Genomic DNA, 55,368 nt, shown 5'->3' with positions numbered 1-55,368 from the left:
GACGTGACCCGTCGCGTTGTGTCCTTCGCTCACGCCTGCGGCGTTTCCGTGGAAGGCGAGCTGGGCGTGCTGGGCTCGCTGGAAACCGGCATGGCTGGTGAAGAAGACGGCGTGGGTGCGGAAGGCGTTCTGGATCACAGCCAGATGCTGACCGACCCGGAAGAAGCCGCTGACTTCGTCAAGCGCACTCAGGTCGATGCCCTGGCCATCGCCATCGGCACCAGCCACGGCGCTTACAAGTTCACCAAGCCGCCTACCGGCGACATCCTGGCGATCGAGCGCATCAAAGAGATCCACAAGCGCATCCCTAACACTCACCTGGTGATGCACGGTTCTTCGTCCGTTCCACAGGAATGGCTGAAAATCATCAACGAGTTCGGCGGCGACATCAAAGAAACCTACGGTGTGCCGGTCGAAGAAATCGTTGAAGGCATCAAGCACGGCGTGCGCAAGGTCAACATCGATACTGACCTGCGTCTGGCATCGACCGGTGCGATCCGCGAATTCATGGCCAAAAACCCGAGCGAGTTCGACCCGCGCAAGTACCTGGCCAAGACTGTCGTGGCCATGCGTGACGTATGTATCGCCCGTTATGAAGCATTCGGCACCGCTGGCAACGCCTCGAAGATCAAGCCGATCTCCCTGGACGCCATGTTCGAACGCTACGCGCGTGGCGAGCTGGATGCCAAGGTCAACTGAGTTGATTGAGCATTGAAGAAACCCGCAGAAATGCGGGTTTTTTATGTCGGGTCAAAAGTAACTGCGCGGCGAATGAATGTGACGCGGAGCGTCACGAACTGCATTCCCACGCTGGAGCGTGAGGAACGATAATCCCCGCTATCGTGCGACGCTCTGCGTCCTCTCTCGAAAGGCTTAAACGCTCTTCATCACACCCGCACACGCCGCCTTGTACGCTTCGTGCTGATACTTGTTCAGGGTGTCGGGCAGGGCGAAGGTGTGTTTCTTGTTCTGCGCATTGACGGTCTGCGGCGAGATCAGCACCACGTTGCAATCAGACATCAGTTGAAAGATGGTTTCGATCTTGAAGGTGGTCGGGCCGCCAGCGAATTCGCCTTTCTTGCTGCGCTTCTTGATAACCACATGGCTGATGCCGTTTTCACGCACGAAACCGGCGAGTTGCGTGGAGAAGGCTTTGACGTTGGCGGCCTCGTCATCGTCCTCCAGCGCAAGCTTCTTGGTGGCGAGCGGCAAGTGCTCGATGCCGCCATTACGTCGAGTGGCGAGGGCGAAGATAGCTTCGCTGCCTTTGATTTCTACACCGCAAATAATCATGAGAAAACCTGATGAGCTCGTTCATATAAAGAGGCAGGTTATCTCATCGTAGACGTTATTCCTGCGCTATCGACTCCAGATACTCCGAGCGCTCGTCACTCATGCGCGCAATGCAGTCGTTTTCGCTGATAGTGAAGGCTTTGCTGCCTGCTGCAGAAGGGAAGACCTCAACCGCGCAGTCGGCGTCACGCAGCTTCTCCCAGGCTTGCTGGGCGGTCTTGAGTTTGCTGGTAAAGTCGTTGAACTGCGTCTTGTTGGCGACGAACTGCGACTGAACGCGCTTGAGCAGGTTGTCGAAGTTTTCCTTGAGCAACTGTTCGGCAGTGGTGCGGCTGTAGGCCGAGCATTCCAGGGTCTGCTTGTCGTCCTCGACACCGTCGCAGGGCGACGCGTCCGGATTCTGGGCGGCGTGTACGCCTGTCACGGCCGTCGTCATAAGGGCCAGGGTCAGCAAAAACGTTTTCATCGAGTCGCTCCGATCCATTGATAGGCTCGATTCTGTCTCAAGCGTGAGACATTGAACAGGTTTACGACATCGCCCGACGACTCGCCGTCCCCCTTTGTCGCATCTTGACGCTTTCGGCAAACCCCCTGTCGTTTTTGCACCCGGTTCCCCTGACCCTCCGGCATATGCTGACCCCATTAGCGCCGACAGCCGATTCGGCGCACCGCAATCAAAAAAGGGGACAGCCTGATGAGCCCAGCCGAATTACACGCCGACAGCATCGTTATTGACGGGCTGATCATCGCCAAGTGGAACCGCGAGCTGTTCGAAGACATGCGCAAGGGCGGCCTGACCATGGCCAACTGCACAGTGTCGGTGTGGGAGGGCTTTCAGGCGACCATCAACAGCATCTGCACCAGCCAGAAACTGATGCGCGAAAACAGCGACCTGGTCATGCCGGTGCATACCACAGCCGACATCCGCAAGGCCAAGGAACTGGGCAAGACCGGCATTCTGTTCGGCTTCCAGAACGCACACGCCTATGAAGACCAGATCGGCTACGTCGAGATCTTCAAGAAGCTCGGCGTCGGCATCGTGCAGATGTGCTACAACACCCAGAATCTGGTGGGCACGGGCTGCTACGAGCGCGACGGCGGGCTGTCGGGTTTCGGTCGTGAGATCGTCGCTGAAATGAACCGTGTCGGGGTGATGTGCGACCTGTCCCACGTCGGCTCGAAAACCTCGGAAGAAGTCATTCTCGAATCGAAAAAGCCGGTCTGCTACTCCCACTGTCTGCCTTCCGGCCTCAAGGAACACCCGCGCAACAAGTCCGACGCCGAACTGAAGTTCATCGCCGATCATGGCGGTTTTGTCGGCGTGACCATGTTCGCGCCGTTCCTGGCCAAGGGCATCGAGTCGACCATTGACGATTACGCCGAAGCCATCGAATACGTCATGAACATCGTCGGCGAAGACGCCATCGGCATTGGCACTGACTTCACTCAGGGTCACGGCCAGGAGTTTTTCGAGTACCTGACCCACGACAAGGGCTACGCCCGCCGCCTGACCAACTTCGGCAAGATCATCAACCCGCTGGGCATCCGCACCGTTGGCGAGTTTCCCAATCTGACTGAAACGCTGCTCAAGCGCGGTCACTCCGAACGCGTGGTGCGCAAGATCATGGGCGAGAACTGGGTCAACGTTCTGGCCGACGTCTGGGGCGAGTAACCCGCCCGCCATACCTTATCGAATTGAACCCCCACGGCCCTTCGAGCGGTGGGTGTAGACCGAATCATCTGGAGTTTGACCGCCATGGCTAAAATCGCCCCGCAACTGCCCATCGAAGTCGACAGCGAAACCGGCGTCTGGACCTCCGATGCGTTGCCGATGCTGTACGTGCCCCGGCACTTTTTCGTCAACAACCACATGGGCATCGAAGAAGTGCTGGGCGCCGATGCCTACGCCGACATCCTCTACAAGGCGGGTTACAAATCCGCCTGGCACTGGTGCGAAAAGGAAGCCGAATGCCACGGCCTGGAAGGCGTTGCGGTGTTCGAGCACTACATGAAGCGTCTGTCGCAGCGTGGCTGGGGCCTGTTCAAGATCCAGGACATCGACGTCGAGAAAGGCACTGCCAGTGTGAAGCTGGAGCACTCCTGTTTCGTGTACGTCTACGGCAAGGTCGGGCGCAAGGTCGATTACATGTTCACCGGCTGGTTCGCCGGGGCCATGGATCAGATCCTCGCTGCCAGTGGCAGCGCTGTGCGTACGGTTGCCGAGCAGGTTTACGGTGGTTCCGAAGACGGTCATGACGACGGTCTATTTGTCGTCAAGCCGCTGTAAATCGAGGATCGGGTTATGGCTTTCGAAGCGATGTTCCAGCCGATCCAGATCGGCAAGCTCACCATCCGCAATCGCGTGCTGAGCACTGCGCACGCCGAGGTCTACGCCACCGATGGCGGCATGACCACGGATCGTTACGTGAAGTACTACGAGGAAAAAGCCAAGGGCGGCATCGGCCTGGCCATTTGTGGCGGCTCTTCAAGCGTGGCCATCGACAGCCCGCAAGGCTGGTGGAAATCGGTCAACCTGGCAACCGACAGAATCATCCCGCACTTCCAGAACCTTGCCGACGCCATGCACAAGCATGGCGCCAAGATCATGATCCAGATTACCCACATGGGCCGTCGCTCGCGCTGGGATGGCGATCACTGGCCGACCCTGATGTCGCCGTCGGGCATTCGCGAGCCGGTGCATCGGGCAACCTGCAAAACCATCGAGCCCGAGGAAATCTGGCGGGTGATCGGCAACTACGCCAGTGCTGCGGCGCGTGCCAAGGCCGGTGGTCTGGATGGCGTCGAGTTGTCGGCGGTGCATCAGCACATGATCGACCAGTTCTGGAGCCCGCGGGTCAACAAGCGCACCGATGAATGGGGTGGCAGTTTCGAGAACCGCATGCGCTTCGGCCTGGAAGTGATCAAGGCGGTGCGCAAGGAAGTCGGCCCCGACTTCTGCGTAGGGTTGCGCATCTGTGGCGACGAGTTTCATCCCGATGGCCTAAGCCACGAGGACATGAAGCAGATCGCCAAGTATTACGACGACACCGGCATGATCGATTTCATCGGCGTGGTGGGCTCGGGATGTGACACCCACAACACCCTGGCCAACGTTATTCCGAACATGAGTTACCCACCGGAGCCGTTCCTGCACCTGGCGGCCGGGATCAAGGAAGTGGTCAAGGCCCCGGTGCTGCACGCGCAGAACATCAAGGACCCGAACCAGGCAACGCGAATTCTGGAAGGTGGCTATGTCGATATGGTCGGCATGACCCGCGCGCACATTGCCGACCCGCACCTGATCGCCAAGATCAAGATGGGCCAGATCGACCAGATCAAGCAGTGCGTCGGTGCCAACTACTGCATCGATCGCCAGTATCAAGGGCTGGATGTGCTGTGCATCCAGAACGCCGCCACGTCCCGCGAATACATGGGCGTGCCGCACATCATCGAGAAATCCGCCGGACCCAGGCGCAAGGTCGTGGTGGTCGGTGCCGGTCCTGCAGGGATGGAAGCCGCACGGGTCTCCGCCGAACGCGGACATGACGTGACCCTGTTCGAGAAAAAGGACTTCATCGGCGGGCAGATCACCACCGCATCGAAGGCACCGCAGCGCGACCAGATTGCTGGCATCACGCGCTGGTTCCAGCTTGAGCTGGCGCGCCTGAAAGTCGACCTGCGTCTGGGCACCGCAGCAGATGCGGCAACCATTCTCGATCTGCGGCCCGACATCGTGGTGCTCGCGGTCGGCGGTCACCCGTTTCTTGAGCAGAACGAACACTGGGGGGCGGCTGAAGGCCTGGTGGTCAGCAGTTGGGATGTGCTGGACGGCAAGGTGGCGCCCGGCAAGAACGTGCTGGTCTACGACACCATCTGCGAGTTCACCGGCATGTCGGTGGCCGATTTTCTGGCCGACAAGGGCTGCCAGGTCGAAATCGTCACCGATGACATCAAGCCGGGCGTGGCGATTGGCGGAACCTCGTTCCCGACCTACTACCGCAGCATGTACCCCAAGGAAGTGATCATGACCGGCGACATGATGCTGGAAAAGGTCTATCGCGAGGGCGACAAGCTGGTGGCGGTGCTGGAAAACGAATACACCGGCGCCAAGGAAGAGCGGGTCGTCGATCAGGTGGTGGTGGAAAACGGCGTGCGTCCCGACGAAGCGATCTACTACGCGCTCAAGGAAGGCTCGCGCAACAAGGGCCAGATCGATATCGATGCGCTGTTCGCCATTCAGCCACAGCCATCGTTGAGCCAGCCGGGTGACGGTTATCTGCTGTTTCGTATCGGCGATTGCGTGGCGCAGCGTAATACCCACGCCGCGATCTATGACGGCTTGCGGCTGTGCAAGGACTTTTAAGGCTCGCCTGTCTTTGATTCCGGCCGCAGGCCGTGGGAGCGAACGGGTTCGCGAATGCGATAGATCAGCCGACATGCGGGTTGTCTGATCCACGGTTTTTGCGAATCAACGAAGCGTCACCCGGACTGCAAGACCGCTTGGTACCTGGAGCTTCAGATGCTAGACACCCTTCTTCCGATCCTGCTGTTCAGCGCCCTGGCCCTTGCGGCGCTGGGCGCCTGGCGGCGGGCTACCCTGTGGCGCAACGGTCGGTCCTCGAAAGTCGATTGGCTGGGTGGTCTGCTGGCCATGCCCAAGCGGTACATGGTCGATCTGCATCACGTGGTCGCGCGTGACAAATACATCGCCAATACCCACGTGGCCACAGCGGGCGGAGCGGTGGCCTCGATTGTGCTGGCGATTCTGGTGCACGGTTTCGGTGTGCATAACCGCGTGCTTGGTTACGCACTGCTGTTGATGACGGCGGTGATGTTCGTCGGTGCGGTGTTTGTCTATCGTCGTCGTCTCAACCCGCCTGCGCGTCTGTCGAAAGGCCCGTGGATGCGCCTGCCGAAAAGCCTCATGGCGTTTTCCGCGAGCTTCTTTCTGGTCACGTTGCCAGTGGCGGGCATTCTTCCCGAGCACTTCGGCGGATGGGTACTGGTCGCTGTTCTCGGGCTGGGCGTGCTGTGGGGCGTAAGCGAACTGTTTTTCGGCATGACCTGGGGCGGGCCGATGAAGCACGCCTTCGCCGGGGCGCTGCACCTGGCCTGGCACCGGCGTGCCGAGCGTTTTGGTGGTGGACGTTCCACGGGCCTGAAACCTTTGGACCTGAACGATCGAACCGCACCGCTGGGCGTGGAGAAACCTCAGGACTTCACCTGGAACCAACTGCTGGGCTTCGACGCCTGCGTGCAGTGCGGCAAGTGCGAAGCGGCCTGCCCGGCGTTTGCCGCAGGCCAGCCACTCAACCCTAAAAAGCTGATTCAGGACATGGTGGTCGGTCTTGCCGGGGGTACCGACGCAAAATTTGCCGGCAGTCCCTATCCATCGCTGGACGGCAAAGGCAAGCCACTGGGCGAGCATGGTGGTAATCCGCATCAGCCCATCGTCAACGGGCTGGTGGACGCCGAAACGCTGTGGTCCTGCACCACGTGCCGAGCCTGTGTCGAAGAGTGCCCGATGATGATCGAGCACGTCGATGCCATCGTCGACATGCGCCGCCACCTGACCCTCGAAAAGGGCGCTACGCCGAACAAGGGCGCCGAGGTGCTGGACAACCTGATCGCCACCGACAACCCCGGCGGGTTTGCACCGGGCGGGCGAATGAACTGGGCGGCCGATCTGAACCTGACATTGCTCAGCGAGAAAAAAACCGTGGATGTGCTGTTCTGGGTCGGTGATGGCGCGTTCGACATGCGTAATCAACGCACCCTGCGCGCGTTCGTCAAAGTCCTCAAGTCGGCCGGGGTGGATTTCGCCGTGCTGGGCCTTGAAGAACGCGACAGCGGTGATGTGGCCAGGCGGTTGGGTGATGAAGCGACCTTCCAGATGCTCGCCCGACGCAACATTCAGACCCTGTCCCGTTACGATTTCAAACGTATCGTGACCTGCGACCCGCACAGCTTTCATGTGCTGAAAAACGAATATGGCGCTTTTGGCGGTGACTATCAGGTGCAGCATCACAGCACCTTCATGGCCGAGCTGGTGCGCAGCGGCGCCCTGACGCTGGGCCAGCACAAAGGCGCCAGCGTGACTTATCACGATCCGTGTTACCTGGGCCGTTACAACGGCGAATACGAGGCGCCGCGTGAAGTGCTGCGCGCGCTGGGGATCGAGATCAGGGAAATGCAGCGCTCGGGCTTTCGCTCCCGCTGCTGCGGTGGCGGCGGTGGCGCGCCCATCACTGACATTCCCGGCAGACAGCGGATTCCTGACATGCGCATGGACGACATTCGTGAGACGGCTGCCGAGCTGGTTGCGGTAGGTTGTCCACAGTGCACAGCCATGCTCGAAGGCGTTGTCGAGCCGCGACCACTGATCAAGGACATTGCCGAACTGGTCGCCGATGCGCTGATTGAGGAAGTTATCCCCAATACGCCAGCGCCTGCCAAACGTGAACCCGCGGAGGTGCTCTGATGAGTGACATTATCCGCCGTGATCCACGCGCCGAGTGGATTGCCCGCAATCGACTGCACCCACTGCATGCGGCCATGCAGCCTGCGCAGAGCCGCTGGATGGGGCCGAACGGCCTGATGCGCAAGAACGTGCATGGCCTGGGTTTTATCGGTCCCAACGGCATCAAGCGTATCGACCGCAGCGGCACTCAGCAGGGCGGCACGGTCAAGCGTTCGGCCGCTGCCGACGTGCAGTTGCCGCTGCATACCATCGTCGAGCCAGCGTTCCATATCACGGTGGTGCCCGATATGGTCGGCGGCCGCCTGAGCAGCCACGACCGCGACTTGCTGGGGCTGGCGCGTCAGCTGGCGGGGGCCGACGGTGCCGTGCTGGCGGTGGTGTTCGGCGAACACAAGGAAACTGCTTTCGACGTTGCTGGCGTGGATCGGTTATTGATTATCGACGGTGCCGGGTTCGACGGTTATTCACCGGAACAACGCGTGCAGGGTTTGCGAGCTGTGGATAACCAGTTCAACCCGCGCCACTGGCTGCTGCCGGACAGCCGCACCGGCGGTGGCGAACTGGGAAGACGTTTTGCCGCCAGCATCGGCGAGCGACCTGCAACGCGGGTCTGGCAGGTCAAGGACCAGGTGTGCATAAGTCGCGCAGGCGCCGGTCGCGAAGACCTGGTTCGGCCTCTGCCCCGTCTGATTCTGGCCGCTGTAGAGTGCGCTGAACCGGTCAGCGATACCCGTCACGAGGTAGTGCCGGTCGAGTTGTCCACAGGCGTGGCGCGCAGCCTGCCGCGTATAGAGGACCTGGGAGCGGTTGCCGTCGATCCCGGAGTTATCCCCATGGCTGAAGCCGAATTCATTCTGTCTGGCGGCAATGGTGTCAAAGACTGGGATCTGTTTCATCAGGCCGCTTCGGCACTCGGGGCCACCGAAGGGGCGTCGCGTGTCGCAGTGGACGATGGTTTCATGGGCCGCGAGCGGCAGGTAGGCGCGAGTGGCACCTGGGTGACCGCAAGGGTGTATGTCGCCGTCGGTATTTCCGGGGCCATCCAGCATCTGCAGGGTATCGGCGCCTGTGACAAGGTCATTGCGATCAATCTGGATGCGGGGTGCGACATGGTCAAGCGTGCAGATCTATCGGTCATCGGCGAGAGCGCCGAAGTACTTACGGCGCTGATCGCCGCAGTCGAAGCCTGGCGCAGCGGAGGTAAGCGTGATGCAGCCTGAAGTGTCTGTGGATAAGCATGCGGTACAGATCATCAGTCTGGTGTCCATCGGGGCGCACCCGACATCAGGTCGTGCGCGCCGCGCCGAACAGGATGCGCGGGCCGTCGAGCTTGGTTTGCAGCTGGCTGGGGATAACTTGCAGGTACTGCACGCGGGCAATGCCGAAGAACCGGCGCTGCGCGCTTACCTTGGCATGGGGCTCAACGAGCTGCATGTGCTGGAGCAACCCGAGGGCGCCGATGCGCTGGTTGCGTTGACTGACTACCTCCGGGATTCTGCCGCGCAGGTGGTGTTGGCCGGCAGTCAGGCTGAAACCGGTGAAGGGTCGGGGATGCTGCCCTTTCTGTTGGCTGAAAGGCTGGGCTGGCCACTGGTGACCGGTCTGGCTGAAGTCGAGTCGTTGAACAACGGCACCGCACTGGTGTTGCAGGCTCTGCCTCGCGGCCAGCGTCGCCGGCTGAAGGTTCGTTTGCCGTTTCTGGCCACTGTGGATAACGCCGCTCCCAAACCTCGACAGAGCGCATTCGGACCCGCACAGCGTGGCACGCTGGACACCGAAAGCGTTCAGGTAGTGGCCGATGAGTTGTTGACGGATCAAGCGCTGCAGCCAGCCAGACCGCGGCCCAAACGCTTGAAGGTCATCAAAGCCAAGAGCGGCGCTGATCGCATGAAAGCCGCCACTGCCAAGGCCAGTGGCGGCGGGGGCCAAGTGCTCAAGGGGTTGCGCCCTGAAGAGGGCGCAGCCGCGATTCTGAAGCTGTTGATCGATGAGGGCGTCGTAAAGTAAGGCTAAAGTCTTGTGCTGCCGTCTTTGAGGGGCGGTTTGCCTTCTGCTCGGAGAGAGGCCGGAAGTAGGCATACGAAATACTCCCTTTCAGATCACCGCCATTGCTGACCTCGACTTTGACATCCGCGTTTTCGTAACGGCGGTTGAAACTCGAAATCGTGATGGGTAGCAAAATGGCTCGTTTGAACGTCACGCCTGTACGGCCCTGACCAATATTCTTTTCGGGAAGACTTACGCACAATCCCTGTGCGTGTGCCTGTGGATAATGTGTTCGTGAACGTCTGAACGGCTTGTAGAACGTGGCTTTTGGAATGGTGTTCAAAAAACGATCAATCTAACTCTTTATTTTCATTGCATTTTTTTGTGGATAAATGCGCACTGCCATCTGCCAGCCAATGGGTTTGCCCACAATCTCTGTGCGCGTGCTTGTGGACAAGTTGTTTGTGATTGCCTACAAGCCTTGTAAATAAAGGCTTTGGAGGTTTTGTATGAAAAATGATCAAAGCAGGGTTTTGCGTGCAGCGTTGGTTCATTCGGGTGGTTTTTCAGCCATTTTATACGTTGTCCACAGCAGGCCGGGTGATTGGGACGAAGTTGTACCCAAAGTCTGTTGGCGCTTCTGTGGATAAGGTGTTCGTGCTCGTCTGTAGCCCAATGAAATTAAGCTCTACAGAGATTTGGTTAAAAAACATACAGGCTCTGTGACTTAGGTGTTCCATGGTAAGTCGTTGTTGTCCTGACTATTTCCAGGCCCATGAAAAAGCGACTTATCCATAAACGCTTTTTGGGCACTGTGGATAAGTCGTTCAGTTATGACATCGTCACCGTCTGTTTACGAGCCAGAGCCGGTACGCATGAGGCTCACTGCCATTCTTTGGGCCAGTCGCGGAAACCTCTGCCGCCTGCTTGCTCGGTCCAGGGCGCCCATAACGTCGGCACGGTGCCCGGCGCCCAGTCTGGTTGTGAATGGTGAGAATTGATGCAGATGTAAGAGGCACCCGCATGCATCACCTTATTCCCCTTCACGTAGTCAGTATCATCGTCCCATTCAGGCAATGCTTCGCTGGTCGAGGCCTGCACAACGTTGCTGGGCCCAGACAGTTCTAGATCTTTATCGCGTGCACCGACCAGATACTGATAGGTCTTGCCTGGGGTCAGGCCTCTGACGGTAAAAGTCAGTACGGTTGAATCGACGGTCACAGCAGGCGCGTCGAAACTGTAGACACGGTAGACGTCAACGGCAGTACCCCCTGCAGGTGCATCCCATGCCAGTGAAACACTGGTGGTGGTCTCACCTGTCTGACGCAAGTTGCCCGGTGGCGCAGGTCGATCATTGGACGCCTCGGAGTCTGTAGTGGCCAGAAGTTTTTCAGAGGGTCCTGAGCTGTTACCCATACTGTCGGTCGCGATGATGTGATAATCATAAAGGCGGCTTTGCAGAAGGCCTTCGTCGGTGAAGGGAGGAGCTTTGCCCTCGCCTATCGAAACACCCTTGCGGAACAGCTCATAGTGAAACGGACCGCTGGCATCCGTCGAAACACTCCAGTCCAGCGTTATCGATGTGGTGGTCCGCCCGGTTGACCTGAAGTCGACAGGCAATGAAGGTTTATGGGGTTCCGAATCGGTTGTGACTTCTATCAGGTTGCTGACCTCTGACCATTGAAGTTCTTCGTCTCTTGCCACAACGCGGTATTTATACGTACGGCCCGGGGTGAGTTCTTCATCGGTAAACGCATACGTTTCACCGCTGAGCGCTGTAGTAGGCCAGCCGTCCCGGTCAATTTGATACCTGTTGATTGGGCTATCGCTGGTAGACGCTGTCCATGTCAGCGACACACTTTTATCGGTGACGCCTGACAGGCTCAAGACCGGTGTTGTCGGTTTCGCACCACCGCCGCTCCCTGCCTGTGTACTCACGCTGATCGCTGTGGAGAATGCCGAGGTGTTGTCCATGACATCAATGGCACGTACCTGGTAGCTGTAAGTGGTGCCGGGCTGAAGGCCGGTATCTTCAAAGTCAGGACGGCTCACCGTAAAGAAGAGAGTGCCGTTACGGAGCACTTCATATTTCAGAACCGGGTTCGTGCCTTCCGAAAGCGACCAGGCCAGTTTCACCGACGTTGGGGTTTGCTCGGTTGATCTGAGGTCAGTGGGTACTGAAGGCTTGTCCGGTACGGGCGTTTCACCACTGGTGAGATAACCGTAGCGGTTCACGAACTCCCAGCTGTATTCCTTGCCATCCTTGTCTTTCCCGGCATCCCAGTTGACCGACCAGGTCATCAGCCCGCGAATCGGGTTGCCGGTGTCTTCCAGCTCTTGCAGTGCATCCTTGACGTCCTGCGGATCGACCACGTAACCGGTGGCGGCGGCGTCATTGTTGGTCGGTAGACCAATGGCCAGCCTGTCGGCCGGAATTTTAGTGAAGCCACGCGTACCGTGGATCAAGCTGTCGGTCAGGTAGTAAAGAAACTCTTTCTTATGGGCGTCGTTGTTTTGAGTGACCCACAGGTTCAGCTCATCGACCCATATGCCATCGCCGCCCTGGTTGTAATACTGAGGCGCGATAAAGTCATAGATGTCTTCCAGCGCATTGATGTAAGCAAGGTAGGCACCGCCGGATCTCAGGGAGTCGAGAAAGGTTACAAATTCTTTCAGGAAAGGAAAGTACGTCGTGATCTCTTTCAATATCGGCAGTTTTTTGCTGGCCCTCAGGTAGGGGAACTCGGGGGCCATACTGATAATGAAGTGCTTTCCTTCTGTCTCGTAATGTTCGCGCACCATCCTCAACGCAGCGGGTAATACGCTCCGGTTATCGGCAAAGGTAATAGCAGCTTGTTCAAGGTCGATATCCAGGCCGTCAAAGCCATAGGTTTCAACCAGACGAATAATTTCATAGGCCAGTGCATCTTCCTGACCGGTATATAGCTCAATATGCGCGTCAGCCCCGCCAAGAGAAATCAGCACCGCACGTCCTTGTGCATTCAGTGCTGCCACTTGGGCGCGAAACGCAGCATCGCTCAGGTTATAAGGCTTGAATGTAGGAATGCCGGCACCTTTCATGAAGGCCACGGCCACGACGTTATACGCCTCGGGTATGTCGGTCAGCGCCATCTCTTTGAACAGGCCTTGCTGGTAACCTTGACCGGGTTCGGAAGGCCAGTTATGCCAGAACCCCATGAGAATCTTTTTGCCTCTTATGTCCGGCATGGCCGAGGCTGCATCGACTGTTTTATTTTTATATTGATTAATGTTTTTTGGGCTGAGCATGGTCCGTGTCTCCGTCCGTTGGATTGACTGCAACGGGAGTTGATCACGAAAGATTTTTTTGGGTAACTGTCAGAAATGACGGTATCGGCGCGAGGGTTTTTGTGTCGGCGTGGTCAGTTCAGACTCACTTCGTGAATGAAGTGAGTCTGACTTGATGGGTCGCGTTGGCGGGGGCAATCTCTATTCGTGATTCACCGCCACACCCTTCAAATAAGGCGCAGGTTCTGCGCCAAGGTTTTCCAGCATGCGCGAGCTGTACCAGTCGACGAAGTTGACCACGCCGAACTCATAGGTTTTCGAATAAGGGCCGGGTTGATAGGCGCTGGAGTTGATGCCGCGCTGGTTTTCTTCGGCAAGACGACGGTCCTGATCATTGGTGGCGTCCCAGACCTGGCGCATACGCTCGACGTCGTAATCCACGCCTTCGACCGCATCCTTGTGGACAATCCATTTGGTGGTGACCATGGTTTCCTGCGCGCTGATCGGCCACACCGTGAAGACGATGATGTGATCGCCCATGCAGTGGTTCCAGGAATGCGGCAAATGCAGAATACGCATCGAGCCCAGGTCAGGATTCTGAATGCGGCCCATCAGTTTCTTGCAGCCGACCTTGCCGTCCATGGTCATCGACACGGTGCCTTTGAGCAGCGGCATGCGCACGATACGGTTACGCAGGCCGAAACTGGCGTGGGCGTACGGGATTTTCTCGGCGTCCCACGCAGCAGCAGACGCGGCCACATGATCCTTGAAGGCCTGATCGGCACGCGGGTCGGTGACGTCGTCCCATTCCAGCAACGTCTTGAGCAATTCAGGGTGCGAGCCGCCACAGTGATAGCACTCGCGGTTGTTTTCCAGCACCAGCTTCCAGTTGGCCTTTTCCATCAAGGTGGTTTGCACGGCCACCTTGGTATTCTCCATGTCATACGGTTCCATGTAGTGCCGCAGCGTCGACAGGAACTCGTCAATGGCAGGCGGGTTTTCCGCGAGGCTGATGAAAATGTAGCCACCTGCGGTCTTGACGTGAACCGGCTTGAGGCCGAACTGTTTCATGTCGAAGTCGTCGCCCATTTCAGTGCCTGCATACAGCAGACGACCGTCCAGCTCATAGGTCCACTGGTGATAGTGGCAAACCAGTTTGGCGACTTTGCCTTTCTCGGCAGTACACAGGCGCGAGCCGCGATGGCGGCATACGTTGTGGAATGCGTTGACGACACCGTCCGGGCCGCGCACGACCAGGATCGGGTTCTTGCCGATCTGCAGCGTCAGGTAATTGCCCTTGGTCGGGATTTCGCACGTCATCCCGGCAATCAGCCACTCCTTGTGAAAGATTTCCTGCATGTCGATTTCAAACAGTCGCTCATCACTGTAGAAAGGCTGCGGCAGCGAGTACGTGCGCTCGCGATTCTGCAGCATCTCGGCAGTGGCCTTGCGTGCAGGTTCCAGCGGATCGCCCAGGCTCAAGGTTGCGGTGACGTCCATCGATTAAATCCCTCATGACCGCGGCATGGGCGGCCTGCGAATGTGGCTGATACGGGTGTGATCGCGTTTCACGCATGACGATAGATCAGTCGACCATGCTTATGACCCTTGGTGGCGAGTGTGGAGCCGGGCGCGCAGCGAACCTTATCCATGGGCGACATGGCCGCATCCGTTCCCGACGCGACAGGCCTTGTTGCACGGGGCTGGTCGCGGTAAGTACGTGAATGTCGTTGATAGGTAAATGGCCGTCTCGCGCGTTACGCAGAATCCGCAGCATGAGAGGCCGACAGTCGGCCGTGGAGATCGAGTATGTCCCAAAGTTTCCTGAGCCCGGTCACGACCCAGACATGGGCCAACGGGCGTCACCTGGTACGTGTCGTCAAAGTCATCCAGGAAACCTGGGACGTGCGCACGTTCTGCTTCATGGCCGACCAGCCGATCATGTTCTTCTTCAAGCCGGGCCAGTTCGTGACCCTGGAGCTGGAGATCGACGGCCTGCCGATCATGCGCTCTTACACCATCTCCAGCTCGCCATCGGTGCCGTACAGTTTTTCGATCACCGTCAAACGCGTGCCGGGCGGCAAGGTTTCCAATTACCTGCATGACACGCTGATTGAAGGACAGGAGCTGGCGGTACACGGGCCGGTCGGGCTGTTCAACGCCATCGACTTCCCGAACCCGAAGATTCTCTACCTCAGCGGCGGGGTCGGCATCACGCCGGTGATGTCCATGGCGCGCTGGTTCTACGACACCAACGCCAACGTCGACATGGTCTTCGTGCACAGCGCGCGTTCACCGAAAGACATCATCTACCACCGCGAGCTGGAGCACATGGCCTCGCGGATCGACAATTTCAGCCTGCACCTGGTCTGTGAAAAGCATGGTCTGGGCGAGCCGTGGGCCGGTTATCGCGGCTACCTGAACCAGAAAATGCTCGAGCTGATGGCCCCGGACTTCATGGACCGTGAGGTGTTCTGTTGCGGACCGACGCCGTACATGACAGCGGTCAAGCGTCTGTTGCAGGAGAACGGCTTCAACATGGCGCAATACCATGAAGAGTCGTTCGGTGCGACGCCGCCCGAGGCCAGGGCAGATGCCGTCGAGCAGGCCGAAATCGCCGCCGACGCGCCCGACATCGATATTGCCGACCTGCATCAGGTGGAATTCACCGACACTGGCAAGAGCATCCGCGTGGGGCCGGGCGAAACCGTGCATGCCGCCGCCGCCAAACTCGGCCTGATGATCCCCAAAGCCTGCGGCATGGGCATCTGCGGAACCTGCAAGGTCATGAAACTGAGCGGTGAAGTCGAGATGGAGCACAACGGCGGCATTACCGACGAAGATGTTGCAGAGGGGTACATTCTGTCCTGCTGCAGCGTGCCGAAGGGCGATGTGCGGATTGAGTACTGAGCACGCCTGAAACTGTGTGGCGCAAAGGGTCACGAACGGCATACCCACGCTGAGCATGGGTACGATAGACGTTCTTGAGGGCGCCTACCGGCTAAGATCCACTGTGACTCTGCTTATAAGCCGCCAGCGCGGGCAGCAGTTGCTGGTCGATGGCCTGGCGCACGGCGGGGAGGAGGGTGGCGCTGCCGGTCAGAAGTTGTTCTACCAGACGTCGCAAGGCGGTCGCGCGTTCGGCGTTGAGGCCGCAGACGGCGTTTGCGCAGGCTTGTTCAGCGGTTGCGCCGCCGGGGGCTTCGAAGCCCAGGGCTCTGAGCTGGCCGAGCAGGTCTTCCTGGTCAATCAAATCCGCGTGCATCATGACGTCTGTTCCTTTGATCGGGCTTGTTCCGATTCTGGAAGGACAACCGCCTGCGGGCAACCCCTGCCTGTCGTGCGTGGCAGGATTGGCTACAAGTGTGTCGTTTTCAGTTCATGCGGTCATTCGGTTTGCAGGTTGTCTATGGTTCTGTCGACCATGACCTTGGCCATTTCCACCAGGTGCATGATCGAAAGCGTCATGTCGCGCTGGGTGCCGGTCATGCTGTCGCTGAATTCACAGGCGCTGGTGGCGGCGCAGCGCAGCAGGTCGCTGGCATGCATCAGGGCGTCTTCCTGGCTGACGTTGGCGCTGACGGTGAAGAGGGGCGGATCGGGGACGATTTTCAGCATGTGATGCATCTCCTGGAGTTTTAGAAGACCATCACCGTCGGCTACTAATCGAGGGTGGTGATCATGCGCAGGTAGTAGCCCGGTCCAGGAACCCCGGTGCATCCAAAGATGCCCCACGCACGACCACCATAAAAGCGCAGGCCGTGAAAGGGCACCTGCACAAGGTGGCGCAATGCGCCTGGATAACGAGGGCTACTAATCCTCACCGCTGAATATGCAGCGACGGGCGCAGAGTAGAGATCGAAACAGGCAGGCACAAGGGGCCGGGAGTTTCTCGGAAATTTCCTTCAAGTGAAAGAGACCAGTCCCGCAAATTCGTTACAAATTCTTGTTCATTGCTCAGGTTTGCTAAACTGCGCAGCTTGCCAGGAGCTGCCATGAATTACCGTCACGCCTACCATGCCGGCAACCACGCCGACGTCTTCAAACACCTGACCCTGACTCGCCTGATCGCCCTGATGGCGCGCAAGGAGCAGCCGTTCGCCTATCTCGACACCCACGCCGGGCTCGGCCTGTACGACCTCAAAGGCGATCAGGCCACGCGCACCGGAGAATGGCTGGAGGGTATCGGCCGTCTGTGGAACGCCACGGACCTGCCTGCGCTGACGTCCGACTATCTGCAAGTGCTGCACGACATGAACCCGGATGGCGAGCTGCGCTACTACCCCGGTTCGCCGGAGCTGGCTCGCCGCCTGACTCGCGAGCGCGAGCGTGTGCTGCTCAACGAGAAGCACCCCGAAGACGGGCGTCTGCTCAAGGAGAACATGAAAGGCGACCGCCGTGTGGCGGTGCATCTTGGGGAAGGCTGGCATGTCCCGCGCGCCTTGCTGCCCGTGGCGGAAAAGCGTGCCGTCATGCTCATCGACCCGCCATTCGAGCAACTCGATGAAATGAAGCGTTGCGCGGTTGCGCTCAAGGAAGCCATCGGGCGCATGCGTCAGACAGTGGCGGCAATCTGGTACCCGATCAAGGATACCCGCCTGCTGCGCCGCTTCTATCAGGACCTGGCAGAAACCGGCGCGCCCAAACTGTTGCGCGTTGAACTGTTCGTCCATCCGCTGGACACACCGGCCAGCCTCAACGGTTCAGGCCTGGCCATCGCCAACCCGCCTTGGGGTCTGGAAGAAGAATTGCGCGAGCTGATGCCGTACCTCGCCCAGAAACTGGGCCAGACCCAGGGCGGCTGGAAGATGGACTGGTTAATTGCGGAGTAGGCTTGCCTGCATCCATCACTGCGTGCCCATGCGGAGCACTCAGCGTTGTACACAGATCCTGGCAAGCCCAGAAGACTGTGTAGGGCATGTAGGTGCGTACCGTGCAACGCTTCGCTGGTTCGCGATCTGCCGGGAACCGGCAGCAAAACCGCTTGCCTCGGTGCGCCAGATACAGCCGAGGTGGCCGGTTTTGGGGCCGCTTCACAGCCCATCGCGGACAAGTCCGCTCCTACGCCCTCCGGGCAGAAGCCCGTTTCCTGACGCCCCGGCAGGGGCGTGTCTCAAGCCGGCATGCACACACCCGTGCCGCCCAGCCCGCAGTAGCCCTGTGGGTTCTTGGCCAGGTATTGCTGGTGGTAGGCTTCGGCAAAGTAAACCGTCGGTGCCTGCTCGATTTCGGTGGTGATGCTGCCCAGACCGGCCTTGTTCAGTTCCGCCTGGAAGGTCTCTGCACTGGCTTTGGCGGCGTCGAGCTGCTCGGGAGTGGTGCAGTAGATCACCGAACGGTACTGAGTGCCGATGTCATTGCCCTGACGCATGCCTTGAGTCGGGTTGTGTACTTCCCAGAACACTTTGAGCAGGTCTTCGTAGCTGATTTTTGCTGGCTCGTAGACCACCAGTACCACTTCGGTGTGGCCGGTCAGCCCGGAGCAGACTTCTTCGTAAGTCGGGTTCGGAGTAAACCCGCCTGCGTAGCCGGCGACAGTGCTCACCACACCGTCCTGTTGCCACAGACGACGTTCTGCGCCCCAGAAGCAACCCATGCCGAAGATGGCGAATTCGACATTGCTCGAAAACGGCCCCAACAGCGGATTGCCGTTGACGAAGTGGGTTTCCGGAAGCGCCATTGGCGTTTCACGACCCGGCAGTGCTTGTTCGGCGGTAGGCAGTACGTTTTTGTTCACTAGAATTTCCGAGCGCAAAGTCATGAACCATATCCTCTCGTGTGGAGATCGGCAGCGGGGCCAGGACGGATGATCAATACACATACATAGGTCCCGTTACACGCAGAAACAAGTGCTGCCGTGCAATAACAGGCGGACAGTGTGCCCGAGAGAGCGGGGTGCAGGGAAGGTTGTCAGGCGGATGGGCGACGAGGATAGCGCTTCAGCTTCTCGATCAGCTCTTCGCCGGGGATAGGTCTGTCGAACAGATAGCCTTGGCCGACATCGCAGCGATGGCGCCGCAGAAAGGCCAGCTGAGCCGCGGTTTCAATGCCTTCGGCAACCACTTTGAGCTTGAGGTTGTGAGCCATCGCGATGACCGCCGAGGTGATTTCCATGTCGTCTTCATCATCCGGAATATCGCGGATGAAGCTGCGATCGATCTTGATCACATCGATGGGGAATTTCTTCAGGTAACTGAACGACGAGTAACCGGTGCCGAAGTCATCCATGGCCAGTGACAGGCCGAGTTTCTTCAGCGAGTCCAGTTGCTGGCGGGTGTCTTCTGTCGCTTCCAGCAACAGGCCCTCGGTCAGCTCCAGTTCCAGCAGGGAGGGGTCAAGCTCTTCTTCTTTGAGGATGGCGGCAATCGATGACACCAGTTCCGGGTCGGAAAACTGCTTGGGGGATACATTGATGGCTACCTGCAGGTTGCCGAACCCCGCAGCGGTCAGGTCCTTGCTCATGCGGCAGGACTGACGCGCGACCCATTTGCCGATGGGGATGATCAGACCGGTCTCTTCGGCCACGCTGATGAACTGGTCCGGTCGGATCATACCTTTTTCAGGATGATTCCAACGCAACAACGCCTCCATGCCCAGCAGACGACCCGTCAGCAGGCACAGCTTGGGCTGATAGAACACCTCGAGCTCGTTCTGGGTCAGGGCGCGGCGCAGGTTGTTTTCCACGAACAGCTTGTAACTGGCCTCGGCATTCAATGCTTCGGTAAACACCTGAACCTGATGTTTGCCGTTGGCTTTGGCCTTGTGCAGGGCCAGACCTGCGTTTTTCATCAGGGTCTGCGGGTCACGACCGTGCAGCGGCGCGCAGGCAAGACCCACCGAGCCGGTGACGCTGATCAGCTGATTGTCGACGAACATCGGCTTGTCCAGCGTGGCCAGCACTTGTGTGGCGGTGGCCTGTCCGGCTTCCTGATCGGTGTTGTCGATCAGTACGGCAAATTCGTTACTGGCAAAGCGCGCCAATACATCGGACGGGCTCAAGGTGTTGCGCAGGCGCCGCGCCAGGCTGATCAACAGTTTGTCACCGGTCTGGTGGCCGAGGCTGTCGTTGATGCGCTTGAAGTTATCGATGTCGACCAGCAACAGGCTCATCGGCGTATCGGTGTCGCGGGCAAAGCGTTCGTCCAGATTGCGGATAAAGGCCGGACGGTTGCCCAGATTGGTGAGGTTGTCGGTGTACGCCAGGCGCTCGATGCGCTGCTGGGCCAGCTTGCTCTGGGTGATGTCTTCGTAGATGCCGATATAGTGCGTCAGCTCACGATTGTCGCCATACACCTTGGAAATCGACAGCTGGCCCCAGTAGGGTTCGAGGTTCTTGCGCCGGCTTTTGAACTCGCCCTGCCAGCTGTTGCTGTTGGTCAGGCTGGAGTTGGCTTCCAGCAGCAACTGGTTGAGGTTTTCCAGTGCGGGCAATTCCGACAACTTGTGCCCGGAGACTTCCTCCGAGCTGTACTGGGTGATCGCCGTGAAACTCGGGTTTACGTACTCGACCACGCCATTGCAGTTGACCAGCAGAAAGGCGTTGGCGCTTTGTTCGACCGCGCGCTGGAACAGGTGCAGCGCGTTGGTCGCGGCGCGACGGTTATGGTTGTTGATGACCTGGGCAAACTGGTCAGCCAGTTCGCCGGCGAAGGCGATCTCGTCGGACTGCCACTCGCGTGTCGTGCCGGACTCTTCCAGACACAGCACGCCTATCACCTGCCCGTCGATACGAATACTGGCATCGAGCACCGCTCTGGTTTCTCCAGGATTCAGGCTTTTGGCCATTTCGCAGGTGCGTGGGTCAGTCTGGATATTGCTGGCGTCGATCGCCCGGCTGGTATTCAGCGCTTGCAGGTAAGTAGGGTAGGGGCTGATATCCACTGGCGTGCGTGACTGATAGTCGCCGGTTTCACGGCTGTAGTCGGTGATCGGCTCAAGGCGTTTGTCGTTGAGGTTCCAGATACTGACATGGTCGACATCGTAGATATCACAAGCACTTTTGGTGATCAGCTCTGCCGCTTCGAGCAAGGTATTGGCCGTGGTGTAGCGGTGTCGGGTCAGGCGCAGGATCAGGTCCTGCTGGGCGCGCACGCGTTCCAGGTGGGCAAACTGGTCGCGCTGGGCGCGCTGGTTGAGTTCCAGGGCAATCTGCAGTCGCAGGTTGCGGGTTTCCAGATCGGAGTCCGTGACCGGTTCGCCAGTCGTGACAAGGTCTTCGACGATCAGAAAGTAACCACGTAACAGATGCCGGTTGTGCTGTTTGTACGCTTCGCCGATTTCCAGCAGGCCAAGGGGGCCTTTGGGGCTGTGAAGGGTGTAGCGGATCAGGTAATTCGGGGAAGAGGCCAGTTGCAGCTGGATGTCATCGTGCAGTTGATAACGTGCTTCCGGCTCCATGAGGCTGGCATAAGGGGATCCAATCAAGGCGCAAAGGTCAACAGCTGCCAGCCCGAACTGCCTTTCGCAATTCGGATCGAGAAACAATAGCGCCCAATTGGCTTCATTCAGCCGCTCGAAACGCAGCATGCCCAGGCGCGAAGGCACTGGCAATTGCGTCACTACCTCGGCTGCGGATCTACCGGCAGCATCGGTTTGGCTTTTCATGAACAAACTCGCTTCCGGAATACTAGTCGCGACGGGGATAAACCCCACTTTCGCGTATGGCAAGGTTGCATCATGCGGCCCATGCTTACAAGAGACCACAGTGGCTTAGTGCTATAAAAGTGTCGGCCGGTTGTCCAGGTTCTTCAATGTATCTGGTCGGATACTCAAATTCGTTGTTTTTTCGGGTAAAACCCCTGTTTTCCAGGGGAATTCGCTTTGCAGATTTGCTCCAGTTACGGGCTGTTGTCAATCAGGCTTTTGCCATCCTGGGCTCCTTTGCCGGCAATTGCAGGAAAATACCTGCCGCAAACATGGCCAGCACCCCGACACTCAGGAATGTCAGCTGAAATGCCCCCAGCATGCTGCTGACCTCGCCGGTGGTAACTTCTTCGCTGAACCCCCCGAGCAAGGCTGCTGCGCTTGCCACGCCAAGACTCAGCGACAGCTGTGCCACCACCGAAAGCAGGCTGTTGCCACTCGCTGCACTGGCATCGTCCAGATCGATCAAGGTGACCGTATTCATGGCCGTGAATTGCAAGGAGTTGACGGCGCCGAGCAGTCCCAGATGGACCAGTAACACCCAGTATGGGGTTTGCACATCCACCAACGCCAGGCTGGCCAGGAGGATACCCAGCAGCAGCGTGTTGCCGGTCAGAATCATTCGGTAGCCCAGCCGCTCGATCAGCCAGCGGGCGATGGTCTTGGCGAACATGCCAGCGGCCGCCAGCGGCAACATGCTCATGCCTGCCTGAGACGGCGAATACCCCAGCGCCACCTGCAGCAGCAACGGCACCAGAAAAGGCAGGGCACCGCTGCCCAGGCGGGCGAACAGGTTGCCCATGATGCCGACCGCAAACGTCCGGGTACGGAACAGTGAAGGGGCAAACAATGGCGATTCGATGTGCCCGGCACGCAGCCAATACGCTGCCAGACAGCCCATTCCGGCAAACAGCAACAGCACCACGCGCATGTGCGGCAGGTGCAACTCGCCCAGGCCCTCCAGGGCAATGGTGATCAATACCATCGCCGCGCCAAACAGAATGAAGCCGACGCCGTCAAACCGTGTTCGACCGCCTCCCGGAAGATCAGGAATGAAGTGTTTGACGGCGTAGCAACCGAGGATGCCGACCGGAATGTTGATCAGGAAAATCCAGTGCCAGCTCAGGTACTCGACCATCCAGCCGCCAAGCGTCGGGCCCAGCAACGGACCCAAAAGGCCCGGCACGGTAATAAAGCCCATGATCCGCACCAGCTCCGATCGCGGATAGGCGCGCAATACGATCAGGCGCCCGATGGGCAGCATCAGCGCGCCCCCCAGCCCCTGAATCACCCGGGCGGCTACCAGCACGTTCAGTGACCAGGACAGCGCGCACAGCAATGATCCGAAACTGAACAGTAGGATGGCGCTGAAGAAGATGCGCTTGATCCCGAACCGGTCGGCGATCCAGCCCGAAGCCGGGATCAGCAGCGCAATGGTCAGCATGTAGGCGATGACCACCGACTGCATGCGCAGCGGGTCTTCCGCCAGTGAACGGGCCATGGACGGCAAGGCGGTGTTGAGAATCGTGCCGTCCAGGCTTTGCATGAAGAATGCGATGGCGATGACCCAAGGCATCCAGCGCAGGGTCTTTTCGTCCATGATCGGCGCTGCTGAGTTCGGCATAGGCTCCTGCTATAGCGTGAGGGTGAGTCGGCTGATCAATGCGCCCGGCAACTGGATTGAACCGGTCTGGCGCTGACTGTAGGTGCTCGATTGGAGAATCAGTTCCCTTTCTTTGGTCAAGTCCTCCAGTGCGCTGCCCAGCAGGCTGTAGGCGCTGTCATCGAAGCGCATGGTGCTCACCGGCGCGACGATCTTGCCCTCTTCGACCCAGAACGTTGCGAAGCGTGTCATTCCGGTAAGGCGCCCAGCGGCGCGGTCGGAGAAGTTCAGGTACCAGAGGTTACTGATGTAAAGCCCGGTGCTGAGCCTGGCGAGGATCTGATCCAGCTCCAGTGAACCGCCGGCAATGCTCAACGCGCTTGGGCCTTCGCCATAATCCGCGCCGTTGGCAGGCAGGTCGTATTCGGCTGCGCTGCTCGAATCCACCAGTCGATCGCGGGCTTGCCCGTCGACGATCAGTTTCAGGTCCTTGCGCGGGTAGCCTTCCCGTGAAAACGCTGGTGAAAGCGAACCGCTGACTTTTTCGTCGAAGTTGACCAACGGGCTGAAAGGCGTCTCGCCGTCATACAGCCTTTGCAACGGGCTGCGTTTACTGGCCAGTGACTGCGCGGAAAATCCGCCCCAGGTGAGCATGCCGATGACTTCGTCCAGAGCCGCTGGCGCCAGGTATGCGCGGTATTGTCCGGGCTTGAGCGCATGCAGCGGGCGGCCGAGAAATTCGAGCTGTTCGCGGGCTTGCTGAAAACGCTGCGCGAAGGCTTCGTCGCTCCAGTCGTGACCCGCGTAGTTGGCTTTCACTGCCTGGCCGTTTTCGTGAAACAGGCTCCAGTCGAAATTGAAGCTGTTGGCCTGGTGCCAGCCCTGCGCCCCCCACGAACTGGCGAAGCCGCGGTAAAGCGGGCCTGCCGCATAGAAACCTACCAGGTCCAGATCGCCTGCCAGTTCGCTGATCTGCTCGACGACCCGGGCGCTGTCCGGCAGCGGCAAATCTTGAACGTTACTGCTTTGCCAGGCATTGGTGTTCGGCAACAGATAGGGATCCTTGGCCAGCGACGGCAGTGTTTCGCGCAGTTTTTGCAGGGCGTCGACAAGGCGCTGCTGGTCGGTCTCGGCGTCGCCGGACAAGGTCAGTTCCAGATTGGCATGCCGGCCGTCATCGATCAGTTTGAACGTGGCGATGACCTGCTGGACGCTCCCGGCCTGTCGAACCTGGCCGTGGTTGAACCGGATGAAGTCAGACGCCTCGGCGTCGTAGGCCAGAGTGAAGTGTTCCGTCGGGCTGATGGCAGCCTTGAGCACGGCGACCAGCGCCTCGAACTGCTGTTGGTGCGACATCAGGCATCTCCTCCAAACACATCGACATTGGCAAACACACACGCCGGAGAGGCATGGCCTACACGGATCACCTGGTTGGGTTCGCCCTTGCCGCAGTTCGGCGTGCCCAGCACTTTGAACGTGCTGGCATCACCCACTGCGCTGAGGTTTTTCCAGAATTGCGCGGAGATTGCCCGGTAATTGGGGTTCTTCACCACGCCCTTGAGCTCGCCGTTCTCGATCAACTGGCCCCATTCGCAGCCGAACTGGAATTTGTTGCGTGCGTCATCGATGGACCAGGAGCGATTGCTCGACATCAGGATGCCGTGCTCGATGTTACCGACCAGACTGTCCAGCGACTGGTCACCCGGTTCGATATTCAGGTTGGCCATGCGGTCGATGGGGGCACGGTTCCAGCTGGAGGCGCGGCTGTTGGCGACGCCTGCCAGGCCGCTGCGGTATTGCGACAGGGCACCGCCGAGCGGGCGCTGCAGCAGGCCGTCACGAATCAGGAACTGCTTGCTGGCTGACGTGCCATCGTCATCATGCGCGTAGCTGGCCAGTTGCTCGGGAATCTCCGGGTCGAAGGTCACGTTCAGCAGGCTGGAACCGTATTGCAGGGTGCCGAAGTCAGTCGTTTTGACGAAACTGGTGCCTGCGTAATTGCGCTCGTCACCGAGAATCCGGTCCAGCTCCAGGGGATGGCCGATGGACTCGTGAATCTGCAGGACCATCTGATCGGGCATCAGCAGCAGGTCGCGTGGGCCTGATGGCGTGTTGGGGGCGAGGATCAACTGCAACGCTTCGTCGGCGACGTTGGCGGCAGACCCGATCAGGCCACAACTGCTCAGCACTTCGATGCCACCCTGCTGGCCGAAGTTTTGTCCGCCCAGGGTGCGCGTCTGGCTGTCGCGACCGTCGTAGGCCGTTACGCTCATGCCCGGAAACACAAAGCGCTGCGCCTGACGCAATTGCGCGCCCGCGCTGTTGAGATAGATTTGCTCGACGGTTTCCAGGTCCAGTATGGCCTGCCAGTTGACCAGGCGTTCGTCTGCCGGGACCGCGCTGGACTCGGCCATCAGCAGGCCGATGCAATCGCTCAGCGGTGGAAAGGCTTGATCCATGTTTGGCGACAGGTAGTCAGCCTTTGCGCTCGAGACCGCTTGATCGCTCAGGTCCAGCAGCGCATGCGGTGCCAGACGGCGCGCCAGCGTTTCGGCCTGCTGCAAGGCAGCCTGCAAACCCTTCAGGGAGATGTCGTTGGTAGCCGCGTAGGCTTCAACGCCATTCAGGCGCACGGTCAGCATGGCGCCCTCGTCGCTGATCAGTGACGGCGGCTCGGCCACATTCTTGCGCACGCACAGGCGTTGGCCGGTGCGGTGCACGTAACGTACGGAAAAAAATTGCGCTTCACTCTGCAGGGCAGCGAAATGCTGCTTGAGCCGGGCGGAGAAATCGAACATGCAGACAAGCTCCTTCTTGAGGGTGGTCAGTGAAGTCCGGGCGGCCTTTTGAGCCGATTGCCGTTAAGGGGGAGATTACCCCCCACGATTGCCAAGCTGCACCTGCAAGCTTTGAGCCAGACGCTTCAGCCCTGCATCACCAGCTTGATATCGGCGGCCAGTTCACGCACGCGCTCTTCTTCGGTGTCCCACGAGCACATGAAACGTGCGCCGCCGTTGCCGATGAAGGTGTAGAAACGCCAGCCTCGCGCGGTCAATGCAGCAATGGCCGGCTCCGACAGTTGCAGGAACACGCCATTGGCCTGCACCGGGAACATCAGCTCCACGCCAGGAATGTCCTTGACCAGTTCGGCGAGCAGTTGCGCACAGCGGTTGGCGTGGCGGGCGTGTTTGAGCCAGGCGTCGTTTTCCAGCAGGCCGACCCACGGTGCAGACAGGAAGCGCATTTTCGACGCCAGTTGCCCGGCCTGCTTGCAGCGATAATCGAAGTCTTCAGCCAGATCATGGTCGAAAAACAGAATGGCTTCGCCCACCGCCATACCGTTTTTGGTGCCGCCGAAGCACAACACGTCAACGCCGGACTTCCAAGTCAGTTCAGCCGGGGACGCCTCCAGAAAGGCGCAGGCATTGGAGAAACGCGCGCCGTCCATGTGCAGATGCAGGCCCAGTTCCTTACAGGTCGCGCTGATCGCCTTGAGTTCTTCCGGCTGATAGACGCCACCTACCTCGGTGGCCTGGGTCAGGGTCACGACGCGCGGCTTGGGGTAGTGAATGTCCTGACGCTTGAGCGCCACTTCACGAATCGATTCCGGGTTCAGCTTGCCGCCCGCGCTGCGGGCTGTCAGCAGTTTGGAGCCGTTGGAGAAAAACTCCGGCGCACCGCATTCATCGGTTTCGACGTGAGCCGTTTCCGAACAGATGACACTGTGGTAACTCTGGCACAGCGATGACAGCGCCAGCGAGTTGGCCGCCGTGCCGTTGAAGGCGAAAAATACTTCGCAGTCGGTTTCGAACAGTCGGCGGAAATCATCCGAAGCGCGTGCAGTCCATTGATCGTCACCATAAGCGCGTTGATGGCCCTTGTTCGCCTGCTCCATGGCCGCCCAGGCTTCAGGGCAGATACCGGAATAGTTGTCGCTGGCGAACTGTTGGCTTTGGTCTGTCATGGCCGATTCCTTATGGGCGATTATGGTGCGCACTGTAGCGACAATATAAGGTTCGGTCATGTGTTGGCTGCATGACGCAATTCCTCATTCAGGAGCACTATGGATCTTTCCAACCCGCCTTTTCTGCCCGGACGCAACAAGGCGCTGGACCTGCTCAAGTGGCTGGCGATGTTGAGTATGGTGCTTGACCACCTTCGCTATGTGGGCTGGTCAGTCGATTTTCTATACGTGCCGGGGCGTTTTGCCTTTCCCTGGTTCTGCCTGGCAATCGCTGTGAATCTTTCCCGGCGCAGCGCAGCCATCGTGGCCCCGCGGGTGCAATGGCGTTATCTGGGCTGGCTGCTGGTGTTTGCCGGGCTGGCGGAGATCCCGTATCGGCTGTTCATGGCTGACGCCACAGTGCTGAATGTAATGCCGACGCTGCTACTGGGGCTGGTGATCGCTCAGGGCTGGCAGCATCGCAATCCGACGACCCGAGTGATGGCCCTTGTCGCACTGCTGCTGACGGCGATCTTCCAGAAATACCTGATGTTTGGCTTTGCCGGTGTATTGCTGCCGCTGGTCTTTGTGCTGGTGCTGGAAAGAAGGCTTTGGTATGCGATATTGCCGGCGGTCTTTTGTCTGGCGGGTAATGCCTGGTCGCAGATGTTTGCCGGTGCGAGCTGGGGCGATCCGATTTCCATCGGTTCGATACTCACCTGCGTGTTGGCGCCTGTACTGGGCATCGCGCTGCTGCGGGCGAAACCCGGGTTCGCAGTGATCCCGATGCGGCGCTGGGCCTATGCGATCTACCCGCTGCACTTTCTGCTGTTGCTGGGCTTGCGAATGGTGGTGGGCAGGGTTTGATCGGGAGTATGCAGTTATCCCACACACTTCTCGTTCCTCACGCTCCGCGTGGGAATGCAGTTCGTGACGCTCTGCGTCACACGGCGGTTTTTCTTTCGTTAGGTAGATTGGGGTTCGGCTCAGCTCACCTTTTCGCTCCTCGGCGACTCACTTTGAGGGACCAAAGTGAGCAAAGTCCTTCGCTCCTGTTTCCGGCCCGACTTCGTCGGGTTCCTTCGCCCTGTCACTGATCCGGGGGTCGCCGCAACGGGCCATCCATGGCCCGGTGCGGCTAGCCTGGCGTCCTGCCAGGCTACCCCCGGATCAGCGCCAGGACTCAGCCGTCACTTACGTCGCACTCTGCGTCGTCAGTGCCACTGTGATAAAAAAGCGCTTCTTTATAGCGGCGCTGAGCGTCCGGAACGGCATGCCAACGCAGAGCATCGGCACGATAGTCAGGAACAGCGAGCTCTTGTAGGCGCGACGAGGCCGGGCGCTTTGGTATCAGCTGTTGGGCAGCAGCCGGCAGGTGATGCTCTTGATGTAGCGCGTTTCGGCAATGGCCGGGTGTACCGGATGGTCCGGGCCCTGGCCGCCGCGTTCCAGCAGCTGGATGTTGCGGTCCAGATGGCGGGCGCTGGTCAGGAGGATGTTCTGCAGGTCGTCTTCCGGCAGGTGCATCGAGCACGACGCGCTGACCAGAATGCCGTCCTTGCTGAGCAGGCGCATGGCTTGCTCGTTCAGGCGGCGGTAGGCGCCTTCGCCGTTTTTCATGTCTTTCTTGCGTTTGATGAATGCAGGCGGGTCGGCGACGATTACGTCGAAACGCTCTTCTGCGGCTTTCAGTTCCTTGAGCGCTTCGAAGACATCGCCTTCGATGCAGGTCATCTTTTCGGCAAAACCGTTCAGGGCTGCGTTGCGCTCCACGCCATCGAGGGCGAAGGACGACGCGTCGACGCAGGTGACGTCGCTGGCACCGAAAGCCGCTGCCTGAATGCCCCAGCCACCGATGTAGCTGTACAGGTCCAGCACACGCTTGCCTTTGACATAAGGGGCGATGCGCGCGCGGTTCATGCGGTGGTCATAGAACCAGCCGGTTTTTTGCCCGGCCATGACCGGTGCTTCGAACTTCACGCCGTTCTCTTCCAGCGCAACCCATTCCGGCACCAGACCGAAAACGGTTTCGACGTAACGATTCAGGCCTTCCGCATCGCGAGCCGCCGAATCGTTCTTGAACAGAATGCCGCTTGGCTTGATGACCTGAACCAGCGCCGCAATGATGTCTTCCTTGTGGTTTTCCATCGTGGCCGAGGCCAGTTGAACGACCAGAATGTCACCAAAACGGTCGACTACCAGACCCGGCAGCAGGTCGGAGTCGCCGTAGGTCAAACGGTAGAAAGGCTTGTCGAACAGGCGTTCACGCAGCGACAGCGCAACGTTGAGGCGATGGACGAGCAGCGACTTGTCGAGCGGCAGCTTGATGTCGCGGGACAGCAGACGTGCGCAAATCAGGTTGTTGGGGCTCATGGCGACGATGCCCAGCGGCTTGCCGCCCGCAGCTTCGAGGATGGCCTGATCACCGGCTGCAAAACCATGCAGTGGAGTGGCGGCTACATCGATCTCGTTGCTGTAGACCCACAGATGACCGGCGCGCAAGCGGCGGTCGGCGTTGGCTTTGAGGCGCAAGCTAGGCAGGGACATGACGTCGCTCCTGAAAAAAGAGCGGGATTATAGCGCGTCATCCCGGCGCTGGGCCGGGATGACTGCAATTAACTGACGGAATCTGTCAGGCAGACAGCGCTTCGATCAGTTTGCTGTTGAAGGCGGGGATATCATCGGGCTGGCGGCTGCTGATCAGTTTGCCGTCGGTGACGACTTCCTGATCGACCCATTTTGCGCCCGCGTTGACCAGGTCATCTTTCAGCGTCTTGAAGCTGGTCAGGGTTTTACCCTTTACCAGGCCTGCCGAGATCAACAGCCAGCTGCCATGGCAGATCACCGCCACTGGCTTGCCCGCGGCCTCGATGTCCTTGACGATCTTTTGCGCGTCGCTGTCTATGCGGATGGTGTCGGAGTTCTGTACACCGCCCGGCAGCACCACGCCATGATAGTCACTGGCGTTGGCAGCCTTGAATGTGCCGTCGATCTTGAAGTCATCGGCAGGCTTGTCGTGATTCCAGCCTTTGACCTTGCCCTCTTCAGCGGAAAGGATTTCCACGGTGGCACCTGCTTGCTCAAGCGCTTCTTTCGGACCGGTCAATTCAACCTGTTCGAAACCGTCGGTTACAAGAATTGCTATGCGTTTGCCAGTCAGTGCTTTAGACATGGGATCCTCCAGTGTCGGGCTTAAGAGTAGCGTCTGGCAGGCCTTTTTGAAGCCGCCGTTTACGCTGTTAACACAACGTCCGAAGCTTCGTATAAGGCAAAGTTCCGAGAATATCTTCGCCTCGGGTGATGGACCGTTTCTCCGCAAGGGGTCAGAATCCAGTCATCAAGGTGAGTGAATTCCTATGTCCGAAGAGCTAAGCCCAGAACAGATCCAGCAAGCGTTGCAGGGCATCAGTGTGCCTCCGCAGCCGCAAATCATGGTGGATCTGCAGATGGAGCAATACATGCCCGATCCGGACCTGGGGGCGATTGCACGATTGATCGCTCAGGATCCCGGTTTGTCCGGGGCGCTGTTGAAGATCGTCAACTCTCCACACTACGGCCTGTCCAACAAGATTGCCTCGATCGACAAGGCGGTAAACCTGCTGGGCAGTCGGACTGTGATCAACCTGATCAACGCGCAGTCGATCAGGGGCGAGATGACCGATGAAACCATCGTCGCGCTCAACCGTTTCTGGGATACGGCGCAGGATGTCGCGATGACCAGTCTGACCCTGGCCAAGCGCATTGGCTCGCAGACGGTGGACGAATCCTACGCCCTGGGCCTGTTTCACGACTGCGGCATACCGCTGATGCTCAAGCGTTTTCCCAACTACATGCCGGTGCTGGAAGAGGCCTACGCCAACGCGGGGCCCGATTGCCGCATCGTCGATACCGAAAACAGCGCCTTCGACACCAACCATTCGGTCGTCGGCTATTACACGGCCAAATCCTGGCGTCTGCCTGCACACGTTACCGACGCGATTGCCAATCATCACAACGCATTGGCGATTTTCCTGGACGATACCAGTCGCAATGCCACGCTCAAGAACCTCTTGGCTCCGCTGAAAATGGCCGAGCATATCTGCCAGTCCTATCGGGTGCTGGGCAATCAGGACGAGGATCACGAGTGGGAATGCATCGGTGCGCTGGTGCTGGACTACGTGGGCCTGTCCGAATATGACTTTGAATACCTGAGGGAAAGCATCCGCGAGCTGGGCGCGCGCTGATCCGGCGCCGCCCCGGCCTGTCCTTTCTGCACGACCGAGTTGTCCATGCCTGAATTACCTGAAGTCGAAACCACCCGTCGTGGCATTGCGCCGCATCTTGAAGGTCAGCGCGTCAGCCGCGTGATCGTGCGCGACAGCCGCTTGCGCTGGCCCATTCCCGAGGATCTGGACGTTCGCCTGTCCGGCCAGCGTATCGTGCAGGTGGATCGACGCGCCAAGTACCTGCTGATCCAGGCCGAGGTGGGCACCCTGATCAGTCACCTGGGTATGTCCGGGAATCTGCGTCTGGTCGAAGCCGGGCTTCCGGCGCTCAAACATGAGCACGTCGACATCGAACTGGAGTCCGGGCTGGCCTTGCGTTACACCGACCCGCGTCGTTTTGGCGCGATGCTCTGGAGTCTCGATCCGCACAACCACGAACTGTTGATCCGCCTGGGGCCGGAGCCGCTGACCGATCTTTTTGATGGCGAGCGTCTTTACGAGCGCTCGCGTGGCAAGTCGATCGCGGTCAAGCCGTTCGTCATGGACAACGCCGTTGTGGTCGGGGTGGGCAATATCTATGCGACCGAAGCGCTGTTCGCCGCCGGCATCGACCCGCGCCGCGAAGCGGGCAGTGTGTCCCGCGCGCGTTACCTGAAGCTGGCCATCGAGATCAAACGCATTCTGGCCTACGCTATAGAACGTGGCGGCACCACCCTGCGTGACTTCATCGGCGGTGACGGCAAGCCTGGGTATTTCCAGCAGGAATTGTTTGCGTATGGTCGTGGCGGTCAGCCATGCAAGGTGTGCGGTACGACGCTGCGTGAAGTCAAACTCGGCCAGCGCGCCAGCGTGTATTGCCCGAAATGTCAGCGCTGAAATACAGATGACAGGGGCTCTGGGCCATTTGCTTAACCCACAGCCCTGTTTATAGTGATGGCACCTTAATTATTTGCGACGCCTGAAGGATCAAGCCATGAGCCCGTTTCGTATTCTCGCTGCCGCGCTGGCGTTGTTCATCGGCCTGCAGGCGCTGCCAGCGGTGGCCGCCGATGTCACCACAGGCAGCGGCGATCCGGTCTACACCATTCAGAACCCACCTGCGTTTGCCATGATCGGTGACTTGCTGATTGCCCGACCCTTATTGATCGCCGCCACCGTTATCGGTACAGGACTGTTCGTGATCGCTGCGCCTTTTGCGGCGGCAGGCGGCAACCTTGGGGCAACAGGCAAGGCGCTGGTGGTGGATCCGGGCAAGGCAGCCTTCGTGCGTTGTCTGGGTTGCACGGGCGACGGGTACGGCAAGCAGCAGTGAAGGCGTAATCAGGCCTTGCTGGTGATGAGCCGGTACTTGTCCATCAATTGCTCTTTGCTCTCGACGTGATTCTCATCCAGAGGGATGCAGTCGACCGGGCAAACCTGCTGACATTGAGGCTCGTCGTAGTGACCGACGCATTCGGTGCACAGGTTCGGATTGATCACGTAGATCTCCTCGCCTTGTGAAATCGCCTCGTTTGGGCACTCGGGTTCGCAGACGTCGCAATTGATGCAATCGTCAGTGATGATAAGGGACATGAATTGCTCCTGCCGCAGCCGACGCCGGGGCACATTAAAACCAATGCGGCGAATTGTGCCGCATTAGGCTTCGGGATGCACCTTCACATGCAGCGAGTCTAGCGCTTGAAGCGCTCGGTCAGCGCCTGCGCCACTGCAGGATGAACGAATTTGGTGATATCACCGCCCAACGCGGCGATTTCACGCACTAACGTCGAGGATATGAACGAGTAGCGCTCCGAGGGCGTCAGGAACAGGCTTTCGACGTCCGGTGCCAGCTGGCGATTCATATTGGCCAACTGAAACTCGTATTCGAAGTCCGATACGGCACGAAGTCCGCGCAGAAAGACGTTGGCATTCTGCTCCTTGGCAAAATGCGCCAGCAGGGTCGAAAAACCGACCACCTCCACATTGGGCAAGTGCTTGGTGACTTCGCGGGCCAGCTCGACGCGTTGCTCCAGAGGGAACAGCGGGTTTTTCTTCGGGCTGGCGGCAACCGCAATGACCACTTGGTCGAACAGGCGCGAGGCGCGCTCGACCAAATCTCCATGGCCCTTGGTAATCGGGTCGAAGGTGCCTGGGTACAACACTCGGTTCATCGCGTCGTCCTGGTCGGAGTCCGTTGTGGGACTCGGATGGTATCGCAGCCTTCCCGATGGGCCAAGCTGCGCGGCAGGTATCAACGTCGTATTGCGCCGATTATCGGCCATGTTTATGTTGAAATCCCTGATTTTGGGGCTATTTAGCGCAGTCACAGCGGCTGGTCGGCCGATGAAAAACTTTGTAAGACGGACACTGATTGACGAGCGGGATGTCATCCGGATTTTCGATCTGTCCGGTCTTGGCCCGGGCGGGTGTGCCTGCGTCGACGTGACACCCTTATCGCCGCGATTCTGCCACCATCGCAGTATCAGCCTGCGCTAAGATTGCCATCACCTGATCAGCAAAGAGTGGCCTGGCCCAGCATGGCACCGCGTACCAAAACCCGTGAACGAATCGTGCAAACCAGCCTGGAACTGTTCAATCAGCAGGGCGAGCGTTGCGTGACCACCAATCACATCGCTGCGCACATGGAAATCTCGCCCGGCAATCTCTATTACCACTTTCCCAACAAGCAGGCGATCATCGCCGAACTGTTCTCCGAGTACGAGATGCTGATCGGCAGTTTCCTGACCCTGCCAGCCGACCGTGCGCCGACCATCGAGGACAAGCGCGATTACTTCCTGGCGATTATCGACGCCATGTGGCGCTACCGTTTTCTGCACCGTGATCTTGAGCACCTGCTGACCTCGGATGAGGAGCTGGCGCGGCGTTATCGGCGTTTTTCGTACCGCTGTCTGATGCAGGCGATGACCATCTACCGGGGATTCATCAAGGCGGGCATCCTGAAAATGGATGAGTCGCAGATCGAGTGGACCAGTCTTAACACCTGGATCGTCCTGACGTCGTGGGTGCGTTTTCTGTGCACCAATCGGGAAAACTCCACGCAGATCAACCAATCGGCTATTCGACGTGGCGTCTATCAGGTACTTATGCTCGAATCTGTTTTTGTCGCGCCTCAGGCTCGCGAAGCGTTCGATGCTCTGTGCAAGACGTTTCACGCGTCACTGCCCGAGGTTCTGATGTGAATTCCGGGACTGACGAGCAGCCAGCTTGTCGGTTCTCTGCCACAGGAGTGTGTCATGTCCATTGCGCAACTGATCAACCCTGAGCAACTGGCTGAACGCCAGAAAACTCCAGGCCTGGTGATTCTCGATTGCCGCTACGCGCTTGAAGATTCCGACTACGGCCAACGCAGTTACGCCCAGGGGCGTATCGAGGGCGCGTCTTTTGCCGATCTGAAGCGCGACCTCAGCGGGCCTGCTATCAAAGGCAAGACCGGACGTCATCCACTGCCCGATCCCGCCGCTTTGCTGCAATGCTTTCAGGCTTGGGGCATCAACGCCGACAGCGATGTTGTGCTGTATGACGATGGTCCGGGAATGTATGCCGCGCGGGCCTGGTGGTTGCTGGCCTGGATGGGCAAGCGCGAAGGCGTCTACCTGCTCGATGGCGGGCTGAAGGCCTGGCACGCTGCGGGGCTGCCGTTGAGCCTGGATGCGCCGAATCGTGAGCCCGGTCATTTCAGCGGCGAGCCGAACATGTCCATGGTGCTCAGCGGCAGTCGCTTGCAGGGTCGTCTGGGACGCCCGGAAATGACCCTGATCGATGCCCGTGCCGAAGCCCGCTTTCGAGGCGACGTAGAACCTCTGGATCCGGTTGCCGGGCATATTCCTGGTGCGCAGTGTGCAGCCTGTACTGACAACCTCGGTCCCGATGGACGCTTTTTGCCGCCCGAACAGCTCAGGCAGCGTTTCGCTGAAAAGCTGCAGGGCCGCCCGCCGGAGAGTCTGGTCTCCTATTGCGGTTCAGGTGTCACCGCTTGCCACAACCTGTTCGCCCTGTGTCTGGCCGGCTATCCGCTGGCAACGCTGTATGCGGGATCGTGGAGTGAATGGATCACCGATCCTGAACGGGAAATCGCCACGGGCGCCGATTGATTCGTTATCAACTCGTGGGCGAGCCGTCGCGCGCCTGGGCGGCGCATAGCCACAGCGGGATGCGGCGTTCGAGGTAGTAACGCGGATTACGAAGCGAGCCTTCGACGAAGCCGACATGCCCGCCTTTGGTGTGCAGTTCGAATTCGGTGCAGGACGACAGCTCGCTGGGTTCGGGCAGGCTGTGAGGGAATACGAATGGGTCGTCGCTGGACTGGATGATCAGCGTCGGCGTCTGAATCTGGCCCAGGTAGTAGCGGCTGGACGCTCTGCGGTAATAGTCCGTGGCATCGGTAAACCCATGCAACGGCGCAGTCACCCGGCCATCGAAGTCCCAGAAGGTGCGCATGTTCTCCAGTGAGCCCAGCGCGGCGAGCTCGGCCAGGCCCTCGCTGATGCCTTCATGCTGGAACCGGTGCTGCTTGTCACGGATATAAGCCAGCATTTCGCGCATGAAGTGCCGCTGATAAACCCGCGAGAAGCCTTGGCCGATACGGTTGGCGCATTCGTCCAGACGGAACGGCACGGACACCGCCACGGCGCCCCGTAAATCACTGTTGGCGCCGGATTCGCCGAGGTACTTGAGCAACACATTGCCGCCCAGCGAATACCCCACCGCATAAATCGGAGCCAATGGCCGCAGCGAGCGCAAATGAGCGATCACTTCGGCCAGGTCCTCGCTCGCGCCTGAGTGATAACTGCGCGACAGCAAGTTGGGTTCTCCCGAGCAACCGCGCCAGTTCAACGCCACACTCGGCCAGCCCTGCGCTGCCATGGCCTTTTGCAGGCCGGCAACATAGGGCGAGTTGGACGACCCGGTCAGGCCGTGCAGTACCAGCACCAAGGGTTTACCGGACTCATCCGGGCCATGCCAGTCCATGTCCAGAAAGTCCCCGTCCTGCAACCACAACCGCTCTCGCGTACGCTCCAGCAGCGTCGGCTTGCGCAGCAGCGGCCCCCAAAGCGTCTGCAAATGCGGATTGCCCAAGCCGACGGCCGGGACGAATGGATTGGCATGGGACAGAAAGGTAGGGCGTGTGGACACGTGCTTGCTCAACGATCGGTGCAGTGACTGAAGCTGTACGTTGCCATTAAGTGGACCGGGATGTAAGGGGGAGAGCAGTCATGTAGCTCGATGACGTGTTTTTAGGACCGTAGCACCAACCTGGATTGGCGAAACTGTTGAGCTGAGTCAAGTGGCGCGGCGTAGGAAAAGTATCTCCGGTGTGTAAGGCCTGAAGTCCTACAAAAAAACAGGTGCTTTCCAATCATTGATCGCTACACATCATCTCACTCAGGCGATACTGTTCGCTTTCTGAATACATGCATAAGGAAACCTCTGATGCTCAAGACCCTGAGCGTTAAAAATCTCACGGTTTTCCGAGAGCTGAACCTCACATGCAGTCCCGGCCTTAATGTCATTGTCGGGGAAAATGGCATGGGTAAGACCCATTTGCTTAAAGTGGCCTATGCGCTGATCGCCACAAGTGCAGAGGCGGCAAAAAAAGCCAATTTGGCAGAGCCTACCAAGACCTATCTGCAAAAAGCCTATGCGGACAAACTGACAGGTGTGTTCAGGCCTGAATCAGTAGGCAGGCTGGCACGCCGCAAGCAGGGTCGTGGCAGGTGCGAAATATCATTAGCCTTCGATGACAGCGCTCTTGATACCCGTATCAGCTTTGCAACGAGCGCTAAAACGGATGTCCAGATAGAAAAACTTTCCGAGAAGTGGGATGAGCAGAGCCCGCTCTACCTGCCTACTCGCGAGTTGTTGACAATATTCCCCGGTTTTGTGTCTGTTTATGAGGGGCACTACCTTGAATTTGAAGAAACCTGGCGAGATACCTGCTTGCATCTTGGTTCTCCGACTTTGAAGGGGCCGCGCGCGAAATGGGCCGCCCAAATATTGGAGCCGATTGAGCAAGCGTTGGGCGGGAAAGTGGTTCTGGATAACAATGGCCGTTTTTATTTGAACGTGCCGGGTAGTGGATCCATGGAGATGCCTCTGGTAGCAGAGGGGCTTAGAAAGCTGGCGATGCTGGCCCGCCTCATTGCCACAGGCTCAGTCCTCGACAAAGGGTATCTTTTCTGGGATGAGCCAGAGGCAAATCTTAATCCGCGTTTGATCCGGCTGGTGGCAAGTGTGATACATGCGCTGTCCAGCCAAGGTGTTCAGGTATTCATCGCAACACACAGCTTCTTTTTACTCAAGGAACTTGATCTGCTCTCCAGGCAAAAGCCTTTTCCACTCCAGTACTGGGGGCTCAAAAAAGAGGAGAGCGCTGATGGCGTTTCGGTCGAGCAAGCAGACGTGCTGAATGGCCTTTCAAAGCTGGTCATGCTGGACGAGGAGCTTGCTCAATATGATCGTGAGTTGGATATTGCCAATGGTTGATGTGGTTGAAGGTGCGTTAAGATTTTCATTTACTGATGATTGGCAGGTCATCAAGTACGACGAGACTCTCTGGTACACCGAGCGCATGAAGAGAAGCCTCAAAGGCGTGGATATCCTGGCCGCAAAAGAAAATCGTCATTGGTGGATAGAAATCAAGGACTGCGTCGGCTATGAGCCGGATAACTTACCGAGGTTGTCAGAATCCCCACCGACCTCGGTGACTCACACCAAGGCGTGGCTTGATGCGCAGGTATTTGCCGAGCAGGTAAAAGTGCTGCGTAAGAAGCCGTTTATTATTGATGAGGTCATGCAGAAGTTTCGAGACACGCTGGTATCCGTCGTGGTGGCGCACAGGGAAGACGATGGTGAGTTGTCTTCCTACACTGCGCCAGCCATAAGCGGCCAAGGGTTGGTGATTGTTCTACTTCTTACATGGTCCCCTCGTGACTATGGCCGTCTGGCGACTCGTTTGAAAACCAAACTGGATATGGCTTTGAAGCCTTATGGCTTGATCGGTTTTGTTGTCAATGAGGCTTGTAGGGTCCCTGGACTCGACGTGGCGGTAAATAGAACCGCCTAGGATTTTTTCTCCTCACGCAGTTCAGTTCCACAGATTTCCCCGAGAGGTCTGTGGAATTCTGATTACCCCCGCTGCCACAACGCGTAATACACCTGACCAGCCTTTTTCTCGCGGTGCAATCGCCAGCTTCCCGGCAAGCCGGTGGTCGATGGCGGTGTTTCGCTTTCGGTGTAAATCCAGGCGGTGTCGGCCAGCCAGCCGTGGCTTTCCAGCAGGTTGCAGGCTGAAGCCAGCAGGCCCTGATGGAAGGGCGGGTCGAGGAACACCACGTCGAAGGGCGAGGCGGTGGCGGTTTCCAAGTGGCGCAGGGCGTCGGTCTGGGAGACCTGACCGCTGCTGCAGTTCAGCGCATTGAGGTTCTGGCGCAGGCTGGCGATGGCTGCCGCGTTGCTGTCCAGGGCCAGGCCCATGCTGGCGCCACGCGACAAGGCTTCGAAATACAGCGCGCCGCTGCCCGTGAAAACGTCCAGCACCCGGGCACCGGCGATGTAGGGTGCCAGCCAGTTGAACAGGGTTTCGCGCACGCGATCAGGTGTCGGGCGCAGGCCGGGGGCGTCGGGGAAGGTCAGGCGGCGGCTGCCCCATTCCCCGCCGATGATACGAAGCTGACCCAGGCCGTTGTGGCCCTTCGGACGTGGATTGGCCATCAGTGTTCCGGGACCCCTGCAGGTTGGCGGACGGGTTTGTCGGTCGGCGCCGGCAAGGGTTTTTGCTCGACGGTCGGACCCACGGTGACGATGACCATCTTGTCAGCGCTGAGGTGTTTGCTCATTGCCGCTTTCACCTGTTCGACGGTCACGTTCTGCGCGGCGGCCATGTAGTCCTCGAGGTAGGTCAACGGCAGGTTGTAGAAACCGATGGCACCCAACTGGCCCACGATGGCCGAATTGCTGGCTGCAGTCAGCGGGAAGCTGCCGGTCAGTTCGCGCTTCACATCGTCGACTTCTTTCTGGGTCGGACCGTTGGCGAGGAAGTCGCGAACGATGTCCTGCACCAGCTTGAGGGTGTTTTCGCTCATTTCCGCACGCGTCTGCAGGCCGATCATGAACGGCCCAGCCACCTGCATGGCAGTGAAGCCGGAAGACACGCCGTAGGTCAGGCCGCGTTTTTCCCGCACTTCGGTCATCAGTCGGCTGCCGAAGCCGCCACCGCCCAATACCGAGTTACCCACGGTCAGTGCCGCGTAGTCCGGATCGTTACGGTCGATGCCCAACTGCGCGAGCATCAGGTGCGTCTGGTTGGAGGCAAATTCGATGTGCGTGGTGCCTGCCTTGGGCTCGACCGGGTCAGCGACCTTGGCCAGCGCCGGGCCTTTGGGCAACGAGGCAGATACCTGTGCCGCGATGGCCTGCGCGTCGTCTCGCGACAGGTCTCCGACCAGAGCAATCACTGCATTGCCCGCTGCATAGCCTTTGGCGTGGAACGCCTTGAGCTGAGCCAGAGTGATGGCGTTGACGCTCTTGGCGTCGCCTTCGCTTGGGTGAGCGTAGGGGTGATCACCGTACAGACGATTGAACAGTTCCTTGCTGGCGATAGCGCCAGGGTTCTGTTTCTGAGTCTCGAAGCTGGCGATCAACTGGTTCTTGATGCGGGCCAGAGAATCGGCAGGGAAGGTGGGCTTGCCCACGACCTCACTGAACAGCTTCAGGGCCGGATCGCGCTTGTCCGCAGCACTCAGGCTGCGCAACGAGACCACCGCCATGTCACGGTAGGACCCGTTGCTGAAGTCGGCGCCCAGGCCTTCGAAGCCCTGGGCGATCGCGTTGACGTCCTTGCCTTTGATGCCCTCGTTGAGCATGGCGTTGGTCAGCAGGGCAATACCGGGGGATTTCTGGTCCTGGCTGCTACCGGCGGCGAACGTCAGGCGCATGTCGAACATGGGCAATTCGCGGGATTCCACGAACAGCACCCGGGCGCCCTCGGCGGTATTCCAGGTCTGGATGTTCAGGGCGCGACGGGCCGGAGCCTTGCCGTCCAGTTCCTTGAGGGTCTGCAGGTTGCTGCCCAGCGCGGGAGCGGCCTGGCCCTGCTCGGCAGGCGCGTCGTCGGCCAGGGCTGGCAGTGCGACAAAGGCGCCGAGCGAACCGGCCAGGATCAGGCCAAGCAGCGCATGACGTGGAGCATTGCGCGTGATCATTTGGCTTTCTCCTCAGGCAGAACGTGCGCAACGCTGAGGCGCTCACGGGTGAAATAGGTGTTGGCAGCTTTCTGGATGTCTTGTGGGGTCACGCTTTGCAGCGCCTCCAGTTCATTGTCCATCAGCTTCCAGGACAGACCGACGGTTTCCAGCTCTCCGATCATGGTCGCCTGGCTGGTGATCGAGTCGCGCTCGTAGACCACACCGGCAATGACCTGAGCCCGGACACGCTCCAGCTCCTCGGCGGACGGTGCCTTGGTTTTCAGCTCATCGAGCAGGCGCCAGATCCCGGCTTCCACATCGGCCAGGGTTTTCTTCTTCTGCAGGTTGGGTGTGGCGCTGATCATGAACAGGCTGTCGCCGCGAGCGAACGCGTCGTAACGCGACGAGGCACCGGAGACCAACTCTTCGCCACGTTCCAGGCGCGAGGAAATGCGTGCGCTGTAGCCACCGTCGAGCAGCGCTGCGATCAGACGCAGGGCGTTCGCCGAGCGGGGATCTTCAGCGGTTGCGACACTCGGTACGTTGAAACCGTAGATCAGACTCGGCAACTGGGTTTTGACGTGCAGGGTGATCTTGCGCTCGCCTGGCTCGGCCAGTTCCAGTGGTTTTTTCGAAGGCGGTACATCGCGGCGCGGGATCGATCCGAAGAAGCGCTCTGCCAGGGCTTTGACTTCGTCCGGCTGCACATCACCGACGACCACCAGCGTGGCGTTGTTCGGCGCATACCAGGATTCGTACCAGTGGCGCAGTTCTTCGACTTTCATGCGCTCCAGGTCCGCCATCCAGCCAATGGTCGGCGTGTGATAGCCGCTGGCAGGGTAGGCCATTGCCTTGAAGCGCTCGAACGCCTTGCCCATTGGCTGGTCGTCAGTACGCAGGCGACGCTCTTCCTTGATGACCTCAATCTCGCGGCTGAATTCGTCGGCGGGCAATTTCAGGGTTGCCATGCGATCGGCTTCCAGCTCCAGCGCGACGTTCAGGCGGTCACGCGCCAGGACCTGGTAATAGGCGGTGTAGTCGTCGCTGGTGAACGCATTCTCTTCAGCGCCCAGATCGCGGAGAATCAGCGAGGACTCGCCCGGCCCGGTTTTGCTGCTGCCTTTGAACATCATGTGTTCAAGTGCGTGGGACAGACCGGTCTGGCCCGGCGTTTCGTAGCTGGAGCCGACCTTGTACCAGATCTGCGATACCACCACAGGAGCGCGGTGGTCTTCGCGAACAATAACCTTCAGGCCATTGTCGAGGGTGAATTCGTGAGTCGGTTGCGGATCAGCAGCCAATGCTGTCAAAGGCAGAAAAATTGTGCTGAGCAGCAGGCCTGCGGCGCGGCGGGCAAGAGCATTCATTCGTAGTTTGAACCTGTAGGACGGCCCGCTTGAACTTAGCGTCGGCGGGCGCGGGGGTGTTAGGATACTGATCCGTTTGCTTCAGAGACAGCCTTCACTGGCCGATTGCGAGTGAAACCTGTCTGAAACGCAGGTAAAGGTAGCTGCACACGCGGCCGATGAGTGAACAAGAAGTCCTAAACGCAGTCTGTTTTGCATGTCAGAATTTTTCCGGGTCGCCCTCTGGCGCCCCGCAACCTTGAGATAGCCGTCCTCCATGTTTGGTTCCAACGACGACAAGAAGACCCCAGCCGAGGCTGGAGAGAAGAAAGGCCTGTTCGGATGGCTGCGCAAGAAACCGCAGCAAACCGAGTCGAAGCCAGCAGAATCATCCCCGACGCAACCCGACCCGATCGCCGATCAGGTTGCAGCGACGCCGCAGGTTGAGCCTCATGTTGCCTCGCAATCGGTGTCTGAAGTCACCGTCGAGGCGGCTGAGCCTGCCTCGCAACGTCATGTCGAGCCCGGTGCTCCGTCGCCCCAGCCCTGGCTGACCTTGCCGGTGACTGAAGAGCCGGTGGCATTGAGTGACGAGCGAGAGCCGCATGTCACGCCGGCCATCCCTGAACAGAACCATGCCCCTGTTGCGCCCGAACCGCGGGAGCCTGAACCCGTCATAGCGGAGCCGGTGGCGGATATCGTGCCGCTCGCGATGCCTGAGCCGGTCCTGGTTCAACCTGTTGCAGAGCCTGAGCCAGTGGTCGCGCAGGCAGTGCCGCAATCTGTTCAGCCTGCTGCGCAAGCGGTTGCAGTGCCGGCGCCCGCACCGACACCTGAGCCAGAAACCGGCAAGGTCGGCTTCTTTGCGCGTCTCAAGCAGGGCCTGTCGAAGACCAGTGCCAGCATCGGCGAAGGCATGGCCAGCCTGTTTCTGGGCAAGAAGGCCATCGATGATGATCTGCTGGAAGAAATCGAAACCCGCCTGCTGACCGCCGATGTCGGCGTTGAGGCCACCTCGGTCATCATCAAGAGCCTGACTCAGAAGGTCGCGCGCAAGCAGTTGACCGACGCCCAAGCGTTGTACACCTCGTTGCAGGGCGAACTGGCTGCGATGCTCAAGCCTGTCGAGCAACCGCTGGTGATCAAGGCCGAGCACAAGCCGTTCGTGATTCTGGTGGTCGGCGTCAATGGCGCGGGCAAGACCACCACCATCGGCAAGCTGGCCAAGAAGCTGCAACTGGAAGGCAAGAAAGTCATGCTGGCGGCGGGCGACACGTTCCGCGCGGCAGCCGTCGAGCAATTGCAGGTCTGGGGTGAGCGTAATCACATACCGGTCATCGCTCAGCACACCGGTGCCGACTCGGCTTCTGTCATCTTCGATGCCGTGCAGGCTGCCAAGGCTCGTGGCATCGACGTGCTGATCGCCGACACCGCCGGACGTCTGCACACCAAGGACAATCTGATGGAGGAGTTGAAGAAGGTTCGCCGCGTGATCGGCAAGCTGGACGCAGATGCCCCTCACGAAGTCCTGCTGGTCCTCGATGCGGGCACCGGGCAGAACGCTATCAATCAGGCCAAGCAATTCAACCAGACCGTCACGCTGACCGGGCTGGCGCTGACCAAGCTGGACGGCACCGCCAAGGGCGGCGTGATTTTCGCTTTGGCCAAGCAGTTCGGCTTGCCGATTCGCTATATCGGCGTTGGTGAAGGTATCGATGATCTGCGTACCTTCGAGGCCGAACCCTTTGTTCAGGCACTGTTTGCGGAGCGGGAGCGTCCATGATTCGATTCGAGCAGGTCGGTAAGCGCTACCCGAATGGACATGTCGGGTTGCATGAACTGAGCTTTCGAGTACGTCGCGGCGAGTTTTTGTTCGTCACCGGTCATTCCGGTGCCGGCAAAAGCACGCTGCTGCGCCTGTTGCTGGCCATGGAGCGTCCGACCACCGGCAAACTGATGCTGGCCGGTCAGGATCTTGGGCAAATCAGCAACGCACAAATCCCGTTTCTGCGTCGTCAGATCGGCGTGGTATTCCAGAATCACCAGTTGCTGTTCGATCGCACGGTGTTCAACAACATTGCGTTGCCTTTGCAGATCCTCGGCCTGTCCAAGCCCGAGATCGCCAAGCGGGTCGATTCGGCGCTTGAGCGGGTAGCGTTGTCCGACAAGGCCGAGTTGTACCCGGGTGACCTCTCTACCGGTCAGCAACAGCGTGTCGGCATTGCCCGCGCCATTGTTCACCGTCCGGCCCTGCTGCTCGCCGATGAACCGACCGGTAACCTCGACCCACGGCTGGCGGCGGAGATCATGGGTGTGTTTGAAGATATCAACCGACTGGGGACCAGCGTGCTGATTGCCAGTCACGACCTGGCATTGATCGCCCGCATGCGTCATCGCATGCTGACCCTGCAGCGCGGTCGTCTGATCGGTGACGGGGAGGCCGGAGTATGAGTGCCACACGCAGCCCCAAGGTTTCAGAGCGCGTCGCGCCAAAAGCGGCCGATCCGCTACCGCCGAAACAGAAAAAGCAGCGCCACGACCACGATGACGATGGCCCTGATTTCAGTGCGCTGATGTCCGCCTGGCTGGAAAGCCATCGTTCCAGTCTACTGGACAGCCTGCGGCGCCTGGGCAAACAGCCGATTGGCAGCTTTTTTACGTGTCTGGTGATGGCGATTGCCTTGAGTCTGCCGATGGGCTTGTCGTTGCTGCTGAGCAATGTCGAGCGTCTGGGTGGTTCATGGCAGCGCGCGGCGCAGATTTCGATTTATCTGAATCTGGATGCCAGTACTGCCGATGGCACGCGCCTGCGCGATGAAATCAAGGCGATGCCCGGTGTTGCAGATGCCGAGTACATCAGCAGCGAACAGGCATTGGGGGAGTTCAAGCAGCAGTCCGGGTTGGGCGAGGCGCTCAAGGAATTGCCAGAGAACCCGCTTCCGGGCGTGGTGCTGGTGACGCCGGACGAAGTGGACAAACCTGCGCTGGAAGCCTTGCGTACGCGACTCGCCGGATTACCTAAAGTAGAACAGGCGCAACTGGACCTGGTCTGGGTAGAAAGGCTGGCCGCGATCCTCAAACTGGGTGACCGTTTCGTTTTCGGCTTGACGGTTCTGCTGGTCTCGGCTTTGCTGTTAGTAATTGGTAACACAATTCGTCTACACATTGAAAACCGCCGCATCGAAATCGAAGTGATCAAGCTGGTGGGCGGTACCGACAGCTACGTGCGCAGGCCTTTCCTTTATATGGGCGCGCTGTACGGCTTCGGGGCGGGCATCCTGTCCTGGGGCGTTCTGGCTTATGGCCTGAACTGGCTGAACGGCGCGGTTGTCGGACTGGCAGGTCTCTATGGAAGTGACTTTGCGCTGGCCGGTGTGCCGATGGGTGATGGTCTTTCCCTCTTGCTTGGAGCGGTTCTGTTAGGGTATATCGGTGCCTGGATTGCGGTGGCCCGACATCTTCGTGAACTGGCGCCCCGGTAGAGCCACATTATTGTTTCACCAGACTGGCCTCTGAATATCAAGGAACTTGGTTAGCGGTTCCGGGTCAATCTGACTAATGCTGAACTGCACATAACCTGTGCGCTGGAGGTTTTTTCGTATGACCACTTCTTTGCAACCTGCTTATGCTCTAGTCCCGGGTGCGAACCTCGAGGCCTACGTGCACACGGTCAACAGCATTCCTTTGCTGACGCCCGAGCAGGAGCGTGAACTGGCTGAGAGTCTCTACTATGAGCAGGATCTGGACGCGGCCCGTCAAATGGTTCTCGCCCACCTGCGATTCGTCGTGCACATCGCGCGCAGTTATTCGGGTTACGGTCTGGCTCAGGCCGACCTGATCCAGGAAGGTAACGTCGGTCTGATGAAGGCCGTGAAGCGTTTCAACCCGGAAATGGGCGTGCGTCTGGTGTCCTTCGCCGTGCACTGGATCAAGGCTGAAATTCACGAGTTCATCCTGCGTAACTGGCGCATCGTCAAGGTCGCCACGACCAAGGCGCAGCGCAAGCTGTTCTTCAACCTGCGCAGCCAGAAGAAGCGTCTGGCCTGGCTGAACAACGATGAAGTGCATCGCGTCGCTGAAAGCCTGGGCGTCGAGCCGCGTGAAGTGCGTGAGATGGAAAGCCGTCTGACGGGCCATGACATGGCCTTCGACCCGGCAGCCGAGGCGGATGACGACAGCGCGTTCCAGTCGCCAGCCAATTATCTGGAAGACCACCGCTACGACCCGGCGCGTCAACTGGAAGACTCCGACTGGACCGACAACTCCACCGCCAATCTGCATCAGGCGCTGGACGTGCTGGACGAACGCAGCCGCGACATCCTCTACCAGCGCTGGCTGGCAGAAGAAAAAGCCACGCTGCACGACCTGGCGCAGAAGTACAACGTTTCTGCAGAGCGTATTCGTCAGCTGGAAAAAAGCGCGATGAACAAGCTCAAGACGTCGATTGCCGCGTAAGGCTACCTGGCAACGAAAAACGCCCCGAGACAATCGGGGCGTTTTTGTTTGTGTATCAGCTATCGTGCGACGCCCTGCATCGGCATGCCGTTCTGGACGCTCTGCCGTCCTCTTCTCCGAACTAGCGCCAGCCCATCACCAGCGACGACTGCTGTTCAACCCCTGCAAATACTCATCCCCCCCCAATTGACGCATTTGCTGACGAATCCAGCCCGCGCGGCGGGAGACATAGCTGCTCGGGTGGCTGGCGCTCCACTGGCGCGGGTTGGGCAGGACGGCGGCGAGGTAGCTGGCCTGCTGGGCGGAAAGCGCGCTGGCGTTGGTGCGGAAGTGATGTTGCGCCGCAGCCTGGGCGCCGAATACACCTTCGTCCCACTCGACACTGTTGAGGTACACCTCGAGGATGCGCTCCTTGGACCAGAGCAGCTCGATCAGCATGGTGAACCAGGCTTCCAGCCCCTTGCGCAGGTAGCTGCGGCCGGACCACAGGAACAGATTTTTCGACACCTGCTGGCTGAGCGTGCTGGCACCGCGTATCGAGCCGCCGCGCTCGTTGTGCAGGATGGCCGCTTGAATGGCGTCGACGTCGAAACCCCAATGCTCGGCAAACTTCTGGTCTTCGCCGGCAATGACCGCAATTTTCAGGTCGTCGGAGATTTTGTCCCACGGTTCCCAGTCGCGTTGCAGGTCGATAGGCTCGCCATCGACCCAGGATTCGACTTTGCGCTCGACCATCAGCGCACTGCCCGGTGGCGGCATCCAGCGCAAAACCAGAACCACGAGAACACTGCCTGCGGCGAACCACAGCAGGGCTTTGACAATACGACGAAGAATAGACTGCAGCATAGAGATGGCTTGGCCGAACCCGTTGAGCGGGCCATTATACAGACCGTGCGCCTTTCGACGATTTTTCACTGGAGTTCCTGATGCTTCGTAGCTTTTTGATGCTGGCCGCTTTCTTCGGCTTCACCGGTGTCGCCCTGGGCGCATTTGCTGCCCACGGTCTCAAGGAACGCCTGAGTGCCGAGTATCTGGCGGTGTTCCACACCGGTGTGCTTTATCAGCTGATTCACGCGCTGGCCCTGCTCGGCGTGGCGATACTGGCAACGCACATCCCCGGGCGCCTGATCACCTGGGCCGGATTCTCCTTCGCGGTCGGTATCCTGCTGTTTTCCGGCAGCCTCTACGCGCTGACCCTGACCGGTTTCAGCAAGCTGGGCATCATCACGCCGTTCGGTGGGCTGGCATTTCTGTTCGGCTGGTCGATGCTCGGTCTGGCGGCCTGGAGGCTGGGCTCGCCTCCTTGAGCGCCTGCTCCCCGGAAAGCAGGCCGCGCTTGAGACGAATGGCGTGGCTTTGCCTTGGTCATACCGGCTGATCGGGCTAGAATGCTGGCCCCCTAAAATGATGGCTGCTCTCGCATGCACATTCAGTTGAACGGCGAACCCTTTGAATTGCCCGATGGCGAAACCGTCGCGGCATTGCTGACCCGTCTGGACCTTGCAGGGCGCCGGGTCGCGGTGGAACTGAACCTGGATATCGTGCCGCGCAGTCAACATGCGGCGACCGTCCTGAGTGAAGGCGATCAGGTCGAAGTGGTTCATGCCATTGGCGGTGGCTAGTTCGCAATCCGCACTGCGCCCAACCCAATCTGCACGTTATGAGGATTTCCGATGAGCAATGTTCGCAGCGACAAGCCCTTCGTCCTGGCCGGTCGGACTTTCGAGTCGCGCCTGCTGGTAGGCACCGGCAAGTACATCGATATGGAACAGACCCGTCTGGCCATCGAAGCCTCGGGCGCCGAGATCGTGACCGTTGCCGTGCGCCGTACCAACCTGGGCCAGAATCCCGGCGAGCCGAACCTGCTGGACGTGCTGCCGCCTGATCGCTACACCATATTGCCGAACACCGCTGGCTGCTTCGATGCGACCGAGGCCGTGCGCACCTGCCGCCTGTCCCGCGAACTGCTCGACGGCCGCAATCTGGTCAAGCTCGAAGTGCTGGCCGACCAGAAAACCCTGTTCCCGAATGTGATCGAAACCCTCAAGGCCGCCGAGATCCTGGTCAAGGACGGTTTCGACGTGATGGTCTACACCAGTGATGACCCGATTATCGCCCGTCAGCTGGCCGAAATCGGCTGTATCGCGATCATGCCGCTGGCCGGCCTGATCGGCAGCGGCCTTGGTATCTGCAACCCGTACAACCTGCAGATCATTCTTGAAGAAACCAAAGTGCCGGTGCTGGTCGATGCCGGTGTCGGTACTGCCTCCGATGCCACCATCGCGATGGAACTGGGCTGTGAAGCCGTATTGATGAACTCGGCCATCGCCCATGCCCAGCAGCCGGTGATGATGGCCGAAGCCATGAAGCACGCCGTAATTGCCGGTCGTCTGGCCTACCTGGCCGGGCGCATGCCACGAAAACTCTATGCCAGCGCGTCTTCGCCGCTGGATGGCCTGATCAAGTAAGAGCCCGTTGATGACTGATTCGCACGTTCCGCACCCAGAGTCGCCTGCTGTCGAAGAAGGCGAAGAGCGCCCGCACCGCCGCATCAAGAGTTTTGTGATGCGTGCCGGCCGCATGACCGAAGGTCAGCAGCGCGGCCTCGATCAAGGCCTCCCGCTGTATGGCCTGTCGCTGACCGACACGCCTGTTGATTTCGATCAGGTATTCGGTCGCTCTGCGCCGCGTACGCTGGAAATCGGCTTCGGCATGGGCCACTCGCTGCTGGAAATGGCCGCTGCGGCTCCCGAGCACGACTTCATCGGTGTCGAGGTGCACTCTCCAGGCGTAGGCGCATTGCTCAACGGCGTACTCACCCAGGGGCTGACCAATGTGCGCGTCTACGATTGCGACGCCATTGAAGTGCTGAACCGCTGCGTTGCGGACAACAGCCTGGATCGACTGATGCTGTTCTTCCCGGACCCGTGGCACAAGAGTCGTCACCACAAGCGCCGCATCGTGCAGCCTGAATTCGCCGCACTGGTGCGCAGCAAGCTGAAGGCAGGCGGCGTGTTCCACATGGCCACTGATTGGGGCCCGTACGCGGAATACATGCTGGAAGTGATGAGCGTGGCGCCCGGTTATCGCAACCAGGCCGAAGACAACCAGTACGTTCCGCGCCCTGCGGAACGGCCGATCACCAAGTTCGAGCGCCGTGGCGAGAAGCTCGGACACGGCGTCTGGGATCTGAAGTTCGAGAAAGTCGACTGACCGGGTTTGCGGGTTGCTGACAACCCGCAATGTCGTGTCGCTTACTGAATCTCGTCCGGCTTGACGATCACCCAGTTCTTGTCCGCCGTGACCGGCAGCTTCTCCTTGGCCTGAGCTTCGGCATTGTCCTTGATCATGCCGTTCAGCTGGGTCATGTACTTGTCCTTGCGGTTGATCCACAAGTGCACGCCGCCCTTGCTCACGTCGACGCTGTGAAACAGCATGTAGCCGTCGCTGGTCGGGGTATCGCCGCCGACCAGGACCGGTTTTTTCCACTGGTCGATGTAGGTCAGAATGGCCGCCTGCTTGCCCGCCATCCAGGTTGCCGGTGTCCACAGGTATGGCGTCAGCTCCAGACCCATGTTGCTTTTCGGATCGTATTTGCCCGCTGTGATCTGCTTGCGTGCGGTGGTCAGCTCGCCTGTTTTGCGGTCCTTGAGCAGCGTGCTCACGCCGATCACATTCTGCGGTTTGACGTTGTAGCCGTACTTCGGGTCGGCAGCGACCATACGCACCAGCTCTTCGGACGCGGCGGTCATCACATACACCTCGATGCCGTTTTCCATCAGCTTGTTGTACAGCTCGGTCTGCCCGGTGAATACCCGCGGCGGTTCGACATTGAGCTGCTTGACGGTATCGCCTTCGTAGTAGGTCGCAGGGATCGGCTTTTTCAGGGCCATCAGCTCATCGACATAGCCTTTGAGCTCCTGAAGCGTAAAGCCGGAAAACACCTGCGCGACCCACGGGTAGCAGACCATGTCGTCTATTTCGCAAAGACGATAGTAGTAGCTGAACAGGCTTTCCTTGTGCTCGGCGGTGTCTTTGAAGGGGATCAGCTTGAGCGAGGGGTCGAGTTTTTCGCGGGTGATCAGGCCTTTGTTTTCCATGTACGGCAGCAGCGACTCTTCGAGGTCGAAGCGGTAGCTGGTGTTGTCCATGTCGAAGACTGCGTAATTGCCCTTGTTGGCATTCGCCGCAATCATCGCGTCGAGCGCCTTGGCGGCAGGCTCGGGCCAATGCTTCAATTCGGTGGCCGCGGTAGCCTGGCTGGCAAGCCCGAAGCAGACGGCAGCAGCCAACAGTTTTGGCACGAGTTTCATAGGCGATTTCCCCTTGTCGAAAAAACGAAGGGGCAGACCGTAACAAATTATTGTGAAGGCAAAAGTACGTCAGCGACCCGAAAAAGGCTAAATGACGCCGTTTGCCCCTTTATTTGCGACAGTGAAACCAAAAACGACACTTTTATTGCAGTTTTTCGTCAGTGGCCGCCATTGTGCCGAAAATTGCTGATCAGACGCGTTCCCACACTTCGAAGTTGTAGGCAGGCTTGTCATCGACGGCGGCGTTTTCGATGTTGGATACCAGCGCCCACTGCGCCGTATCGAATTCAGGAAACCACGCGTCGCCATCAGGGCTCAGTGCCACGCGGGTCAGGTACAGGCGATCCGCCTCGGGAAGGCCTTGGGCATAAAGCTGCGCGCCGCCGATCAGCATCACCTCGTCGACACCCTGTTCCTGCGCCCACTGCTCGGCGCGCACGACGGCGGCGTCCAGCGAAGCGAAGACTTCCGCGCCTTCAAGCTGCAGATCAGTCTGGCGGCTGACCACCAGGTTGAGGCGGCCAGGCAGCGGGCGACCCAACGAATCCCAGGTCTTGCGGCCCATGATGATCGGCTTGCCGAGCGTCGTTGCCTTGAAGTATTTGAAATCCCCCGGCAAATGCCAGGGCATGGAATTGTCGACGCCAATCACTCGGTTTTCACCAAGGGCGGCAATCAGGCTGAGGGGGAGATGAGTTTTCATGCCGCGAGGATATCAGAGGTCGCAGGGCAGGCGAATGAACTGACATGCGCCGTGCTCAGTCCCATGACTGCGGTTATGCTCACCGCTGAATTCAATCAAGAGACACTGTGTGACTGCACTGACCCCCCTCGATACCCTCTGGCTGACCGAAGCCGTGCGCCTGCGTGAACAGCAGGCGGGCGTGCTGGATGATCAGGAAGCCAATCGCCGTGCCCGCGCTGCCGGCGGCGACCTGACTGCGCGCATTACCCACCGCGCCCTCGGCCTGGCGCAGCGCGACGGCATGCTTGGCGCACTGCACCACTGGAAGCAGGGCGCACGGCTGGCGTTGATTGCGCTGGCGGTGCTCTCGGTGATCAGTGGCGCTGGCCTGGCGTTCGCTGCAATGGGCGACGGGCAGGCAGCGGTCAATGTGTTCTGGGCGCTGGGCAGCCTGCTGGGGCTGAACCTTGTGCTGTTGCTGACCTGGGCGCTGGGCCTGATCTTCGCCGGGCGCAGTAACACCGGGCTGGGCCGAGTGTGGCTGTGGCTGAGCGAAAAACTCGCCCGTGACGCCCAGGCCGCGCAGCTTGCCCCCGCGCTGGTTTTGCTGCTGCAACGCCAGCGCCTGAACCGCTGGGCGCTGGGGCTGGTGGTTCACAGCTTGTGGCTGCTGGCGTTACTCACTGCGCTGGTGTTGCTGTTGATGCTGATGGCGACCCGACGCTACGGGTTTGTCTGGGAAACCACCATTCTGAGCAGCGACACGTTCGTCAGCCTTACCCAGACGCTCAGTACGATCCCGGCGTGGCTGGGATTCAGTGTGCCGGACGAAACCATGATTCGTGCCAGCGGCAATGGCGCGTTGAGTATCGAGAATGCGCGTCAGGCCTGGGCGGCATGGCTGGTCGGTGTGCTGCTGGTGTACGGCATCGTGCCGCGTCTTTTGTTGGCCGGGTTCTGCCTGTGGCGCTGGAAGCAGGGCAGGGCAGCGCTGCGCCTTGATCTGGATTTGCCCGAATACCTTGAATTGCGTGAGCGCCTGATGCCCAGCAGCGAGCGCTTGGGTGTCAACGATGCCGAGCCTGCCGCACTGCATCAGGTGCAGTCCGGCGCAGGGGCGAGCGAAAGCGACGGCGCGTTGCTGGTGGCCATCGAGCTGGATGATCAGCAGGTCTGGCCGCCAGCGCTGCCGTCGGGTGTTGCTGATGCAGGTGTTCTCGACAGCCGTGAGTCGCGCCACAAGCTGCTGGAGCAACTGACCCAGTATCCGCCTGCGCGCATAGTGATCGCCTGTGACCCGCGCCGCTCGCCGGACCGTGGCAGTCTGGCGTTGATCGCCGAACTGGCACGCTGCGCCGGTGCAGCGCGCATCTGGCTGCTGCCCGCGCCTGCCGGGCAGAGGCTTGACCCCGAGCGCCTTGGCGACTGGCACGTCGCGCTGGATCAGCTGCAGTTGCCACACGCCGACAGTGCGCCCTTGAACTGGCTGGAGACAGGCCATGACTGAAGCAGACAGCACTCGTGCGATCAAGCTGGCGGTGGTCGGTCATACCAACGTCGGCAAGACCTCGCTGCTGCGTACCCTGACCGGTGATGTCAGCTTTGGCGAAGTGTCCCATCGCCCCAGCACGACTCGTCATGTCGAAGGCGCGCGCCTTTCTGTGGACGGCGAGGCCTTGGTCGAGTTGTACGACACGCCTGGCCTGGAAGACGCTATCGCACTGCTCGATTATCTGGAGCGCCTGGACCGTCCCGGCGAGCGTCTGGACGGACCGGCGCGACTGGCGCGCTTTCTGGAGGGCAGCGAGGCGCGCCAGCGTTTTGAACAGGAGGCCAAAGTCATGCGCCAGTTGCTCGGCTCGGACGCTGGGCTGTATGTGATCGATGCACGCGAACCGGTACTCGCCAAGTACCGTGATGAGCTGGCGGTGCTGGCCAGTTGTGGCAAGCCGCTGCTGCCGGTGCTGAATTTCGTCAGTGCACAGCAACACCGCGAGCCGGAGTGGCGCGAAGCGCTTTCACGCCTGGGGCTGCATGCACTGGTGCGCTTCGACAGCGTCGCACCGCCGGAAGACGGCGGTCGACGTCTGTATGAAAGCCTGGCGCTTCTACTGGAAAGCGCGCGGCCGCGGCTCGAGCGTTTGATTGAGGATCAGGAAAAACAGCGCACGGCCAAACGTCACAGCGCTGCTCGCCTGATCGCCGAACTGCTGATTGATTGTGCTGCATGCCGGCGTAGCGTCGAGACCACTGCCGAGCAGGAGCAGCAGGCTGTGGAAGCGTTGCGCAAGGCGGTTCGCCAGCGCGAACAGCAATGTGTCGAGGCGCTGCTCAAGCTGTATGCGTTTCGCAAGGATGATGTGTCCAGAAGCGATTTGCCGTTGATGGACGGTCGTTGGGGTGATGATCTGTTCAACCCGGAAACCCTGAAGTTGATGGGCGTGCGCGTTGGCGGCGGGGTGGCGGCTGGCGCTGCGGCCGGTGCAGGGGTCGACCTGATGGTCGGCGGCGTAACGCTTGGCGCGGCGGCTTTGGTCGGCGCGATTGCTGGTGGTGCGTTATCCACGGCGCGCAGCTACGGAGGCCGGTTGCTCGGCAAGTTCAAGGGGCGCAGAGAACTGACCGTCGATGATGCGGTACTGCGCCTGCTCGCCCTGCGTCAGCGCCACTTGCTGTTGGCGCTGGGTGTCAGGGGCCACGCGGCTCTGCACAGCATCGAACTGACCACACCGCAGGACAAGACCTGGCGCAAAGGCAAAATCCCCGAGCCCCTGAACCGCGCCCGCGCCCACCCGCAATGGTCCACACTCAACCCGCACGCCAAACCGAATCAGGCGGAGCGGCAGGAAGCGATTGATCAACTGGCGGATGTGGTTTTGCAGGATTGACTGTTCCAGCGCTGAAGACCGGACGCGGAGCGTCCAGAACGGCATGCGACGCGGAGCGTCGCACGATAGTTGAGGATGAAGCTGAGCACGATAGTTGAGATATCGTTCCTCACGCTCCAGCGTGGGAATGCAGTGGGTGACGCTCCGCGTCACGAATCTGCGCCTTGACGCATCCTTCAGAACCCCCGCATTCAGGCGCTTTCAGCTTGCCGTTTACCGGCGAAAACCCGCCTATTATTTTTATTGATTGATCGTTCAATAAAAAATCTTTAGACTGGCCTCACCGTTTTGGTACAACGATCACTGCAGACACCCGGGAGAATCGCGCCAATGCCCAAGGTCGGAATGCAACCCATCCGCCGCCAACAGTTGATCCAGGCCACGCTGACTGCGGTCGATCAGGTCGGTATGGGCGATGCCAGCATTGCGCTGATTGCGCGACTGGCAGGCGTGTCCAACGGCATCATCAGTCACTATTTTCAGGACAAGAACGGCCTGATCGCCGCCACGATGCGGCATCTGATGAACGCCTTGATCCAGAACGTCCGCGAACGCCGTCAGGCGCTGACCGAGGACAGCCCCAGGGCTCACCTGCAAGTGATCATCGAAGGCAACTTCGACGCCAGTCAGGTCAGCGGCCCGGCCATGAAAACCTGGCTGGCCTTCTGGGCGACCAGCATGCATCACCCTTCGCTGCACCGATTGCAGCGTATCAACGACCACCGTTTGTATTCGAACCTGTGCTGTCAGTTCCGCCGCACCTTGCCACTGGAACAGGCACGCAGCGCCGCCCGCGGGCTGGCAGCCCTGATAGACGGGTTGTGGCTGAGAGGCGCGCTGTCAGGCGATGCATTCGACACCGAGCAAGCGCAACGGATCGCTTACGAGTACATGGATTTCCAATTGGCGAAATCGGCGAGCTGAGGCTTTCGAAGCCCCTTACCGAACGACTGTAAAAGCCTGTTGCCGAACGAACCCGGCACACTGAAATCAGTCATCGCCCCCCCACTGAATTTGCGAGGACTTTATGGCCCGTTTTGAACTGCAGAAACTTTACATCGATGGCGGTTATGTCGAT

The 55,368-nt window shown here is 59.5% G+C and carries 52 protein-coding genes (2 of these 52 only partly in view); 29 read left to right on the top strand and 23 right to left on the bottom strand.

Features of this window, described 5'->3' with window-relative positions; genetic code table 11:
* Window positions 1-699: the 3' portion of a class II fructose-bisphosphate aldolase gene (fba, locus tag LCH65_RS22790; protein WP_003372623.1), read on the top strand. The gene continues 366 nt to the left of window position 1, outside the view; only the last 699 of its 1,065 coding nucleotides appear in the window; its start codon lies off the left edge, out of view; the stop codon is at window positions 697-699.
* Window positions 700-873: 174 nt separating this feature from the next.
* Here fba and LCH65_RS22785 read toward each other — a convergent pair whose 3' ends face one another.
* Together LCH65_RS22785 and LCH65_RS22780 are read right to left on the bottom strand one after the other, a co-directional pair.
* Complete coding sequence (locus LCH65_RS22785; RefSeq protein ID WP_003372607.1) at window positions 874-1,293, bottom strand: DUF3010 family protein; 420 nt, start codon at window positions 1,291-1,293, stop codon at window positions 874-876.
* A 55-nt stretch (window positions 1,294-1,348) separates the two neighbouring features.
* A complete protein-coding gene (locus LCH65_RS22780) occupies window positions 1,349-1,759 on the bottom strand; it encodes a lysozyme inhibitor LprI family protein (RefSeq protein WP_003405168.1) in 411 nt (136 codons plus the stop codon).
* Window positions 1,760-1,987: 228 nt separating this feature from the next.
* Here LCH65_RS22780 and LCH65_RS22775 point away from each other — a divergent pair, with 228 nt between their 5' ends.
* From LCH65_RS22775 to LCH65_RS22750, 6 genes are all read left to right on the top strand, one after another.
* Entirely contained in the window at window positions 1,988-2,965 is a 978-nt protein-coding gene (locus LCH65_RS22775; protein WP_003372603.1) for a dipeptidase, read from the top strand.
* Between the two features lie 84 nt (window positions 2,966-3,049).
* On the top strand, window positions 3,050-3,580 hold the full coding sequence (locus LCH65_RS22770; RefSeq protein ID WP_003432482.1) for a DUF5943 domain-containing protein: 531 nt from the start codon (window positions 3,050-3,052) through the stop codon (window positions 3,578-3,580).
* Window positions 3,581-3,595: 15 nt separating this feature from the next.
* Entirely contained in the window at window positions 3,596-5,656 is a 2,061-nt protein-coding gene (gene dgcA, locus LCH65_RS22765) for a dimethylglycine demethylation protein DgcA (RefSeq protein WP_003432483.1), read from the top strand.
* A gap of 156 nt (window positions 5,657-5,812) precedes the next feature.
* Window positions 5,813-7,774: a dimethylglycine demethylation protein DgcB gene (dgcB, locus tag LCH65_RS22760; RefSeq protein ID WP_096108296.1), complete on the top strand. Its 1,962-nt coding sequence runs from the start codon at window positions 5,813-5,815 to the stop codon at window positions 7,772-7,774.
* Complete coding sequence (locus LCH65_RS22755) at window positions 7,774-8,994, top strand: electron transfer flavoprotein subunit alpha/FixB family protein (protein ID WP_054081736.1); 1,221 nt, start codon at window positions 7,774-7,776, stop codon at window positions 8,992-8,994. Before dgcB ends, LCH65_RS22755 begins: the two co-directional genes overlap by 1 nt.
* Window positions 8,984-9,781, top strand: coding sequence for an electron transfer flavoprotein subunit beta (locus tag LCH65_RS22750; RefSeq protein WP_226439829.1), 798 nt, complete (start codon window positions 8,984-8,986; stop codon window positions 9,779-9,781). Before LCH65_RS22755 ends, LCH65_RS22750 begins: the two co-directional genes overlap by 11 nt.
* Window positions 9,782-10,642: 861 nt before the next feature.
* On the opposite strand, the gene LCH65_RS22745 is transcribed toward LCH65_RS22750, so the two are convergent.
* Complete coding sequence (locus LCH65_RS22745; protein WP_226439817.1) at window positions 10,643-13,048, bottom strand: fibronectin type III domain-containing protein; 2,406 nt, start codon at window positions 13,046-13,048, stop codon at window positions 10,643-10,645.
* 180 nt (window positions 13,049-13,228) lie between these two features.
* Window positions 13,229-14,527 (bottom strand): glycine-betaine demethylase subunit GbcA, encoded by a 1,299-nt coding sequence (gbcA, locus tag LCH65_RS22740; RefSeq protein ID WP_003432500.1) that lies wholly within the window; start codon window positions 14,525-14,527, stop codon window positions 13,229-13,231.
* A 309-nt stretch (window positions 14,528-14,836) separates the two neighbouring features.
* Here gbcA and gbcB point away from each other — a divergent pair, with 309 nt between their 5' ends.
* Window positions 14,837-15,937, top strand: a complete 1,101-nt coding sequence (gene gbcB / locus LCH65_RS22735; protein ID WP_003372583.1) for a glycine-betaine demethylase subunit GbcB — start codon at window positions 14,837-14,839, stop codon at window positions 15,935-15,937.
* Between the two features lie 91 nt (window positions 15,938-16,028).
* Here the strand turns inward: gbcB and LCH65_RS22730 are convergent, their stop codons facing one another.
* Both LCH65_RS22730 and LCH65_RS22725 read right to left on the bottom strand, forming a co-directional pair.
* Window positions 16,029-16,295, bottom strand: coding sequence for a hypothetical protein (locus LCH65_RS22730; RefSeq protein WP_003393668.1), 267 nt, complete (start codon window positions 16,293-16,295; stop codon window positions 16,029-16,031).
* A 119-nt stretch (window positions 16,296-16,414) separates the two neighbouring features.
* Window positions 16,415-16,645, bottom strand: coding sequence for a DUF3077 domain-containing protein (locus LCH65_RS22725; RefSeq protein WP_003432502.1), 231 nt, complete (start codon window positions 16,643-16,645; stop codon window positions 16,415-16,417).
* A 377-nt stretch (window positions 16,646-17,022) separates the two neighbouring features.
* Here LCH65_RS22725 and rlmJ point away from each other — a divergent pair, with 377 nt between their 5' ends.
* Window positions 17,023-17,859: a 23S rRNA (adenine(2030)-N(6))-methyltransferase RlmJ gene (rlmJ, locus tag LCH65_RS22720; protein WP_072366965.1), complete on the top strand. Its 837-nt coding sequence runs from the start codon at window positions 17,023-17,025 to the stop codon at window positions 17,857-17,859.
* A gap of 281 nt (window positions 17,860-18,140) precedes the next feature.
* Here the strand turns inward: rlmJ and msrA are convergent, their stop codons facing one another.
* The 6 genes from msrA to LCH65_RS22690 form a co-directional block, all read right to left on the bottom strand.
* The gene (gene msrA, locus LCH65_RS22715) at window positions 18,141-18,788 is read right to left on the bottom strand and encodes a peptide-methionine (S)-S-oxide reductase MsrA (RefSeq protein ID WP_003432504.1); all 648 of its coding nucleotides are present in this window, start codon (window positions 18,786-18,788) and stop codon (window positions 18,141-18,143) included.
* A gap of 149 nt (window positions 18,789-18,937) precedes the next feature.
* Window positions 18,938-21,631: a GGDEF and EAL domain-containing protein gene (locus LCH65_RS22710; protein WP_003372574.1), complete on the bottom strand. Its 2,694-nt coding sequence runs from the start codon at window positions 21,629-21,631 to the stop codon at window positions 18,938-18,940.
* A 250-nt stretch (window positions 21,632-21,881) separates the two neighbouring features.
* Window positions 21,882-23,294, bottom strand: coding sequence for a multidrug transporter subunit MdtD (mdtD, locus tag LCH65_RS22705; protein ID WP_003372572.1), 1,413 nt, complete (start codon window positions 23,292-23,294; stop codon window positions 21,882-21,884).
* A gap of 9 nt (window positions 23,295-23,303) precedes the next feature.
* Window positions 23,304-24,629 carry a metallopeptidase TldD-related protein gene (locus tag LCH65_RS22700; protein WP_226439816.1) on the bottom strand — a complete coding sequence of 442 codons (1,326 nt, stop codon included), beginning with the start codon at window positions 24,627-24,629 and terminating at the stop codon, window positions 23,304-23,306.
* Window positions 24,629-26,071, bottom strand: coding sequence for a TldD/PmbA family protein (locus tag LCH65_RS22695; protein WP_122241149.1), 1,443 nt, complete (start codon window positions 26,069-26,071; stop codon window positions 24,629-24,631). Before LCH65_RS22695 ends, LCH65_RS22700 begins: the two co-directional genes overlap by 1 nt.
* A gap of 125 nt (window positions 26,072-26,196) precedes the next feature.
* A complete protein-coding gene (locus tag LCH65_RS22690) occupies window positions 26,197-27,237 on the bottom strand; it encodes a low specificity L-threonine aldolase (RefSeq protein WP_058416050.1) in 1,041 nt (346 codons plus the stop codon).
* Between the two features lie 99 nt (window positions 27,238-27,336).
* On the opposite strand from LCH65_RS22690, the gene LCH65_RS22685 reads away from it, so the two are divergent.
* The gene (locus LCH65_RS22685; RefSeq protein WP_122241150.1) at window positions 27,337-28,083 is read left to right on the top strand and encodes a TraX family protein; all 747 of its coding nucleotides are present in this window, start codon (window positions 27,337-27,339) and stop codon (window positions 28,081-28,083) included.
* Window positions 28,084-28,566: 483 nt separating this feature from the next.
* On the opposite strand, the gene LCH65_RS22680 is transcribed toward LCH65_RS22685, so the two are convergent.
* Both LCH65_RS22680 and LCH65_RS22675 read right to left on the bottom strand, forming a co-directional pair.
* Entirely contained in the window at window positions 28,567-29,763 is a 1,197-nt protein-coding gene (locus LCH65_RS22680) for a class I SAM-dependent rRNA methyltransferase (RefSeq protein ID WP_003372549.1), read from the bottom strand.
* An 85-nt stretch (window positions 29,764-29,848) separates the two neighbouring features.
* The gene (locus tag LCH65_RS22675; RefSeq protein ID WP_003372548.1) at window positions 29,849-30,388 is read right to left on the bottom strand and encodes a type 1 glutamine amidotransferase domain-containing protein; all 540 of its coding nucleotides are present in this window, start codon (window positions 30,386-30,388) and stop codon (window positions 29,849-29,851) included.
* Between the two features lie 238 nt (window positions 30,389-30,626).
* Between LCH65_RS22675 and LCH65_RS22670 the strand changes: the two genes are divergently transcribed.
* From LCH65_RS22670 to LCH65_RS22660, 3 genes are all read left to right on the top strand, one after another.
* Window positions 30,627-31,439 carry an HDOD domain-containing protein gene (locus LCH65_RS22670; RefSeq protein WP_170846043.1) on the top strand — a complete coding sequence of 271 codons (813 nt, stop codon included), beginning with the start codon at window positions 30,627-30,629 and terminating at the stop codon, window positions 31,437-31,439.
* Window positions 31,440-31,484: 45 nt separating this feature from the next.
* On the top strand, window positions 31,485-32,297 hold the full coding sequence (gene mutM, locus LCH65_RS22665; RefSeq protein WP_003372546.1) for a bifunctional DNA-formamidopyrimidine glycosylase/DNA-(apurinic or apyrimidinic site) lyase: 813 nt from the start codon (window positions 31,485-31,487) through the stop codon (window positions 32,295-32,297).
* 97 nt (window positions 32,298-32,394) lie between these two features.
* Window positions 32,395-32,733, top strand: coding sequence for a hypothetical protein (locus LCH65_RS22660; RefSeq protein ID WP_003372544.1), 339 nt, complete (start codon window positions 32,395-32,397; stop codon window positions 32,731-32,733).
* A gap of 8 nt (window positions 32,734-32,741) precedes the next feature.
* On the opposite strand, the gene LCH65_RS22655 is transcribed toward LCH65_RS22660, so the two are convergent.
* On the bottom strand, window positions 32,742-32,993 hold the full coding sequence (locus LCH65_RS22655) for a YfhL family 4Fe-4S dicluster ferredoxin (protein WP_065348897.1): 252 nt from the start codon (window positions 32,991-32,993) through the stop codon (window positions 32,742-32,744).
* A 98-nt stretch (window positions 32,994-33,091) separates the two neighbouring features.
* Window positions 33,092-33,571: a pantetheine-phosphate adenylyltransferase gene (coaD, locus tag LCH65_RS22650; RefSeq protein ID WP_003348749.1), complete on the bottom strand. Its 480-nt coding sequence runs from the start codon at window positions 33,569-33,571 to the stop codon at window positions 33,092-33,094.
* 366 nt (window positions 33,572-33,937) lie between these two features.
* Between coaD and LCH65_RS22645 the strand changes: the two genes are divergently transcribed.
* Both LCH65_RS22645 and LCH65_RS22640 read left to right on the top strand, forming a co-directional pair.
* On the top strand, window positions 33,938-34,600 hold the full coding sequence (locus LCH65_RS22645) for a TetR/AcrR family transcriptional regulator (protein WP_003432509.1): 663 nt from the start codon (window positions 33,938-33,940) through the stop codon (window positions 34,598-34,600).
* 54 nt (window positions 34,601-34,654) lie between these two features.
* The gene (locus tag LCH65_RS22640; RefSeq protein WP_003432512.1) at window positions 34,655-35,512 is read left to right on the top strand and encodes a sulfurtransferase; all 858 of its coding nucleotides are present in this window, start codon (window positions 34,655-34,657) and stop codon (window positions 35,510-35,512) included.
* Window positions 35,513-35,519: 7 nt separating this feature from the next.
* On the opposite strand, the gene LCH65_RS22635 is transcribed toward LCH65_RS22640, so the two are convergent.
* On the bottom strand, window positions 35,520-36,554 hold the full coding sequence (locus LCH65_RS22635; RefSeq protein WP_096107338.1) for a hydrolase: 1,035 nt from the start codon (window positions 36,552-36,554) through the stop codon (window positions 35,520-35,522).
* Between the two features lie 297 nt (window positions 36,555-36,851).
* Here LCH65_RS22635 and LCH65_RS22630 point away from each other — a divergent pair, with 297 nt between their 5' ends.
* Both LCH65_RS22630 and LCH65_RS22625 read left to right on the top strand, forming a co-directional pair.
* A complete protein-coding gene (locus LCH65_RS22630) occupies window positions 36,852-37,904 on the top strand; it encodes an AAA family ATPase (RefSeq protein ID WP_226439815.1) in 1,053 nt (350 codons plus the stop codon).
* A complete protein-coding gene (locus LCH65_RS22625) occupies window positions 37,864-38,484 on the top strand; it encodes a hypothetical protein (RefSeq protein ID WP_183131682.1) in 621 nt (206 codons plus the stop codon). The genes LCH65_RS22630 and LCH65_RS22625 overlap by 41 nt, the downstream gene beginning before the upstream one ends.
* 62 nt (window positions 38,485-38,546) lie before the next feature.
* On the opposite strand, the gene rsmD is transcribed toward LCH65_RS22625, so the two are convergent.
* From rsmD to LCH65_RS22610, 3 genes are read right to left on the bottom strand one after another with little or no spacing between them, the layout of a single operon-like run.
* Window positions 38,547-39,131, bottom strand: a complete 585-nt coding sequence (rsmD, locus tag LCH65_RS22620) for a 16S rRNA (guanine(966)-N(2))-methyltransferase RsmD (protein WP_003432520.1) — start codon at window positions 39,129-39,131, stop codon at window positions 38,547-38,549.
* Entirely contained in the window at window positions 39,131-40,621 is a 1,491-nt protein-coding gene (locus LCH65_RS22615; RefSeq protein WP_058416052.1) for a pitrilysin family protein, read from the bottom strand. Before LCH65_RS22615 ends, rsmD begins: the two co-directional genes overlap by 1 nt.
* Complete coding sequence (locus tag LCH65_RS22610) at window positions 40,618-41,970, bottom strand: pitrilysin family protein (protein ID WP_122266811.1); 1,353 nt, start codon at window positions 41,968-41,970, stop codon at window positions 40,618-40,620. Before LCH65_RS22610 ends, LCH65_RS22615 begins: the two co-directional genes overlap by 4 nt.
* Before the next feature lie 256 nt (window positions 41,971-42,226).
* Between LCH65_RS22610 and ftsY the strand changes: the two genes are divergently transcribed.
* The 4 genes from ftsY to rpoH all read left to right on the top strand — a co-directional run bounded on the left by ftsY (window position 42,227) and on the right by rpoH (window position 46,404).
* On the top strand, window positions 42,227-43,732 hold the full coding sequence (ftsY, locus tag LCH65_RS22605; protein WP_122266021.1) for a signal recognition particle-docking protein FtsY: 1,506 nt from the start codon (window positions 42,227-42,229) through the stop codon (window positions 43,730-43,732).
* The gene (gene ftsE / locus LCH65_RS22600; RefSeq protein ID WP_002555631.1) at window positions 43,729-44,400 is read left to right on the top strand and encodes a cell division ATP-binding protein FtsE; all 672 of its coding nucleotides are present in this window, start codon (window positions 43,729-43,731) and stop codon (window positions 44,398-44,400) included. Before ftsY ends, ftsE begins: the two co-directional genes overlap by 4 nt.
* Window positions 44,397-45,431, top strand: coding sequence for a permease-like cell division protein FtsX (gene ftsX, locus LCH65_RS22595; protein WP_003372518.1), 1,035 nt, complete (start codon window positions 44,397-44,399; stop codon window positions 45,429-45,431). Before ftsE ends, ftsX begins: the two co-directional genes overlap by 4 nt.
* 118 nt (window positions 45,432-45,549) lie before the next feature.
* The gene (gene rpoH, locus LCH65_RS22590) at window positions 45,550-46,404 is read left to right on the top strand and encodes an RNA polymerase sigma factor RpoH (protein WP_002555629.1); all 855 of its coding nucleotides are present in this window, start codon (window positions 45,550-45,552) and stop codon (window positions 46,402-46,404) included.
* Between the two features lie 135 nt (window positions 46,405-46,539).
* On the opposite strand, the gene mtgA is transcribed toward rpoH, so the two are convergent.
* Window positions 46,540-47,250, bottom strand: coding sequence for a monofunctional biosynthetic peptidoglycan transglycosylase (gene mtgA / locus LCH65_RS22585; protein WP_054081792.1), 711 nt, complete (start codon window positions 47,248-47,250; stop codon window positions 46,540-46,542).
* An 80-nt stretch (window positions 47,251-47,330) separates the two neighbouring features.
* On the opposite strand from mtgA, the gene LCH65_RS22580 reads away from it, so the two are divergent.
* The 4 genes from LCH65_RS22580 (at window position 47,331) to trmB (ending at window position 49,617) form a co-directional block, all read left to right on the top strand.
* Window positions 47,331-47,711, top strand: a complete 381-nt coding sequence (locus LCH65_RS22580) for a DUF423 domain-containing protein (RefSeq protein ID WP_003372515.1) — start codon at window positions 47,331-47,333, stop codon at window positions 47,709-47,711.
* Between the two features lie 114 nt (window positions 47,712-47,825).
* A complete protein-coding gene (gene thiS, locus LCH65_RS22575) occupies window positions 47,826-48,026 on the top strand; it encodes a sulfur carrier protein ThiS (RefSeq protein ID WP_003372514.1) in 201 nt (66 codons plus the stop codon).
* Window positions 48,027-48,077: 51 nt separating this feature from the next.
* On the top strand, window positions 48,078-48,872 hold the full coding sequence (locus LCH65_RS22570) for a thiazole synthase (RefSeq protein WP_003304387.1): 795 nt from the start codon (window positions 48,078-48,080) through the stop codon (window positions 48,870-48,872).
* Between the two features lie 97 nt (window positions 48,873-48,969).
* Window positions 48,970-49,617 carry a tRNA (guanosine(46)-N7)-methyltransferase TrmB gene (gene trmB / locus LCH65_RS22565; RefSeq protein ID WP_216818618.1) on the top strand — a complete coding sequence of 216 codons (648 nt, stop codon included), beginning with the start codon at window positions 48,970-48,972 and terminating at the stop codon, window positions 49,615-49,617.
* A 41-nt stretch (window positions 49,618-49,658) separates the two neighbouring features.
* Here trmB and LCH65_RS22560 read toward each other — a convergent pair whose 3' ends face one another.
* Together LCH65_RS22560 and LCH65_RS22555 are read right to left on the bottom strand one after the other, a co-directional pair.
* Complete coding sequence (locus tag LCH65_RS22560) at window positions 49,659-50,717, bottom strand: hypothetical protein (RefSeq protein ID WP_003372512.1); 1,059 nt, start codon at window positions 50,715-50,717, stop codon at window positions 49,659-49,661.
* A 190-nt stretch (window positions 50,718-50,907) separates the two neighbouring features.
* Window positions 50,908-51,420 carry a dihydrofolate reductase gene (locus tag LCH65_RS22555; RefSeq protein ID WP_003432534.1) on the bottom strand — a complete coding sequence of 171 codons (513 nt, stop codon included), beginning with the start codon at window positions 51,418-51,420 and terminating at the stop codon, window positions 50,908-50,910.
* A 109-nt stretch (window positions 51,421-51,529) separates the two neighbouring features.
* On the opposite strand from LCH65_RS22555, the gene LCH65_RS22550 reads away from it, so the two are divergent.
* The 4 genes from LCH65_RS22550 to betB all read left to right on the top strand — a co-directional run.
* Window positions 51,530-52,909, top strand: coding sequence for a DUF2868 domain-containing protein (locus LCH65_RS22550; RefSeq protein ID WP_046720099.1), 1,380 nt, complete (start codon window positions 51,530-51,532; stop codon window positions 52,907-52,909).
* Window positions 52,902-54,290, top strand: coding sequence for a DUF3482 domain-containing protein (locus LCH65_RS22545; RefSeq protein WP_060708377.1), 1,389 nt, complete (start codon window positions 52,902-52,904; stop codon window positions 54,288-54,290). The genes LCH65_RS22550 and LCH65_RS22545 overlap by 8 nt, the downstream gene beginning before the upstream one ends.
* Window positions 54,291-54,620: 330 nt before the next feature.
* Window positions 54,621-55,214, top strand: a complete 594-nt coding sequence (gene betI / locus LCH65_RS22540; RefSeq protein WP_002555619.1) for a transcriptional regulator BetI — start codon at window positions 54,621-54,623, stop codon at window positions 55,212-55,214.
* A 103-nt stretch (window positions 55,215-55,317) separates the two neighbouring features.
* Window positions 55,318-55,368, top strand: partial view of a betaine-aldehyde dehydrogenase gene (betB, locus tag LCH65_RS22535; protein WP_058396369.1) — the 5' portion only. Its footprint extends 1,422 nt past the window's final position; 51 of the gene's 1,473 nt are visible here — the first part of the coding sequence; its start codon is at window positions 55,318-55,320; its stop codon lies beyond the right edge, outside the window.

The organism is Pseudomonas sp. MWU16-30316, from assembly GCF_020515645.1.
Lineage (GTDB): Bacteria > Pseudomonadota > Gammaproteobacteria > Pseudomonadales > Pseudomonadaceae > Aquipseudomonas > Aquipseudomonas cerasi.
Note: the sequence above shows the minus strand (reverse complement) of the source record. Positions and strands in the feature narration are given on the sequence as shown.

What these genes read in the sequence shown, in the direction of transcription:
- LCH65_RS22785 (WP_003372607.1), bottom strand. Translation starts at nt 1,293, where the DNA reads ATGATTATTTGCGGTGTAGAAATCAAAGGCAGCGAAGCTATCTTCGCC.
- LCH65_RS22780 (WP_003405168.1), bottom strand. Translation starts at nt 1,759, where the DNA reads ATGAAAACGTTTTTGCTGACCCTGGCCCTTATGACGACGGCCGTGACA.
- LCH65_RS22775 (WP_003372603.1), top strand. Translation starts at nt 1,988, where the DNA reads ATGAGCCCAGCCGAATTACACGCCGACAGCATCGTTATTGACGGGCTG.
- LCH65_RS22770 (WP_003432482.1), top strand. Translation starts at nt 3,050, where the DNA reads ATGGCTAAAATCGCCCCGCAACTGCCCATCGAAGTCGACAGCGAAACC.
- dgcA (WP_003432483.1), top strand. Translation starts at nt 3,596, where the DNA reads ATGGCTTTCGAAGCGATGTTCCAGCCGATCCAGATCGGCAAGCTCACC.
- dgcB (WP_096108296.1), top strand. Translation starts at nt 5,813, where the DNA reads ATGCTAGACACCCTTCTTCCGATCCTGCTGTTCAGCGCCCTGGCCCTT.
- LCH65_RS22755 (WP_054081736.1), top strand. Translation starts at nt 7,774, where the DNA reads ATGAGTGACATTATCCGCCGTGATCCACGCGCCGAGTGGATTGCCCGC.
- LCH65_RS22750 (WP_226439829.1), top strand. Translation starts at nt 8,984, where the DNA reads ATGCAGCCTGAAGTGTCTGTGGATAAGCATGCGGTACAGATCATCAGT.
- LCH65_RS22745 (WP_226439817.1), bottom strand. Translation starts at nt 13,048, where the DNA reads ATGCTCAGCCCAAAAAACATTAATCAATATAAAAATAAAACAGTCGAT.
- gbcA (WP_003432500.1), bottom strand. Translation starts at nt 14,527, where the DNA reads ATGGACGTCACCGCAACCTTGAGCCTGGGCGATCCGCTGGAACCTGCA.
- gbcB (WP_003372583.1), top strand. Translation starts at nt 14,837, where the DNA reads ATGTCCCAAAGTTTCCTGAGCCCGGTCACGACCCAGACATGGGCCAAC.
- LCH65_RS22730 (WP_003393668.1), bottom strand. Translation starts at nt 16,295, where the DNA reads ATGATGCACGCGGATTTGATTGACCAGGAAGACCTGCTCGGCCAGCTC.
- LCH65_RS22725 (WP_003432502.1), bottom strand. Translation starts at nt 16,645, where the DNA reads ATGCTGAAAATCGTCCCCGATCCGCCCCTCTTCACCGTCAGCGCCAAC.
- rlmJ (WP_072366965.1), top strand. Translation starts at nt 17,023, where the DNA reads ATGAATTACCGTCACGCCTACCATGCCGGCAACCACGCCGACGTCTTC.
- msrA (WP_003432504.1), bottom strand. Translation starts at nt 18,788, where the DNA reads ATGACTTTGCGCTCGGAAATTCTAGTGAACAAAAACGTACTGCCTACC.
- LCH65_RS22710 (WP_003372574.1), bottom strand. Translation starts at nt 21,631, where the DNA reads ATGAAAAGCCAAACCGATGCTGCCGGTAGATCCGCAGCCGAGGTAGTG.
- mdtD (WP_003372572.1), bottom strand. Translation starts at nt 23,294, where the DNA reads ATGCCGAACTCAGCAGCGCCGATCATGGACGAAAAGACCCTGCGCTGG.
- LCH65_RS22700 (WP_226439816.1), bottom strand. Translation starts at nt 24,629, where the DNA reads ATGTCGCACCAACAGCAGTTCGAGGCGCTGGTCGCCGTGCTCAAGGCT.
- LCH65_RS22695 (WP_122241149.1), bottom strand. Translation starts at nt 26,071, where the DNA reads ATGTTCGATTTCTCCGCCCGGCTCAAGCAGCATTTCGCTGCCCTGCAG.
- LCH65_RS22690 (WP_058416050.1), bottom strand. Translation starts at nt 27,237, where the DNA reads ATGACAGACCAAAGCCAACAGTTCGCCAGCGACAACTATTCCGGTATC.
- LCH65_RS22685 (WP_122241150.1), top strand. Translation starts at nt 27,337, where the DNA reads ATGGATCTTTCCAACCCGCCTTTTCTGCCCGGACGCAACAAGGCGCTG.
- LCH65_RS22680 (WP_003372549.1), bottom strand. Translation starts at nt 29,763, where the DNA reads ATGTCCCTGCCTAGCTTGCGCCTCAAAGCCAACGCCGACCGCCGCTTG.
- LCH65_RS22675 (WP_003372548.1), bottom strand. Translation starts at nt 30,388, where the DNA reads ATGTCTAAAGCACTGACTGGCAAACGCATAGCAATTCTTGTAACCGAC.
- mutM (WP_003372546.1), top strand. Translation starts at nt 31,485, where the DNA reads ATGCCTGAATTACCTGAAGTCGAAACCACCCGTCGTGGCATTGCGCCG.
- LCH65_RS22660 (WP_003372544.1), top strand. Translation starts at nt 32,395, where the DNA reads ATGAGCCCGTTTCGTATTCTCGCTGCCGCGCTGGCGTTGTTCATCGGC.
- LCH65_RS22655 (WP_065348897.1), bottom strand. Translation starts at nt 32,993, where the DNA reads ATGTCCCTTATCATCACTGACGATTGCATCAATTGCGACGTCTGCGAA.
- coaD (WP_003348749.1), bottom strand. Translation starts at nt 33,571, where the DNA reads ATGAACCGAGTGTTGTACCCAGGCACCTTCGACCCGATTACCAAGGGC.
- LCH65_RS22645 (WP_003432509.1), top strand. Translation starts at nt 33,938, where the DNA reads ATGGCACCGCGTACCAAAACCCGTGAACGAATCGTGCAAACCAGCCTG.
- LCH65_RS22640 (WP_003432512.1), top strand. Translation starts at nt 34,655, where the DNA reads ATGTCCATTGCGCAACTGATCAACCCTGAGCAACTGGCTGAACGCCAG.
- LCH65_RS22630 (WP_226439815.1), top strand. Translation starts at nt 36,852, where the DNA reads ATGCTCAAGACCCTGAGCGTTAAAAATCTCACGGTTTTCCGAGAGCTG.
- rsmD (WP_003432520.1), bottom strand. Translation starts at nt 39,131, where the DNA reads ATGGCCAATCCACGTCCGAAGGGCCACAACGGCCTGGGTCAGCTTCGT.
- LCH65_RS22615 (WP_058416052.1), bottom strand. Translation starts at nt 40,621, where the DNA reads ATGATCACGCGCAATGCTCCACGTCATGCGCTGCTTGGCCTGATCCTG.
- LCH65_RS22610 (WP_122266811.1), bottom strand. Translation starts at nt 41,970, where the DNA reads ATGAATGCTCTTGCCCGCCGCGCCGCAGGCCTGCTGCTCAGCACAATT.
- ftsY (WP_122266021.1), top strand. Translation starts at nt 42,227, where the DNA reads ATGTTTGGTTCCAACGACGACAAGAAGACCCCAGCCGAGGCTGGAGAG.
- ftsE (WP_002555631.1), top strand. Translation starts at nt 43,729, where the DNA reads ATGATTCGATTCGAGCAGGTCGGTAAGCGCTACCCGAATGGACATGTC.
- ftsX (WP_003372518.1), top strand. Translation starts at nt 44,397, where the DNA reads ATGAGTGCCACACGCAGCCCCAAGGTTTCAGAGCGCGTCGCGCCAAAA.
- rpoH (WP_002555629.1), top strand. Translation starts at nt 45,550, where the DNA reads ATGACCACTTCTTTGCAACCTGCTTATGCTCTAGTCCCGGGTGCGAAC.
- mtgA (WP_054081792.1), bottom strand. Translation starts at nt 47,250, where the DNA reads ATGCTGCAGTCTATTCTTCGTCGTATTGTCAAAGCCCTGCTGTGGTTC.
- LCH65_RS22580 (WP_003372515.1), top strand. Translation starts at nt 47,331, where the DNA reads ATGCTTCGTAGCTTTTTGATGCTGGCCGCTTTCTTCGGCTTCACCGGT.
- thiS (WP_003372514.1), top strand. Translation starts at nt 47,826, where the DNA reads ATGCACATTCAGTTGAACGGCGAACCCTTTGAATTGCCCGATGGCGAA.
- LCH65_RS22570 (WP_003304387.1), top strand. Translation starts at nt 48,078, where the DNA reads ATGAGCAATGTTCGCAGCGACAAGCCCTTCGTCCTGGCCGGTCGGACT.
- trmB (WP_216818618.1), top strand. Translation starts at nt 48,970, where the DNA reads ATGCGTGCCGGCCGCATGACCGAAGGTCAGCAGCGCGGCCTCGATCAA.
- LCH65_RS22560 (WP_003372512.1), bottom strand. Translation starts at nt 50,717, where the DNA reads ATGAAACTCGTGCCAAAACTGTTGGCTGCTGCCGTCTGCTTCGGGCTT.
- LCH65_RS22555 (WP_003432534.1), bottom strand. Translation starts at nt 51,420, where the DNA reads ATGAAAACTCATCTCCCCCTCAGCCTGATTGCCGCCCTTGGTGAAAAC.
- LCH65_RS22545 (WP_060708377.1), top strand. Translation starts at nt 52,902, where the DNA reads ATGACTGAAGCAGACAGCACTCGTGCGATCAAGCTGGCGGTGGTCGGT.
- betI (WP_002555619.1), top strand. Translation starts at nt 54,621, where the DNA reads ATGCCCAAGGTCGGAATGCAACCCATCCGCCGCCAACAGTTGATCCAG.